The sequence below is a fragment of the Bacillus sp. NPDC077411 genome, assembly GCF_044543425.1.
Taxonomy (GTDB): Bacteria; Bacillota; Bacilli; order Bacillales; family Bacillaceae_G; genus Bacillus_A; species Bacillus_A bruguierae.
In genome coordinates this window covers 1-57,026 of record NZ_JBITWA010000014.1, presented here as the reverse complement: position 1 = coordinate 57,026, position 57,026 = coordinate 1, and the positions used below count along the sequence as shown (strand labels likewise).

The window sequence follows — 57,026 nt, the reverse complement described above, 5'->3', positions numbered from 1 at the left end:
TTTGGTGAACTTGATAAAAACGGAAAAGAAAAATATTCATTCGGTTCAAGATTAAAATATCTTTCAGTTATGAAAAGCATCTTACATTATGCCGTTCATGAACTTGAGGTGCTTGAAAAAAATCCGGCTGATAAATTAAGAGTTCCTGTTCAAGATTCTGTTGCTATAAAGAAGGAAAAAGTGAAATATTTCAGCCTTGAAGAATTAAATCAGTTATTAGATTTCATGAAAACATATAAACATCAACGCTTTCCTGATTATCAGCTTTATTACGTGCTTATGTACTTTTTAAGCAAAACCGGTTTAAGGATATCTGAAGCTTTAGCTTTAAGATGGGAAGATATAAATGGTGATAAAATAACCATAGATAAACAAACAAGTCGTGATGACAATAACAAGGTAAAATTGACAACATTAAAAAATCCTTCATCTTATCGGACTATGAAAATAGATCCTGGTTTAGTTCGTAAATTAAAGAAATTCAAATTGAAGCAAAATGAATTAATTTTAGGAAATGAAAGATTTCACAAAAATGAAGATAGTATCATTTTTCAAAATTGCCACGGACATTATTTAACACCTTCTACTATTCGTGAAGTTGAATATAAAGGCACTCATGGCTTCAGACACACACATACTGTCCTGCTTCTTGAATCAGGTGCAAGTTTGAAATATGTATCCAATCGATTAGGGCATAAAACCATCAAAACAACAGCGGATACTTATCTTGATATTACTGAAAAAATTGAAGAAGACGAACTTCAAAAGTTCGCCTCCTACACTAAAAGATAATTTCAAGTTGGCACAAATTGGGCACGGTATAAAAACCTCTCAAACCCTTGTTATCTAAAGGTTTTTTCTTTACTAACCAATAGACCCTTCCATCTCAAATTTGATTAAGCGGTTCATCTCTACTGCGTATTCCATTGGAAGTTCGCGAGTGAATGGCTCGATGAAGCCCATTACGATCATTTCTGTTGCTTCTTGCTCAGAAATACCGCGGCTCATTAGGTAGAATAATTGTTCTTCTGATACTTTTGATACTTTCGCTTCGTGCTCAAGTGAAACGTGATCGTTTTTGATCTCGTTGTAAGGAATTGTATCAGATGTAGATTGGTTATCCATGATTAATGTGTCACACTCGATGTTAGAGCGAGAGTTTGTCGCTTTTGGTCCAAAGTGTACGATACCACGGTAAGTTACTTTACCACCATGTTTTGCAATCGATTTAGAAACGATTGTTGAAGATGTATTTGGTGCTAAGTGAATCATTTTCGCACCAGCATCTTGGTGTTGGCCTTTACCAGCAATCGCGATTGATAATGTTAAACCGCGAGCGCCTTCGCCTTTTAAGATAACAGCTGGGTATTTCATCGTTAATTTTGATCCAATGTTACCGTCAATCCATTCCATCGTTGCGTTTGCTTCACAAACTGCACGTTTTGTAACTAGGTTATATACGTTGTTTGCCCAGTTTTGGATTGTTGTATAACGGCAATATGCATCTTTCTTAATGATGATTTCTACTACCGCACTGTGAAGTGAGTTTGTTGTGTAAACAGGTGCTGTACAACCTTCTACGTAGTGTACATGTGCGCCTTCGTCTACGATAATAAGCGTACGTTCGAATTGTCCCATATTTTCAGAGTTAATACGGAAATACGCTTGAAGTGGTGTATCAACTTTTACACCTTTTGGAACGTAGATAAATGATCCACCAGACCAAACTGCAGAGTTTAATGCAGAGAATTTGTTGTCTGTTGGTGGAATTACTTTTCCGAAATGCTCACGGAAAATATCTTCGTTCTCTCTTAATGCGCTATCTGTATCTTTAAATACGATTCCTAGAGCTTCTAGGTCTTCTTTCATGTTGTGGTATACAACTTCAGATTCGTACTGTGCAGATACACCCGCTAAATATTTTTGCTCTGCTTCTGGAATACCCAATTTATCAAACGTTGCTTTAATTTCATCAGGTACTTCATCCCAAGACTTTTCGGATTTCTCAGATGGTTTTACGTAGTACGTAATTTCATCGAAATCTAAGTCATTTAAGTCGCCACCCCATTGTGGCATTGGCATTTCATAGAAGTGATCCAGTGATTTTAAACGGAAGTCTAACATCCACTGTGGTTCTTCTTTCATACGTGAAATCTCTTCTACGATTTCTTTTGTTAAACCGCGCTCAGCACGGAAAATTGAAACGTCTTTATCTTTGAAACCATATTTATAATCGCCGATATCTGGCAGCTGTTTCGCCATGTTCGTATGTCCCTCCTTGGATAACCTTATTTTTAGGAAGTGATCTGCATTACTTCTCTTCGTTCAAGCCTTTTTCTAGCGCTTTCCAAGCTAATGTTGCACACTTAATACGCGCTGGAAATTTACATACACCTTGTAATGCTTCGATATCTCCTAAATCAATGCTGTCATCATACTCTTTTCCTAGCATCATATCAGAGAAAATTTTCGAAAGCTTAAGTGCTTCTTCAATTTTCTTTCCTTTTACCGCTTGCGTCATCATAGAAGCGGAAGACATAGAGATGGAACAGCCTTCTCCTTCAAACTTCGCTTCTTGAACAATCCCGTCTTCCACTTTCATCGTAAGTTGAATGCGGTCGCCGCAAGTTGGGTTGTTCAAGTTCACCGTAACACTGTCTTCTAATACGCCATGGTTACGTGGATTTTTGTAATGATCCATAATAACTTGGCGATATAACGTATCTAAATTATTAAATGACATTTGTGAAATACTCCTTTGTTTTCGTCAGCGCTTCGACAAATGTATCAATTTCTTCTTTTGTGTTATATAAATAGAAACTTGCACGTGCTGTAGAAGAAGCTTTTAACCACTTCATTAACGGCTGTGCACAGTGATGCCCTGCACGAACCGCAATCCCTTCTACATCTAATACTGTTGCCACATCGTGTGGATGTACTTCATCAATATTAAATGTAACAAGACCTGCACGTTTTTTTGGACCATAAATTGTAACACCTTCTACTTCTGATAGTCTTTCTAAAGCATACTGCGCTAATTCATGCTCATGCTTTTCAATATGATCAAGACCGATTTCTTCTAGGAAATCAATCGCAGCTCCAAGTCCGATTGCATTCGCAATAATCGGTGTACCTGCTTCGAATTTCCACGGAAGCTCTTTCCACGTAGATTCTTGTAAATCTACAAAATCGATCATTTCACCACCAAATTCAATTGGCTCCATATTGTTAAGCAATTCCTTCTTACCATATAATACGCCGATACCTGTAGGTCCGCACATTTTATGAGCGGATAAAGTGTAAAAATCACAGTTTAAATCTTGTACATCCACTTTCATATGCGGTGTACTTTGTGCACCATCAACGACCATAATTGCACCATTTTGATGTGCGATTTCTGCAATTTCTTTTACAGGGTTAATCGTTCCAAGTACGTTTGATACGTACATGATGGAAACGATTTTCGTATTTGGCGTAATCGTTTGACGAACATCTTCTAATGAGATTGTTCCGTCTTCTTGAAGCGGAAGATATTTTAACGTTGCGCCTGTTTTCTTAGCAACTTGTTGCCAAGGAATGATATTACTATGGTGCTCCATGTAAGAGATGACAATTTCATCGCCTTCTTTTACATTTTCCATACCATAACTTGCCGCAACTGTATTTAACGCCGTTGTTGTACCGCGCGTAAAAATAATTTCTTCCATAGATTTCGCATTAATAAACTTACGAACTTTCTCGCGTGCGCCTTCATACGCATCGGTTGCTTTCGTACCGAGCGTATGAACACCGCGATGTACATTCGAATTGTACTCTTTATAGTAATGTTCTAACGTTTCAATGACTTGAATCGGTTTTTGAGAAGTTGCCGCACTATCGAAATAAACAAGTTGTTTGCCGTTCACCTTTTGATCAAGAATTGGAAACTGTTTGCGTATTTCATGAATATCCATTAGCGAACTTTCCTTTCGATTACCTCAACAAGCTGTGCTTTTACTCCTTCGATTGGAAGCTCATTTACTACAGGTGCTAAGAATCCATGGATGACTAGACGTTCTGCTTCTTTCTTCGGAATACCACGGCTCATTAAGTAGTATAGTTGTGTAGGATCTACGCGTCCTACAGAAGCTGCGTGACCTGCCATTACATCGTCTTCATCAATTAAAAGAATTGGGTTTGCATCGCCGCGTGCTTTTTCATTTAACATAAGAACGCGAGAAGATTGCTGTGCATTTGATTTAGATGCACCGTGCTCAATTTTACCAATTCCGTTAAAGATAGATGTTGCACTATCTTTTTGAACACCGTGTTTTAAGATGAAACCTTCAGAGTGTTTACCGAAGTGAACAACTTTTGTTGTAAAGTTTTGCGTTTGGTTGCCACGGCCGATTGTTACTGTTTTTGTATCAGCAAATGAACCGTCGCCCATTAAGTTCGTTACGTTTTCAGAAATTGTGTTTCCATGGTTCATAAGACCTAATGCCCACTCAAGACGTCCGTCTCGTCCAACTACGCCGCGGCGGTTTACGTAAGATGTCACGTCTTTCGCTAATAAGTCAACCGCACCAAATTTCACTTGTGCGCCTTGTTCTACAATGACTTCTGCCACGATATTTGCAATACCTGTAACAGTTTCATTTGCCACGTAGTTTTCTACATATGTTGCTGAACTATTTGCATCTGCAACAAATAATACATGGTTATAAACGTTTGCTTCTTCGCCGTCTACTAAAAATACAGCTTGAAGTGGTGTTTCAAGAACAACGTTTTTCGGAACGTATATAAACGCACCGCCGTTGATTAGTGCAGCATGAAGTGCTGTTAAGCGATGCTCGTCAACTTTCACGCCATCTTTCATTAAATACTTTTGCACTAGTTCAGCATGCTCAGTTGCAGCTGTTACGATATCTGTAAAAATAACGCCTTTTGTTTTTGCTTCTTCTGCTAAGGAAACGAATGCAGTTGTACCACTGCGCTGTACAAGTACGTTATTATTTTCATCAATTATATTTTTCACTGCTTCTGGAAGTTCTTCTAAAGAACCTACAGGCTCTTGCTTTACAGTTTTACCTTTGCCGATAAAATCCCATTTATCAATTTTCGTTTTATCTGGCGTTGGCATTGGAAGTTCAGTTGCCTTTGCAAGAGCTTGTAAGCGGAACTCAGTCAACCAAGCAGCTTCATTCGCTTCGCTTGCAAATTGACGGATAGAATCTTGATCGAAAGGTAATGTACCAATTGTCATGTTTATTGCTCCTCTCTTACGCTTCTTGCTCTTCTGTTTCGTCTTCAATACCTAGTTCTTTTTTAATCCAGTCATAACCTTCAGCTTCTAAACGATGTGCAAGCTCAGGGCCGCCAGATTTCACGATACGACCATTCATCATAACGTGTACATGATCTGGAGTGATGTAGTTTAATAAACGTTGGTAGTGAGTAATCATTAAGCAACCGAAATCTTCACCGCGCATTTCGTTAATACCTTTAGATACAACTTTTAATGCATCGATATCAAGACCAGAGTCGATTTCGTCTAAGATTGCGATTTTTGGCTGAATCATCATTAATTGAAGAATTTCGTTACGCTTTTTCTCACCGCCAGAGAAACCTTCATTTAAATAACGTTGTGCCATTGCTGGATCCATTTCTAGGAATTCCATGTTTTTATCTAATGTACGGATAAATTTCATAAGAGAAATTTCATCGCCTTCTTCGCGGCGTGCGTTAATTGCAGAACGTAAGAAGTCAGCATTTGTTACTCCGCTAATTTCACTTGGATATTGCATTGCTAAGAATAGACCAGCTTGCGCACGCTCATCTACTTCCATTTCTAATACATCTTCACCGTCGATGATGATGCTACCTTGTGTTACTTCATATTTTGGGTGACCCATAATTGCAGAAGATAAAGTTGATTTACCTGTTCCGTTAGGTCCCATGATTGCATGGATTTCTCCACCTTTTACTTCAAGGTTTACACCTTTTAAAATTTCTTTGCCATCAATTGATACATGTAAATCTTTAATCGTTAATGTAGAACCAGCCATCTCTATACCTCCAATAATTCTCTATATACATTTTAAAAATTCCTAAAACGTTCACATTCTCATTTTATTCTCATTCTAATTTTATATCAAATAAAATGATATCGCAAACGTTGAAAAAATGTAACAATTTTTCTACAAATACGAACAGGAATTTTCTGCACATTATATTATGATACACCTTTCTTCCTAATTATATAAAGAAAAAAGGGCTAAGAAATTCCAGCCCTTTTTTTCACCTTATTCACTTACAGGAAGCACGGCTCCTTTATATTCTTTCTTAATAAAATCTTGAATTTCTTTTGAATGTAATACTTCTACAAGTTCTTTAATTTCTTTTCTGTTTTCGTCACCTTTACGAACAGCGATAATATTTGCGTAAGGAGAATCTGATCCTTCAATTGCAATTGCATCTTTTGTTGGGTTTAATTTTGCATCAATTGCATAGTTTGAGTTAATGAATATTGCATCACCTTCATTGTTCTCATATAACTTTGGTGAAAGACCTGGTTCAACATCCGTTTTAAATTTCAAGTTTTTCGGATTTTCTACGATATCTTTTTCTGTCGCTTTTACAACATCTAGGCCGTCTTTCAGTTTAATAACGCCGCCTTTTTGCAGAAGTGCTAACATACGTCCGCGCTCTGATACGTTATTACTCATAATTACCGTTCCGCCGTTTGGAAGGTCTTTTAAACTTTTATATTTCTTAGAGTAAATTCCCATAGGCTCTAAATGAATTTTTCCTGCATTTACAAATTTATATCCTTTTTCTTGGATCTCTTTCTCTAAATACGGAATGTGCTGGAAATAGTTCGCATCCAGATCTTTACTAGCTAACGTTTCGTTTGGTAGTACATAGTCTTGGAATTTTTTTATTTTTAATGTAATCCCTTTTTTCTCTAATAGTGGTTTCGCTTTTTCTAAAATAACCGCATGCGGTACGTTAGAAGCACCCACTACAAGTGTTTTCTTATCTTTCTCGCCGCTACCACAAGCGGCTAATGCCAATACAAATACAGCAATAAGTGCTGAAAATAATACCTTTTTCATATTCTGACACCCTTTCCTTTTCTTAATATTCCAAATAGTTAATTTATAGAAGTCTTCGTCTGAGACGAAAACCCTTCTTTATCTTTTATCAAGTCGCTTCGTAAAGAAGTCACCAAGCACTTGAATAATAAATACGATCACAAGCACAAGAATTGTTGCCATGAGAGTTACATCGCTATTGTTGCGCTGGAATCCTTCTAAATAAGCAAGTGTACCAAGGCCGCCTGCACCAACTACTCCAGCCATCGCTGTGTAGCCCACAAGTGCAATCGCCGTTACCGTAATACCCGAAATGAGTGCTGGCAAAGATTCTGGTATCAGTACTTTTAAAATAATTGTACTTGTCTTTGCCCCCATCGCTTTCGATGCTTCAATGACACCTTTATCAATTTCACGAAGAGCAATTTCAACCATTCTTGCATAAAACGGCGCTGCTCCAACAATTAATGCTGGCAGTGCAGCACTTGCTCCGAGAATTGTGTTAAGAAGAAACTTCGTAAATGGAATCAGTAAAATGATTAAAATAATAAACGGGATAGAACGAAAAATATTTACAAACGCGCCAATTACAACATTGACTGGTTTGTTCTCCCATAAATTATCTTTCCCTGTAAGAAACAGTAATAATCCAAGAATAAGCCCCAATACAAATGTTGCCAGTGTGGCAATTACCGTCATATATAGCGTTTCTCCGGTAGCTTCTAGCATTGTATCCCAATCGACATTTTGAAGCAGATTATCCATGTGCAATCACCTCCAGCTCGACTTGCTCTTGTTGAATCGTTGCAATTGCTTTTGCAATCACATCTTCGTCGCCATTTAAGTGGACAATTAAGCTTCCATACGCCCCGTTTGTCGTTTGCGCAATATTCCCTTGCAGAATGCTCACTTCCACTCCATCTTGCTTCATTAAATCCTGTAAAACTGGTCTTTCTACTGCTTCACCAATAAACTGCAGCTTCACGACCTTTCCTTCCGGGTATTTCTCTGCTAAATGCTCAATTGCCTCATCTGCATCTTCAGAATCTGTTATTTGCTTAACGAAACGCTTTGTAATGTCTTGCTGCGGATTACGAAATACATCTAACACGCTGCCGCTTTCAACAATCTTTCCTTTTTCCATAACAGCAACGCGATTACAAATTTTTTGAATGACATGCATTTCATGTGTAATGAGTACAATCGTTAACCCAAGACGTTTATTAATATCGAGAAGCAAATCTAAAATTTGATCTGTCGTTTCTGGATCTAATGCGGACGTTGCTTCATCGCACAATAATACTTTCGGATTATTCGCTAACGCTCTCGCAATACCGACGCGCTGCTTTTGTCCACCACTTAGCTGAGATGGATACGCATCGCCTCGTCCTTCTAAACCAACAAGACGAATTAATTCATCTACGCGCTGACTTCGTTTCTCTTTTGTCACTCCAGCAATTTCAAGCGGGAAAGCAATATTTTCACGAACAGTTCGTGACCAAAGTAAGTTGAAGTGCTGAAAAATCATTCCGATTTCTTGACGTGCTTCGCGAAGTTCCTTACCTGTAATTGCTGAAATTACACGCTCTCCAATCGTAATCTTTCCAGACGTTGGTTTCTCCAATTGATTAAACAAGCGAATTAACGAACTCTTTCCGGCGCCGCTATAGCCGATAACCCCGAAAATCTCGCCTTTTTCTATTTGTAAATTCGCATCATCCACAGCAGTAACATCACCGTGTTTGGAGCGATATATTTTCTTTACATTTTCTAAAATGATCATCGATGTCACCCCTTTTTAATTAAAAAGCGTAAGCGGCTCTCCGCTATAGCCATAAAAACATCTTGTTGTTCGAGTGTCCTTCTACATCGAAACAACAAAAAAACCTTTCTGCTTTAAAAATGAGCAGAAAGGTTTATATACATAAATTACTATTATCCTTTCCTCTCATCTCTCAAAGCATTCGCTTTGCAGGAATTGGCACCATTTCAACATAAGTTGACGGTTGCCGGGTTTCACAGGGCACAGTCCCTCCACCTCTCTTGATAAGAGAAAATCAGATATAAAATTCGTCTGATTTTATCGTTATGAAGTTTTCGTTATTTTATGTTTTGAATTGTATCAACGCATGAAATAGATGTCAACAGAAATTTTAGCGAAAAATAAACTTTCTGAAAGTTAAGCGCCAACTCGTAGCGGTTTACAAATATGAAATACAGATTCTAATAATAACATCGTTCGATAAGTCCCTTTATATGTAATCGCATTTCGGCGCAATAGCGACTGCAAGCGAACTTGACCTGTAATCAACAACCGCAAATCTATTTCTTGAGAACAAACAAGCCCTTCTGTTCCCACCACGCCATTTATAATTTCAATTTTCTCTCTTGAAATATTCAATGAATAACATTCATCTTGGAAAGTAAAACAAACAACCTTTTCGAATTGTGGTAATAGTGGTTCTAAGTGATATTGCGTATTGGCATATGTTACAAATGATTGAAGCAGTGAATACAATTTCATCTTCATCACACTCCCCATATCACGTTTTACATATTACCATTCCATTTCTATAACACGCTCTCCTGTGTCATTCTCTCGACAAAAGCTGTATGAAAAATCATTTGTTTCTTACTATTTCCCAAGAAATATGTCGAGGCGGCAAAATTTTTGCCGCCTATTGTAATTCCATATATAAATATTCCACAGATTGAAATGCATATATTTTCTTTACAAGTTGATTCTTCTCAAATATAAGTAAACACGGAACACTTTCAATTTCATACTCCCGTGCAAAATGCGGTGCATAATTTACATTCAGCATCCCAATTTCTAAATGAGGCAACGCTGCTTCAACAACCGTTAACATTTTTTTAGCTAACTGACACGTACCGCACATTGGCGTATATACGTATAACACCGTTTTATCTTGATCTCTAACTGCAACTACTGCTTCATGTCCTGTCCAATCGATCATTGTACCCTTCCTTACCGTAAAAATTCTGTATAGACGTCAATGTCAGCTCCCCATAAAACGTTCGCTAAATGAGACGATGGTGCAGTCGCAACCTCTCGATACGAACGATCAATGTAAATATGTTCAGCCCGTGGAAATTCGCGACGAAACTGTTTGCGTAATTTCTCTCCTGCATCATCTGCGTCCACAAGAACATACACTTCTTTATCGTACAGCTGGTCAATGAGTTCATCCATTTTCGACAAACCAATTGTACCATTTGTACAAACAATTTCCACCGGTTCTCTAATAATCGCTTCGATCTTTCTCTTATCTGACTTACCTTCAACAATAATTACTTTGTCCACATAGACCACTTGGCATCACCCGATCACCATATACTATGATACAACCTTCCCTTTAGTATATTCAATATTTCAATGTTGTTTCCTGTTTATTTTTGTGAAGAAAAGCGGAAGGGGCTTGGTCAGAACAGGAGGGTGTTGGAGCTCCTGACATAGAGGCGCTTTTTGCCTCGGAGGAAGAAGCGCAGCCACCGAACATTCTAGCCACTCTAGACAATGATTAAAAGCGGAAGCGGCTCGCTCAGAAACATATCTAAGACAATCTCCATTCCTATCATCTCTAAGTAGAAAAAATTCTATGTTCTATATACATCCATTTTAATTTCCCAATATCTAAGTCGCTGCTATGTAGAACAAAGATAACCTATACTCACTTTCTCCCTTTGGTTTAACCCTTGCATGTGGCAGGAAAAGGGCCTGATCGCTTCTGCACATAGCCAGATGCTCTCGCCCACCTAAAAAGACAGGTTTTTTTGTTGGTTTTTCAATTGGCATTTCGTATAATACAAATCAACTAAAAAAGGACAGCTCATAGCTGTCCTTTACAAATTAGTCTTGATTAATCATTTCTTCGTATTGCTCTGCAGTTAATAAGTTATCCACTTGACCTGCATCTTCAAGCTCAACTTTAATCATCCATGCACCTTCGTATGGAGATTCGTTAACAAGCTCTGGCTTGTCATTTAATTCTTCGTTTACTGCTACAACTTTTCCTGCTACAGGTGCGTATAATTCAGAAACTGTTTTAACAGATTCTACGCTTCCAAATGGCTCGTCAGCTTCAATTGTTGCACCAACTTCAGGAAGTTCCACGAATACAATATCTCCTAATTCGTGTTGTGCGAAATCTGTAATACCAATAATAACTTGGTTGCCTTCAACTTGTACCCATTCGTGCTCTTCAGAGTAACGTAATTGTTTTGGAATGCTCATGTCTGTACCTCCAATGAATGTATTAATTATGTAAAAGCACCTTATTGGTACTTTTTCCACACGCTTTCAAATTGCTCTTCATTAAAGCCAACCGTTACATCATTACCGCCTGTTACAATTGGTCGTTTGATTAACATGCCATCAGAAGCGAGCATGTCTAACATTTCCTCTTCGCTTGCATCTTTTAGCTTGTCCTTCAACCCAAGCTCACGGTAACGCATCCCACTTGTGTTAAAGAATTTTTTTAATGGTAATTCACTACGTTCATATATACTACGAAGTTCTTCCTTAGAAGGTGGATTTTCGACAATATGAACCATTTCATATACTACATCATTTGCATCTAACCATTTTTTTGCCTTTTGGCATGTTCCACATTTTGGATATGAATAAAATATTACTGACATACACTCACCTACTTTTCACTATCCTTATCATATAAAAAATATCTTTTTATTTCAAACTTTAACTTATTTCGCTAAAAATTTCTTTTCTCCTGCAAAATCTTTGTTTTTTCGTACATTATTAAAGCAGTTTACTAATCGGAAAAATACCTTATTATAATATCCGCAATAATGACTCTTAATTTCCAGTCCTATCCTAAAACATTAATTAAACCTTTATATTAAAATACTAAAATTCTGATCATCTTAAATGCAATATATTTAGACTTAGCAAAACAATTCACTCTTTAAAAAGGGTGTTACTAGTTTTCAAATAAAAGAAATAGAACATTCCTTGCTCATTTTTAATATGCAATATTGCATATTAAAAGGGATTGCTAATTTCATTATTTTAAAATACAATAAAAGTGTAATAACTAAATATTCTGAAAAGGGAGGAAATGGATATGGCAATCGCTATGGCAATCTTATCATTCCTAGGTGGAATAATTCCATTGGTACAACAGCTGTTAAAAGCATTTATGTAAACACATTTTGCACTTATTTTTAATAACTATCGCACAAATGATCTGTATATCAAATGAACAAAATTCTGATATAAAGATCATTTGTGTAAGTTTAAAAAATTAAGAACAAGACACTAAGATTTTTTGAAATGAGAGACGACTTTACATTAGCCGTCTCTCATTTTTTATTATGTTAATTTTTATTTTTAAACTTTTTATTTATATAGATTGATTTATTGTTTCTATAATTGATGATTCTCGCATTTGAATAGTTTGATTCATACTATGAAGTCGAACATATGCCTTAAACAAACGTTTGATTAAGACCACAAATTCGAACATACGTCTTAAACAAACGTTTGATTAATTGTACTTTCCCTTACACGCACCTATATCGGCAACTTACAATACGATATATATAAGTCACTGTTACGCAGAACAACCATGATCTGCACTCGTTTTTTCAATTTGTATTCATACAGTGACAAAACTGTATAGTTATTTGTAAAAAATGTTATAAAAATTGATGGTTCATTTGCAATTTATATATTATAATTTTCAGGTTCCATATTATTACATTAACAAATAGGAGAATTACTATGAAAAATAACAAGTTTTCGGCCTTTATTCCATTATCTTATATACTCCTGCTCGTACTCGTAAGCCTTCTTTATGACGTACTAAATCACTTAACAGTAGGTGCTGTAAATGTAACAACCAAAGCAGACGAATGGATTCCATTTACTAAAGAATTTATTGTTCCATATTTACTTTGGTTTCCCTATTTATATGGCGCTCTTATTTATTATTGTTTTGCTGATCGAAAGCTCTATTACGTTACATTAAGTAGTGTACTATTAGGTAAACTCACTTCCTTTAGCATCTATTATATGTGGCAAACAACAGTAACACGCCCTGAAGTGATTGGCAATGATGTGTTTGCTAATTTAGTGCGCTACATTTATAGTATCGATCAACCGGTGAATTGTTTTCCTAGTATTCACGTACTCACAACATTTGTCATTATGATTACAGCCTATAAGCGAAAGGAACAAAACAAATGGGTATACGTCCTGCTAACGTTTGTTGGCGTGCTCATTATTTTATCTACTTTATTTACAAAACAGCACGCCTTTGTAGATGCGGTAGCAGGGGTCGTACTAGGAAGCTTCCTCTATGCCGCTATGTACTATGTATTTGAATTACGTGAGCAAAAAGTTACATTGCGAACCGGACAATCGTATAATATATAACAACAAAAGCAGACTGTGGCTTCTTCAGTCTGCTTTTCTCTATGTAAGAGGAGATTTTCAAATTGGCATATTTTTAAATACTCTTACTAGTCTTTAAGATTGCGGTACAGTCATGTCCCCATGTTTAATGCGACCCGCTTTTTTCAAAATTATATACAGTATATAAGAAACAGCTACTGGAATTACGATATAAGTAATCACCATCGCTGGAACAACGCTCAATCCTTTGCTTGAAATCAAGTTAATTGGTGCGATTAAGGAACTAAGTCCAAGACCTGCAATTTCTTTTCCTGCTGTCATTTGAAATACAAGCGCTGATACAGGACCTACAATTGCACTTGCAACAACAGTTGGTACGAGAATCATTGGGTTTTTCGTAATATTCGGGAGTTGTACTTTCGGTGTACAAAGAACTTGTGCTAAAATACCACCTAAATTATTTTCTTTCGCAGAAATAACAGCGAATCCGATAAATTGAGCGACGCATCCTGCAAGTGCAGCACCACCCGCCATACCATCTAGGCTAAGTGCAATTGCTAGAGCTGCTGATGACGCTGGAGACATTAATAACAATCCCCAAACAACTGCAAGTACAACAGACGCGATAAATGGGTTACCAGCTGAGCTATCTTTAATAAATGCACCAACTGTATGTAAGACCGGACTAATATTATGAGATAGCCACATACCGACTAAACCTGAAACTAATATTGCTGCAAACGGAACGAGCATCATATCTAAAGCTGTTTTTCCACTTAACCGTTTACCGATATAAACCGCTAGCGTCGCTGTTAATAACGCACCGATTGGTTCACCAGTTTTAATCATCAAACCGGCTGCAGTAATCGAAATTGATCCAGCTCCAATCGCTCCTGCAACCATCGCTGAGAAAATGACAAGTCCATTTGCTCCGAGCATAAAAGCAATCCCTGCTCCAATTGCCGGCGCCATAAGTGATTTCGCAACAACTCCGATTGTAATTAACATAGGAATATCAACGATTCTTCCTATATTCTCAATCAGTAGGCCAATTCCAAGAGATACGAAAATACCTTGTGCAATTCCTGCAGACCCTTTAAATATACGAGGCATGATATATTCCTTCATCTGTTTTACCTTCTTCTAATCTAGTAACCAATTATTTTCATATAGTCCCGTAAAATATCATTTGATTGTGCAAATTGGCTTTCTTCAGCTTCTGTTAAGTTCAGCTCAACAATCTCTTTTATACCATCTCTTGTTATGATAGCTGGGACACCTGTACAAATTTCATATTCACCATATTCACCATCTAGAATTGTTGATACAGCCATAACACGATAATCATCATTAAAAATAGAACGTGCAATATAAGCTAAGGAGTTCCCCGTGCCGTAATAAGTTGTTCCTTTTCGTTTAGAAATTTCCAAACCCGCTTTTGCAGTTTGTTCAACAATCGAATCTAAATCAATATCCGCAAATCGTTCTTTTTGCTCTTCTAAAATTTGGAGAATTGGTTTTCCGCCAACTGTTACGTGAGACCAAGCAACCATTTGTGAATCGCCATGTTGTCCTAATGAGTAACCGTGAATACTACGCGGATCTACCTCAAATATTTCAGACAAAATTGTTCTTAAGCGAGAAGAATCTAAGGATGTTCCAGTACCAATCACGCGATTTCTCGGAAGACCGGATAACTTCCAAACTTGGTAAGTCATAATATCAACTGGATTAGAGGCAATTAAGAAAATGCCTTGAAATCCGCTTTCCATAACCCCTGATACGACACTTTCCATAATTTTTGCACCTGCTCTTAAAGTATCAAGACGACTTTGTCCCGGTTTTGGAGTAGGTCCTGCTGTAACAATAACAATATCCATATCCTTACAGTCTTCATAAGTTCCTGCATATATTTTTGTTCTTGTATTTGTAAAATTCATGCAGTGTGATAAATCCATCGCTTCACCAACTGCTCGTTCATGATTAATATCAATTAACACTAACTCTTCACAGATTCCTTGATTCACAATAGAATACGCACAGCTAGATCCAACTAATCCAGCACCTATAATTGCAATTTTTCTTGTACTTCTATTCATGACGATCTCCCCTGCTTCTTAATGTAGTCTTCTTTCTTTTATGTACCTTACACGTTTTATTATAGAAGTTTTCAGCATAGAAACCATGTACAACTTGTGAAATATTTCACAAATAATGTAGACATTTTATGTCCCTTTGTACATAATTTCGACAAAGTTCCATATGCTTTACTTTCACATAAAAACGAGTAACGTCTCAATCACGTTACCCGTTTTTTGATTCTGTTCTTATCCCGCATTAACGGGCAGTAAGACCCCCACCTCACGCTTGAGAGAGAAACGAAGAAGATAGGTGGGGGATAACTGCCCATAAAAGCCCGATTGGTTCAACTAACCATCAGTGAGAAAAGCGTCACTGATAGAAGTTTCACTTTATTGCATACTTAATTGACTCTTCAATTGCTGAACAATCGTTGGATTTGCCGGAGCTGCTGGTTGGTAATAATTCTTTTGCTTCGCGTATTCATACAAATTACGCTGACGCAATTCGTCTTGATTACGAATTTGAATTAACGTTTGATACAATTGCTCGTTATTCGTTTGAGCAATGTAATTCGCATAGCCTGTTAAACTCGCATTTAATTCAGCTAAATAATCATTTACCATATCTTTTTCATTCATGTTCTTTACACCCCTATCCTAGAAAAGACATTAATCGTTGCTTCGTATTCTGTGCATCTTGTACATCTTTTTGCAGCATCTGCTTCAGCTGCGGATCCGTACATGCCTGTGCATACTCTTGTAATTTGTTAATAACTGTTGCATGCCCACCAATAAGATGACGTAAATTTTCCACCTCAAGCTCATTTAAATTTTGCATCGTAACAGCCTTCCTTTCTTTCTTCATTCAACATTTAGTATTTATTTCTTTTCAGATTGTATACATCTAAAAATCCCCACAACGCAAAAAGCCTTAGAATTCCTCTAAGGTTTAACTTTCAAACTGTAAATCCAAATACGTCTATAATTGATAAACATATAATCCTTTTATAAAATTTCCTAACAATAGATGTAAACTCACATCTAAATCCATCGGCAAGCCAAATCCACCTTGCTGTTCAATCGACGCAAATCCATGACAAATACTTCTCAGTCCACGCGTCGCATGAAGTGCATTTTCTCCTTCTAAGCCGTATTGCTGTAAAATATGGAGGCAAAGCTCTACAATCCCATTACCAGCTTGTCGCACTTCTTCATCTCGTAAGAAAGTTGCTTCATACAATCCAGGATGTTTTCGGACAAACGACACGTACGCTTCTCCTAATGCATGAATTGCTCCATCCATGCTTTTATCCTCTACCGCCTCTTTCAGCGCCCCATGCAGCTGTTCTATTCCGTAAATACCAAGATTTTTTCGTACGTCTTGTAACCCTTTCACATGATTATATAAAGAGGGGGAACGTATTCCCAGCCTTTGCGATAATGACGCTAATGTTACTTCTTGTATCCCATTTGTATCTGCGATTTCTGCTGCTGTATCTACAATTTTCTGTAATGTAAGTCCGATTCTCGGTGACATAAATTAACCCTCTTTCATACTTTCTACATTTCGCTTTGCTTCCTTAATAGCAAGTTCTATTGCAGCGCCTGGATCCTTTATCATTTTCCCATGTCCTGCCGCAAGCAAGGAAGGCTCATATTCTCTCAGCTTCTCTGCACTCTGTAATGCTATTTCTTTATTCCACGTTGCCATTGCAGGAAACGGAAACCAAAATTTCATTTGTCCCGAAACAGCCATGCCCCCTCTTGTTTGAAATGCATCCCCGGCAATAAGAGCGTTATTTCGCGTATCAAGAAACGACATGGAGCCTGGTGTATGTCCCGGCGCTACTATCGCAAGAAGCGAACCAATTCGGTCCCCATCCTCTAATAAAACATCCGGTCTTGTTTTCACTTTTTTCGGTACACCGCCCTTTATCGGCGTATTCGGTTCATCCCTTTGTAACGTCGTATCTCCTTCTAACAAACGCGCATCACGATTCGAAATGTAAACAGGAACATCTGAAAGTACTTCCTTTAATGCATCTAGCGCACCGATGTGATCATCATGTGCATGCGTTAATACAATATTAGTAATCGGTTTCCCTATTTTCTGAGCCGCTTGTAAGATACCTTTTGCGCTATATGGCAAAGCCGCATCAATTAAAGTTAAACCGTCTTCTTCCTCCACAAAGTAACAATTCACAGGAAACACTTTTGGTAAAAATGACAATTGATATACTGTTTTTTCGTGCATCATCCTCATATTTCCAGCTCCCTTTCCCAAAAACTAATGTCGTTAGTTTTATTATACTAATGGTATTAGTTTTTGTCACTAGAAATTCCATTTTTGTGCAAAAAAAAGAAGTAGTCGTTTTATATGACTACTTCTTTTTTCTTTTTTCACCTATCTCTTCAAATTCCTAATAAAATTATTCCGTACAATCCTGGTATGCCTCGTACCAATGATACGGCTGTATTTCTTGTAACGTTTTAAAAACGAGTTTTTCTTCTCGAGAATAAATTGCGGCTTTCACATCTGATCCCCAGTAAAATAAACGTTCTTGGCAAGTACCGCATGGGGTCAATACCTTAAATTCGGCATGTTCATCATCTCTTGCGACGCAAATACTATGCGTGACTCTCTTATTTAACTTATGCGCCTCACATATCGCCCCTGTTTCCATGCATAATTCAGTTGAAGCATTAATAACTTCAGGGGCAACACTAATCAAAATATCCCCATCTTCCGTACACATTGCCGCAGCTCCTCCCCAGCCTGTGGGATAGCGCTTCTTAACAAACTGAGTAGCTGCTTCATATAGTTCTTGTTCAATTGACATGAAATCAATACCTTTCTATATTGTCTCTTTCTCTAAAGGCCGTTCCCTCATCACGTGAGATAAAAATGAGCTTTGTGTAAAGTACATTCCCGCTAACAATAAAGTAATTGACTCGATGATATACAAATGAGATGACTGTACATAATCAGCTAATACTCCTCATCCATACTTACTTGCAATACAGTTTTGTACGATCGCCCGACGTTCCGCATGTCAAACATCGTCGAAGAATCTTTATCCTATGTCGAATCGTCGATATATTGTCAAACGCGAAAGAAGGAGCTGCCCCCGTGGCAGCTCCTTCTTTTCCATCCCGCATTAACGGGCAGTTCAAGCACGGGGAAAAAACTGCCCGTTAAAGCCCGATTGGTTCAACTAACCATCAGTGAAAAAACGTCACTGATGGAAGTTTTATTTTATTAAACTGTATAACGCTCATCCTCTAACACTTTCGCTGCAATTTCACGTTTCTTCGGAATAACGTTAATTGGTGTATGACGTGTTAGTTTACGAAGTGCAGATAACATCATGCGCAGCATATCGCCATTTTCAACAGCGATAATTGTTTCTTTTGCATCTGCTTCGATTTGGTTGAATGCTTCTTGGCAGAATACTTCTGTGTAAAGAACTTTTTGTTTGTTCTTCTCAAGGCCTGTTACTTTGATTGCTTTTTCTGTACGAAGAACAGCTGATTCCATTGCGTATAAGTTATTTACGATGTCTGCAATGTTCACAAGAACTTCTTGTTCTTTGTCTAAGCCTTTACCGTATTTTTGAACCGCTAAACCAGCAACCATTAAGCCGATTTTCTTCGCGTTTTTCACTAAATGTTTTTGAAGTGCTAATGGCTCATCGCCTACTTCTTCTGGCATCATCATCATTAACTGTTCTTGTAATTTTTGTGCTTCTTGTAAAAGTGGTAATTCGCCTTTCATTGCTTTACGTAAGAACGTACCTGGTACGATTAAGCGGTTAATTTCGTTCGTACCTTCGAAAATACGGTTAATACGAGAGTCGCGGTACATTCTTTCAATCTCGTACTCTGCCATAAATCCGTAACCACCGTGGATTTGGACACCTTCATCTACTACGTAGTCTAATACTTCAGAACCGAATACTTTGTTTAAAGAGCACTCAATTGCATATTCAGCAATAGAAGCTGCAACAGCTTTTCCGTCTTTTACTTCTTCTTCGGATAATGTGCTCATGCGGCTTTCAAATAAACCAACTGTACGATATACAGAGCTTTCCGCTGCATAAATTTTTGCTGCCATATTTGCAAGTTTTTCTTGAATTAATGGGAAGCGAGCAATTGGTTGTTTAAATTGTTGACGTTGATTTGCATATTGCGCTGAAATTTCTAACGCACGCTTTGAAGAACCAACTGTACCAACACCTAATTTATAGCGGCCAATATTTAAAATGTTAAAGGCAATGACATGACCTTTACCAATTTCACCAAGGACATTTTCTTTCGGTACTAATGCATCTTCTAAAATTAATGTACGAGTAGAAGAACATTTAATACCCATTTTCTTTTCTTCTGGTCCTGTCGATACGCCTGGGTATTCTTTTTCTACGATAAACGCTGTGAAATGTTCGCCATCTACTTTTGCATATACAACGAATACATCAGCGAAAGCAGAGTTTGTAATCCATTGTTTTTCACCGTTTAATACGTAGTGTGTGCCTTCCGCATTTAAGCGAGCCGTTGTTCTTGCACCTAATGCATCAGATCCAGAACCTGGCTCTGTTAATGCGTATGCAGCTAACTTTTCACCTGTTGCTAACGCTGGTAAATATTTTTGCTTTTGCTCTTCGTTACCGAATAATACGATTGGTAACGATCCAATCCCAACGTGTGCACCGTGCGTAATTGCAAAGCCGCCTGCACGAGAGAATTTCTCTGCGATTAATGCAGAACTAACTTTATCAAGACCAATACCGCCGTATTCTTCTGGCACATCAGCACCTAATAAGCCAAGCTCGCCAGCTTCTTTTAATAAGCGAACAGAGCGATCAAACTCATGTTTCTCTAAATATTCAAGCTCTGGCAATACTTCATTTACGATAAAATCTTCTGTTGTTTTCGCAATTAATTTATGCTCATCGCTATAATCTTCTGGCGTAAATACTTGCTCGATTGTAATATCATCAATTAAAAAGCTACCGCCTTTTAATGCATTTCCTACTGTTTTTTCCATAAAAAATTCCTCCTTCATATTTTCATAGGCTGCTTCTCTTGTTATAAGAGAAGCTAGCCTTCTTTTTTGGCATACACTCTTTATCTATCTAAGTCCATTTTTATATTATCCAGTTCCAGTGGCTAGAACAGTCGACTCCGCTTTTAAAGTAATTCAAACACTCCAGCAGCACCCATTCCGCCGCCGATACACATTGTTACGATACCGAATTGTTCATTGCGGCGTTTCATTTCATGAATAAGAGACAATGTTAATTTTGCTCCTGTACAGCCAAGCGGATGTCCAAGGGCGATTGCTCCGCCGTTTACGTTTACTTTTTCTTCATCTAGTCCAAGTTCGCGCATAACTTGGATTGATTGCGATGCGAATGCTTCATTTAGTTCAAATAAACCGATATCAGATAACTCTAAACCTGCTAATTTTAATGCTTTCGGAATCGCTGCAATTGGACCAATTCCCATTACTTCTGGCGGTACACCAGCTACTGCAAAGGAGCGGAATTTCGCAAGCGGCTTTAGCCCGTCGCTTACTGCTTTTTCACGATCCATTAGTAGTACTGCTGCTGCGCCGTCACTCATTTGTGATGAGTTACCAGCAGTTACAGTGCCGCGTACGTTAAATGCTGGGCGAAGTTTCCCAAGTATATCTAGCGTCGTATCTGCTCTTACTCCTTCATCTTGTGAGAACACCATTGTCTCTTCTTGCAGCTTGTTATTTGCTCCAATAGTGCGAAGCATTACATCAACAGACACTGTTTCATCAACAAACTTTCCTTCTGCTAATGCTTTTGCTGCACGCTGATGACTTCTTACCGCAAAGGCATCTTGCTCGTCGCGGGAAATGCCATATTTTACAGCGACTTGTTCTGCTGTATGTCCCATGCCCATATAATATTCTGGAGCTGCTTCAACAAGACGGCTATTCGGACGAACAACATGCCCCATCATTGGTACTAAACTCATTGATTCAGCGCCGCCGGATAATACAGCCTCTGAATGACCAAGCATAATACGCTCTGCACCGTAAGCAATACTTTGTAATCCTGAAGAACAGTAACGGTTAATGGTAATAGCCGGAACGTCATAAGAAAGTCCTGCTAGCCCGCCAATATTACGTGCCATATTTAAGCCTTGCTCTGCTTCTGGCATCGCACAGCCGAAAATCAAATCGTCAATTGGACCGTCATAGTTATTCGCACGTTTTAACGTTTCTTTTACAACTAATGCTCCTAAGTCATCAGGACGTACTGTTTTTAATGATCCTCTCTTCGCTTTCCCGATAGGCGTTCTTGCCCCTGCAACAATAACAGCTTCTCTCATGAACAATCTTCCTCCTTAGTTACGTAATGGTTTTCCTTTTACAAGCATGTGCTGCATTCTTGCTTGTGATTTCATTTCGCTCACTAAACTAATAAACGCCTCACGTTCTACATCTAATAAATATTGCTCATCCACTTCTGTTCCGTATGGGACTTTTCCGCCAGCAATGACATATGCGAGTTTTTTCGCAATATGCAAGTCATACTCGGAAATGTAGCCAGATAAATGCATTGCTTCTGCTCCAAGCGCCAGCGTTGCATATCCTGTTTCCCCAACAACCGGAATCTTTTTACGAATCGGTGCTTTATAGCCTGCTTCATATAAAGTAAGTGCCTTTTGTTTTGCATCATATAGTAAGTGATCACCATTGACGCTAATGCCATCTTTATCGCCTAAGAAGTTATGAGAAACTGCTTCTTGTGCAGATGTTGAAACTTTCGCCATCGCTACTGTTTCAAACACTTTGTTTGCGACTTTTTGCAAATCAAACTCAACACCATTTGCCATTTTGTTCAGATGTTTGATATATAGCTCTTTATTACCGCCTCCGCCAGGGATTAAACCAACACCAACTTCTACTAATCCCATATACGTTTCACTAGAAGCTTGAATACTAGCTGCCGGTAAGCAAACTTCTGTACCGCCGCCAAGTGTCATACCGTAAGGCGCTGCCACAACTGGTTTTGAGCAGTATTTAATTTTCATCATTGCATCTTGGAAGTTTTTCACGACCCACTCAATTTCAAAGTAGTTGTCATCTTGCGCTTCCATTAAAATCATTGCAAGGTTTGCACCTACGCAGAAGTTCTTCGATTGGTTCCCAATAACAAGTCCTTTATAATTCTTCTCTACTTCATCAACAGCGTAGTTAATCATTTGCGTAATATCCATGCCAATTGCGTTGCTCTTAGAATGGAACTCTAAGCAAAGAATACCGTCTCCTAAATCAATTAGGCTCGCACCGCTATTTTTCTTTAATACGCCATTTTTCTCTTTCAATTGTTTTAGAGAAATTGCCTTTTTATTACGAACGATTTGTTTGTATTCACCGTTATCATAGTAATAGCTCTCGCCATTATCATGTTTATAGAACGATGTAACACCTTTCTCAATCATTTCTTTTATCCAAGCTGGAACAACCCCACCGTTCTCTTCCATCTTCTGAACGGACTTCTCAACGCCAATTGCATCCCAAATTTCAAATGGACCTTGCTCCCAACCGAAGCCCCACTTCATTGCATTATCAATTGCGACAATATCATCAGCAATTTCTTTTGTAAGCTTCGCTGCATATAGAAGAGTTGGTGTAATAATGTTCCATAACAATTCACCAGCACGGTCCTTTGCATATACAAGCGCTTTCAATTTATTCGCTAATCCTTTTTCTTGTTTACTTAGCTCAATAGAAGCTGCTTTCAATTTTTTACGTGGTTCGTATTCCATCGTTTCAGGATTTAGCTCTAAAATCTCTTTTCCTTGTTTTAAGAAGAAACCTTGACCTGTTTTACTTCCAAGCCATTTTCTTTCTAACATATCGTGCATGAAAGCTGGTACTTTGAAGACTTCGCGCTCTTCTTCTTGTACATTTTCATATACGTTATTTGCAACGTGAACGAATGTGTCTAATCCGACAACATCTAATGTGCGGAACGTTGCGCTTTTTGGACGACCAATCAACGGACCTGTTACAGAATCTACTTCTCCAATGCTATAGCCGCGTTTTACCATTTCTTGTAGCGTCACAAGCAGTCCATACGTACCGATGCGGTTTCCAATAAAGTTTGGTGTGTCTTTTGCAACAACAACACCTTTTCCAAGTACATCTTCGCCAAATAGTTTCATGAAGTTTAACACATGTGGATCTGTATCTTTTGTCGGTATAATCTCAAGAAGTTTTAAATAACGTGGTGGGTTAAAAAAGTGCGTTCCTAGGAAATGTTTTTTGAAATCATCTGAACGCCCTTCAATCATCTTTTCAACGGAAATACCCGATGTATTTGAGCTCACAATAGAACCTGGTTTACGAACAGCTTCTACCTTTTCGAATACTTTCTTTTTAATATCTAAATTTTCAACAACAACTTCAATAATCCAATCAACATCAGCAAGGCGTTCCATATCATCTTCCATATTTCCCGCTTCAATTAATGCTAAGTTTCCTTTTACTGTAAGAGGAGCTGGTTTTTGCTTTAACAATTTTTGCAGTGCTCCGTTACTGAAACGATTTCGTACACTTTTATGTTCTAATGTAAGTCCCTTCGCTTCTTCCTCTTTCGTAAGCGTTGGCGGTACAATATCAAGCAATAATGTCGGTATACCGATGTTAGCTAAATGTGCAGCAATTCCAGAACCCATTACACCAGAACCAAGAACTGCAGCCTTTTTAATTTGGAACATCCAATTCTCCCCCTTATTCTTGAATGAATGCTCATTCAATTTTTCGACAAACGTCGCAATCTATGAATGAGCCTCTACTAATAAATATATGATATCATTTAAATTTTCGCAATATATTTAAAAATAAAATTTTCTGAACTTATTTCTTTTTTTATTTTTGGGGCATGATATGTAGTGAACTTCCTTTCTTAAAATAATTGGTTAAGCGGAGGCATAACTTATGGCTAAAATTAAGAAAAATCCTTCAAAAGCAGGTATTAGTTCGACAAGCGTAACAGGAAATGCTGGCCCAGTTGACCGCGGCATCGAAAAAGGCCGCCAAGGAAATAATCAGCAATATAAAAAACAAAACATGGGCGAAAAATAAGAGTACTAATATAGGCAGCGAACATGGCATAATAAAAAATGGGCTATATCGCTGCCTATTTCATACATAAAAGAGGGTCCAGAATGAAACGAACCATTACACTACTTGTTATTACAGCTACATTATTTATTGCAATGATTTTTTCTTTATATACGCATAGGCAAAAAGTTAAGGCCAATCAGCCTGATATATCTGGGAAATATGGCGTGACGATTGATGCAAATACAGGAGAAGTTTTATACGGAAAACGTGAACATGAACGTTCCTATCCAGCGAGTGTAGCGAAAATGATGACCGCTCTCCTTTTACTGGAGAATGTAAAAGAAGATGAAGAGATTACCGTGACAGAACATGCGATAAAAACAGAAAGCCAAAGTAAAAAAATCACACTACATGCCGGAGAAAAGTTAAAGCGTAATGAGGCATTAAAGCTCATGCTTGTCATTAGCGCCGATCCAATTGCCGAATCAATTGCAGAGCATATCGCCGGTTCCAAAGAAAAGTTTGTAAAACTGATGAATGAACGAGCAAAACAACTCGGAGCAAAACATACAACGTTTAAAAACGCAAGCGGAGCTGATGCTCTTGGAAATAAAATTTCACCCTATGATTTAGCACTTATTACAAAAGAAGCATTAAAGTTCCCAGAAGTCTTGCAAGATATGAATACCATTCATACAACAGTAAAAACATCAATACAAACGAAAAAAATCGCAAACTATGGACGTGAAGAATTGTACACTGATCCACATGCGATTGGAAGTAAGAGTGGTCTTTCTGCATTAGCAGAATATACAGTCGTTACAATAGATGAAAAAGACGGGAAAAGAGTGATTAACGTTGTCCTCTCTACTGGCCGCAAAACAGTGTATCCCGATGCCAAAAAGATGGCAGAATATGCTTTTGAACAATTAAAATAACCAAGGAAGTTTAAACTTCCTTGGTTATTTTTTAACCATTCCTTTTAATACGAATGCTACGTTAGCTGGACGTTCTGCTAAGCGGCGCATGAAATAGCCATACCAGTCATTTCCATACGGTACGTACACACGCATTTTATATCCTTCTTTCACAAGCTCAAGTTGACGCTCTGTACGAATGCCGTACAACATTTGGAATTCAAACTGATCACGCGAAATGTTATATTCTTCAGCAAGTTTTTTTGTATATTCAATAATTGCATCATCATGTGAAGCGACTGCTGTATAATTACCATTTAATAAGTGCGTTTTAATAATTTTTTTATAATTTTCATCTACATCTTTCTTGTCTGGGAATGCCACTTCATCAGATTCTTTATACGCCCCTTTTACAAGACGTAAATTTGGATGATACGCATTCAAATCATCTATATCTTTCTCTGTTCGATATAAATACGCTTGAATTACTGTACCAACATTATCATATTCTTCTCTTAATTTCATGAAGATGTCAATTGTTTTTCCACAACGTGAATAGTCTTCCATGTCAATTGTTACAAACACACCGTTTTCTTTCGCTGCATCTAAAATACGGCGCATATTGTTCATAACTAAATTTCCTGAAATATCCAGACCCATAGAAGTCATTTTTAATGAAAGCTGAGAATCTAGCTTTTCACGACCAATTGCACGAATTGCTTCAATTGATTCATCCGCCATCTCATTTGCCTCTGCCTCGTTATCAACAAATTCCCCCAAATAGTCGATCGTAACACAAAGGTTTTGTTTGTTTAAATCTTTAATAGCAGCTACCGCTAAGTCAATTGTTTCTCCCGCAACAAAGCGCCCTGCTCCAAAACGTAAGCCGTACTTTTTCGCTAGTTTTGTTAGCGCTTTATTTTTTGATAAAAACAGGAAAGAATTACGCATTAATTGTTCCATGTCTTTCACCCCTATGACTGTACTTTGTCTGTTTTTTACCCCTCTTCTAAATTATATCATTGTTTAAAATTATTTGATACAAATAATTATTTAGATAATTAACACAATAATACGAGAATGTTTGCATATTTGAATTTCAAAAGGAGAAAACACAAAAAAATTTTTCGACATAAAGAAATGTTAAGAGATGAATAGCCAGGTACATCTCTCAGCAGTAAATTCGACAAATGTTTTGAGTCCCCTATCCTCTCTATATTCAAGACGAAAGTACTTCTTCGCTTTCATACAAAATTGATATACAAGTAAACATTATATAAAAATAATTCATTGACATTTCCACTTGCTTTCTCCCTGCATGTGGCAGGAAAAGGCACTGACCGCTTCCACACACGGTCAGATGCTCTTGTCCATCTAAAAAGAAAAGTTTTTTGTCTACGTTTCAACTTGTATATAATTTTCTTTTTTACTTCTTTTGTCTATGTTCGTCATTCAACTTTTTAATTTCTGCAATTAACTGTATCATCTCTTCTTTTGCATCCGGATACGTTTCATTCCAATGCTTTACAAGAGCTGGCATCGTTTTAGCGATATACGAATACAATGCCCATTTTTCAACCTTTTGCTTATATTCTTCATTGTCCTCTCCTAATAAGAGCTCTGTATACTTCTCTAACAAGCCATCAAACTGTTCTTGAAATTTTTCGTTCATTCCTCTCATTCCTCCTTCGTATTTCTTTAAAGTTGATAATAAACAAGTGTCTTATCATTCGTCAAAAAAGAAGCAGCCTCATTTAGCTGCTTCCCTTGCACTTTATCCCGCTATTTGTGGGCAGTAATACCCCCACTGATTAAAGTTTCACTTTATAACTTCGACTGTACAGATTGTAACTTCTTCTCCATTGAGCTAACTTTATCACGGCGATCATCAACGCGAATATTTGTTGCTACGCGGCCTGCCCCTTTAGAAAACGGAACTTCATGCATTTGCTGAATCACTTCAAATAATACTGAAAGTTCTCCTTCAATAATTGTATTCATTGGTGTTAATTGATACTTCACGCGATCTGCATTTTTCTCAAGTACTTTTTGTATTTCTGCAACATACTCACTTACACTTGTATTACTTGTTCCAACTGGAATAATGGTAACATCAACGATTGCCATGTTTGTTCACCTCTTCTATAGATTCCTTATTATTGTACAAAATTTTTTTCCTAATTAAAAATATATCGATGCTTCGACACAATATACGACACGAAACGATTTTTCCTAAAATAGCAAGTATCATTAAAATAACTGTACTTGTATTCCGGTGAAGAGTTATTTATTCTTAAGACACAAGAATTTTTTGTTCGGGAGGAATTATGTTACAGAGATTCGGTTTTTCACAATATGAAAGTCAAGCATATGAAGTTCTCGTTTCAAGCGAAGAGCCGCTTGATGCAACAAGCATCGTAAAGTATTCCGGTGTTCCAAAAGCAAAAATATACGAAGTATTAGTACGCCTTGTTGATAAAGGCATGGTGATGGATTCTGTTTCGGAAAAGAAAAAGCTATATACAGCTCTGCCACTGCAGCTCGCTATTGAAAAATTAACTGCAGAATTTCAAGCAAATATTGAAGAGTTACAAAACAACGTATCGAAAAAAATATTTACAGATGACCGTGTATGGAGCTTAAAAGTACAATCTTCTATTCATGCGCAAAGTAAACAACTTGTGCAAAGTGCGAAGAAATCCATTCGGATGTCTGCATGGAATGATACATTTCTAGAGTATATGCCACTTCTAGAAGAGAGGAAAAAACAAGGCGTTGAGATAGAAGCACTTGTTGTAGGAAGCCTTGATACAACATTAGAAAAAATCCATCTCCTCATCCCAACAGAAGAGCACCATGCGCTTGAGCGCTTTTTACTCATCATTATTGATGATCGCGAAATTTTATTTGCCGGCGCTGAGCAAAACTCATGGCAAGCAATGAAAACAATGTCCCAGCCATTCGTTAAATTTTTCACGGAATTTTTCTATCATGACGTTGCCCTTGCGAAAATTACCGAGAAACATCATGATTTATTTATGAATGATGAGGAAATTCGAAACCTCTTAATGAAACTGCGCTATTAAAAAACGGACATGTATCCCTATTCATGTCCGTTCTTCATTTTGCTTCTTAATATCCGATAAGAGTGAGATTATTTGCTCATTCTGTTTTATTTGTTCTTCTGAGTTTATATACATAATCCGAATCCAGCGAAAAACAAAGGCAAGCAACAAAGCAGGAAGTATCATAAATAGAAAACCAATCATAGATGATACCATCCTAACTAGCACCTCCTCTTTTTATATAAATTTTTTTTGATTTCTCGACATACAAGTCACTGCTATGAAGAATACAACATGCCCGCTACTTGCTTGCTCCCTTTGTTTCAAACCTCGCGCGTGGCAGGAAAAGGCCCTGACCGTTACTACGCACGGCCAGATGCCCTGGTCTCCTCCCTAAAAAGAAAGGGATTTTTATATCGATTTTTAATTTGTATATATAACGAACATATTCCACAATCTCTTCCCATATCCTTGCACAAAAAATAGACATCTCCAAAAGATGCCTATTTAAATTCATTTTGATTTTTCAACATATAAGCCGCTGCTATGCAGAATACAACATAACCTGCACTCGCTTTCTCCCTTTGTTTGAAGCCTCGCACGCGGCAGAAAAAGGCCCTGACCGCTTCTCTGTACGGCCAGGGGCTCTCGTTCTTCCCAAAAAGAAAGAGGTTTTTTGCGTTTATACATTTCAAAAATCTCTATTCATTAACTTTCTTCTTATTTAAATACCAATATACTGGTAATCCTGTTAACACGATACCAATTGACAAGAAACATCGCTTTGGCTCACTAATAATTGCACTTCCAATTACAAATAATGATCCTAAAATTGCTATTACCGGTACGATTGGATATAAAGGAACACTATATTCACGCTTTTGTCCTGCATTACGCTTTCTTAAAATGAACACTCCGATAAATGTCATAACATAGAAAATATAAATAATAAATACGGAAATCTCAGACAGTTCATTCGGATCGCTAATCAGCATTAAAATAATACCAAGTAGAATTTCAACAAAGATTGCGTTTACTGGTGTTTGAAACTTATCATTAATTTTTGAAATAAATTTTGAAAACGGAAGTTGGCCACGCTCTGCCATTGATACTGGGATACGTGGGAATGTTAAAATTTTTCCATTTAAACATCCGAATATCGAAACAATAACACCTATACTAATCAATTTCCCACCATATTGACCTAATAACATATCAGCTGCTGTCGCTGTTGCATTCTCACTGAGAGCAACAATCTGCGTCGCTGGTAAAATTTTTAACAATGCCATATTAATTAACACATATGCTGCTGTTACAATAAGAATCCCAACTGTCAATGCTTTTGGTAATAGCTTCGTTGGATTTTTCATCTCACCGCCGATAGATGCGAGTAGAATCCAGCCATCATATGCAAATAATGTTGCTAAAATTGCCATCCCTATACTTTGATTTGCAGACTCTGGTACAACAACGTTAAATACATCGCTATTCCCTTTCCAAAATCCCATCACAACAATAAGCACAATTGGAATCATTTTCCCAATTGTTGTTACAGTTTGAACAATGCCCCCATATTTTGTTCCCACACTATTTACAACACCAAGAAACACAACTGTTCCAATCGCAATTGGTAAATTCCATACTTTATCAATATGAAAAAAGTTTAAAAGCAATGAGCTAAAATACAATCCCAATGTCCCAATAATTGCTGGTCCATATACAAGTGTTTGCATCCAGCCAGATAAATAACCCCAAAACTTACCATAAATCTCTTCTAGATACGTATACAAACCACCATTTTTCGGAATTTGCGCTCCGATTTCTGCAACCGTTAAGCCACTTGCTAAGGTTAAAATACCCCCTACTACCCAAGCAAAGATTGCCATGTTAGAACTTCCTGCATAATCCAATACCTTACCTGGCTTCATAAATACGCCAGATCCGATAATTGTTCCAACAACGATTGATAATGCGACTGTTAGGCCAATTTTGTTTTTGTCATCGTGATGCATAACTGTGTGTCCTCCCTCTAATCCTAGTTTAATTTAAATAAAAAACACTCATCCCTATAAAAGGGACGAGTGTTATATTCGCGGTTCCACCCTTGTTCCAATTGGCATAAAAACACAAAGCACCAATTTCTCAAGTTTCAGATAACGGCGCTTGCCGGCAAACAATTACTAGATATTCGTTCACTGCTGCAGTTCAAAGGTGGTAAACTATTTTTTCGTATTAGGAAACTCACAGCCTAAGGCTTCCCTCTCTGAAAATCGTAAAAAACAGATCATGTCCTTATCAATACTTTTATAATGTCGAATTTTGTTATTAATGTTCATTATATTGAATTTTTGAAAAAAAGCAAGTGTGTTTTATAGTACAGAACAAAATTATTTTAGTATAGTATAACAGTTATTTAAACTCACCGAATCGCTTCCTCCCTTTATTTTAAACCTTGCACATAGTAGAAAAAGGTACTGATCGCTTCTATGCACGGTCAGGCGCCCTTGCCCATCTAAAAAAGGAGGAGTTTTTATCGTGGATTCAATTTGTATTTATATCTTTTCTACTTACCTTATACATAAATCCATTTTGCTTTTTTCAACATATAAATCGGTGCTATACAGAAAAAAATATGACCCGCACTCGTTTCCTACCTTTGTTTTAACCCTTGCACGTGGCAGAAAAAGGTACTGATCGCTTCTATGCACGGCCGGGTGCTCTCGCCCATCTAAAAAAGGAGCGTTTTTTATCGTTTTTCACTTTGTATTTATATAGAAAAAGAGTTAACCTAAATCCTGCTAGAACAGTACTTTAGGTTAACTCCTTCCTTATATCATAACAACAAGCTTCTCTTATGCCTCTTGTAGTTGTCCATCTTCACGATCCATCACTTTCTTTAATAGCACAGTTTGAATAACAGTAAATAGGTTACTTGTAATCCAGTACAAAACAAGTCCTGACGGTGCCGCAAATCCCATAAATAAAATCATTGCCGGCATCATAAACTGCTGAACTTTCAATGCTTGACTTTGATCTCCTGTCATGTTGGACTGCAATATTTTCATCTGTAGAAATGTTGCCATAGCAGCAAGGGCAGGTAAAATATGATATGGATCTGCATGTCCTAAATTCACCCATAAGAAAGAAGCTGAACGAATCTCTTCCGTATGACTAATGGCATAGTACAATGCTGAGAAGACCGGCATTTGAAGTAACAATGGTAAACAACCCATCACCGGGTTCACACCGTTTGTTCTCATTAAAATCATCATTTCTTGCTGATATTGCTTTTGTTTCTCCGGATTTTTCGTCGTATCGCCATACTTTTCCTTCAACTTCTGAAGCTCTGGCTGCATTTTCTTTGTTTTTAATTGACTGCGATATTGCGTAATCGTCAGCGGCAATAATATCGTACGAACTACAATCGTAATGATGATAATGGCAATCCCAAAGCTATGATTCGGCAAATGGTGTGCCACAAACTGCAACATAACAGAAATTGGATATACAATATAGTGATTCCAAAATCCAGGACTATTCGCATCAATTGGTGCTGCATTTGCATTCGCATTTGCATTACCACACCCTGATAAAACAACAACAAGTAATAATGATAAACTTACGAGCCAAGCTCGGTATGATTTGAACATATATATTCCTCCAATGTTTCATAATTCGTTAGCGAAACATTGGTATATACGGACCTACATCATCACTCTCTCCACTTGCTTCTTGCCTGCGGACTGAGCGGGCCATTCCGTGTTTATAAAAGATAGAGAAAAACGAGATATTCCCTATATGCTTCTCGCACGTTTCAACAAATGCGAAAGCTTTCTGTCTCCCTCTATATGTTTGCTGGCGTACAAAACGCGAAACATTAGTGAGAAACAAAACTTCTAATAAACAAAGTGCCGTTGTTACAACAGATATATATAACATTGCATCTTGCAATAGAAATTCCATCTCTTCACATCCTTATGACAGGATTATATCATACTGTTTCAACATGTAAATTCCTTATATTTTACATATTTATGTTTTTATACATGCGTTTAAGTTGTAAAAATTTCATAAAATTTTTGCATAATAATAAAACTATTGTCAGTTGTTGAAAAAAGCATTATCCTCTTCTTGTAATCAAAAACGAATATGGAGATGAAAATAGACATGGGCCAACTAGGAGACGCCGATTTCGTTCCCGATACCGCCTTTTTATCATTCCCAGCTGCAAAAACATGGCATTTAGAATTTGTAATTCAACTTATTGTTATTTTAGTTGCTTCAATTTTCTATGCGGTTTCAATGAATATGTTTTTTATTCCACATCATATGATTAGTGGCGGCTTTACTGGCGTTGGGATGATTATCGGTTATTTAATGCACTACAACATTGGTGCACTCATCTTTTTATTAAACATTCCACTTCTCTTTCTTAGCTATTTTTATTTAGGAAAGAAAACGACTTTTTTAACAGCATACTTTGTTACTGTATCGACGCTTGCTATGAACATCATTCCCGTTCATCAAATCTCAGATGATATTTTATTATCTTCTGTCTTTGGCGGTGTACTGTGCGGGGCTGCAACAGGAATCATTTTCCGCTTTGCTTCTTCGACAGGCGGATTCGATATTATTGGGTTAATTGTGGCAAAACATAGAGATATTTCGATTGGATCTATTATATTTGTCTTTAACCTCATTCTACTTGTAATCGCTGGCTTTATTTTCGGTTGGGATATTACACTTTACACACTCATCAGCCGATTTGTAGCAAGTAAAGTAATCGATTCCATTCATACAAAGCACATTAAATTAACAGTGATGACCGTTACAGAAAAAGGAGATATCGTTAAAAATACATTGCTCCAAAACGGGATTCGCGGTGTAACAATGGTTGATGCTGTCGGTGGATATACAAATCATAATAAAAAAATGATTTACACAGTTGTTACGCGCTATGAACTAGGAGAAATTAAACGTCTGATAAGGCACGTTGATAGCCATGCTTTTATTAATATTACAGAAACAGTAGAAGTAGTCGGACGATTTAAACGTATATAACAAAGCGCAAGGATGATGTCCTTGCGCTTTTATTTTCACTTTATAAAAAAGTAAAGCGCTTTGCTGGATAACGTATACCAAAATTCAAAATATCTGATAATTATTTTAATTCGAATCTAAAACATGTTATACTATGAGTAAACAATAAATAAGATTTAGGTTCTCCTATTCAAATTATGATGATAAAGGAGTAGAACATATGAACCAAAAAATAAAACTTATTATCGCAACATTATTTGCCATAGCAGGCGGTCTCTTATGTTTTTGGACAAATACTCATATTGGTAAAAATTTATATATTAATGGTATTGATTCCATTGTAAGCGCTTCCGTTTTAGGCTCGTTTATTTTCTTCTTTTTCAACCAGGCAGAAAATGCTAGAAAAACGACGCTTTTAACAATGATCGGTATCGTCGGCGCTTGTATATCATTTTCAACAACGAATTATGACTTACCGCTGCAGATTAGCACAGCCTTCTTCCATGGTCTTTGGACTTGGTTTATCGCATTTTTCATGGCAGATATCTTTCAGTTGCTACAAGATGACAGTCATGTTCAGGCGGAAAGTAATTCTTAATAGCAAGGCTGTTTACCGCTAATTATAGAAATAAGAGGAAAAAGGCCATCCTAACTCAGTTAGCTTTGAGGAAGGGTGGCCTTTTTCTATTGTTTTTTTAACTGAATCGCTATAAATACAAGTTTCACCATTCTATATGCCAACAAGTTATGCATAATCTTATCAACAACAGAAGCTTGTATATCACTCTATAAACTTGACCTTTTCCTTTTAACAAACAATTCATAACAAAAATGTGCTTGTATTATTTTTCATATCATCATTTTTTAACGTATTTACATATTCTATAATATAACTTACAATAAAAGTGTAAAATTACACTTTTATTATGAAGAGGAGTATGTATTATGGCATTATTACTTTTGTCGATTATATTATTTGCACTTCTATTAGTAATTCAAGGTATTCGTGATAGAAGTATACCCTTTACCCTGCTAGCTTGTATTCCCTTTCTTATGGTTTTGACACCTATTTTGTTCCTCATTCTTGGAATACCTGAAGAGTCACTGCCTATTACAATTTCTATCAATGCATTTTGGAGTATTGTTATCATCATTTACAGCTTACTTTTTGTTATAAGTGTATTAAAAAAGAATGTAGTAGCAATTACAATGAGCTTTATACAAATATGTACTACCGCTTTTTGGTTCTCTGTTATCTCTGTTTTTTGGGTCTCTCCTACCTTTGGTTTTATATTATAACTACATACATTTCTGTTCTTACCGATAATGAACAACACACTAGCTTACCTATACAAAAAGGCAGCGCTTCTCTCAACAGAAGCACTGCCTTTCTCAACATGAAATGGATCATTTTAATTTACTGTGTGTGCAAACACACGCTTAATTTCTTTACGGAATCGGACAGCTACACATACCGCCACAATCACCACAATACCAATGATAATCTTTCCGATATGATCTTCAAGCAATCCAAAAATTGCATCTATGTTGCCACCTAACCAATAACCGCCTACTAAGAAGAACGTTACCCAAAACAAAGCCCCGCTATAGACTGTTACCGCAAAGCGGCGAAATGGTAAATTAATAATTCCTGCAAAATATCCTGTAAAATGACGCACACCAGGAATAAAAAATGCAATAAATATTAAGGAATACCCATACTTATCGAACCACTTTCGCGTTAAATCAATTTTGCGCTGCGTTAGAAAAACATATTTGCCATACTTTTGAATAAATGGCATACCAAGCTTGTTCCCTAGAAAATATTGAATTGTCATCCCAACACTTGTCCCTAAGAAGGAGAAGAAGATTAATAATGGTAAGTGTAACTCACCTGTATGCGCTAAATATCCTGCATAAGCTAATGTTGGCTCTCCCGGAAACGGAAGTGCAATATATTCTAACAGTAGTCCAACAAGTACAACATAGTAGCCGTACTGTTGAAATAATTCGTGAATCCATTCCATGTCGACCTCTCCTTTTCTTGCTGATACGCGATCTTCTATAACATACTTAGTTTGTATTTTTATTGTATAAAAACTTCTAGAAAACTGCTATTGTAATAACTTACAATAAGCTTACATTTTTGTAAGGAGAAAACATTCTGCAAATTACTAAACAATACTTATCTTCATTCGTTTATTGCACAAACGTTGAACCAAAGCGAGTTCCACTTCTCATCTATCACGAAAAGATTCGTTCAACTTTTTCACTTCTTCCTCAATTTTCTTCACATCAATGCGTTCAAATAACGGTGACACATTCAAAATACGAACTGGGCTTTCCACCGTATAATTCCATCCGTTCTGGGAAACTCCTAACATTTGTTGCACTTGTGCAGACGAAAACGGAAGAAACGGTTTTAATACTCGGGCAAAATTCACGATAAGGTGAATACAGTTTCTCATTGTATCATCGCACGCTATCTTATCCTCTTTTATTTGCTTCCACGGCTGCCTTTCATCGAAATATTTATTCGCGTAGCGAATATGTTCAAAAATTGTCTCTAGCGCTTGTTTAAAATGCGCTTTTTCAATAGACTCTTCTACTTCAACGTATAATCCCTTTAGCTTTTCTTCCATTTCCTCATTCACTTGACCAGTCGGTACAGTATTCTCATAATATTTTTCAAGAAACTTCAACGTTCTATTTACAAAGTTTCCATACGCTCCTAACAATTCACTATTATGACTATAAATGAATTCCCGCCATGAAAAATCCGTATCTCGATTTTCAGGTGCGTTTATAGTTAAAAAATAACGGATCGAATCCGGATGATACTCCTTCAAAATTTCTGGAACCCAAACAGCCCAGTTTTTACTCGTCGATAACTTTCTTTTTTCAACTGTTAAATATTCATTCGAAACAATATATGCAGGTAATGCTTTCACTTGTATTCCCTGCAAAATAGCTGGCCAAATAATTGTATGAAACGGAATATTATCTTTGCCGTGCACATAATACGTTCGTGTATCCTCTTGCCAAAATGGTGAATCATCACTGTTTGTTTCTTGTGCCCATTGTTTACTTGCTGAATAATAACCAGACACAGCCTCAATCCACACATACACCTTCTTATCCTCGTATCCAGAAACAGGAACACTCACACCAATTGGTAAATCTCTTGAAACAGCACGGTCTTGTAAACCTTCTTGTAGGTAGCGCAGTGTTAATTGCAGAGCGTTCTCACGCCACGTACCGCTTTTCTTTACTGCTTCTACATATTCTTCTAGCTTCTGTTGTAATGACGTTAATGCAAAATAAAAATGCTCTGTCTCCTTAATTGTCGGCGCAGTGCCGCATAGTTTACATGTTTTCCCTAGCAAATCTATCGGATCTAAAATAGCAGAACATGCATCGCACTGATCACCACGCGCACCTGCACCGCAATGCGGACAAATCCCTTCGACATAACGATCTGGCAAAAATTGCACACAAGTCTCACAGTATGTTTGCTCTACTGTCTTTTTATAAATCAATCCCTTTTCTAAAAGCTCTAAGAAAATGCTCTGAACGACTTGATGGTGAGAAACAGAGTCAGTACGAGCATAATAATCATATGAAAAACCAAGCGCTTGAAAACATCGTTTAAATTCTTCATGATAGCGATCCGCAATTGTTTTGACACTTACCTTCTCCTGCTTAGCGCGAATTGTAATCGGTGTACCGTTACAATCACTTCCCGATACATATAACACATTGTCCCCTTTTAACCGATAATAACGAGCTAAAATATCTCCTGGCAGTAAACCAGCAATATGACCAAGATGCAGCGATCCATTTGCATATGGCCAAGCGCCTCCAATAAAAATATTCATCCTACATTCCTCCTTTAAAAATAAAAAAGCCCCGTCCTTATCTTCTAAAAAGATAAGGACGAGGCTTTATATACAGTCGTGGTACCACCTTATTTCGTCAATTGCTCACACAATTGACCTCTACAAGTACGGAGCAATCATTGCTCGTATACTGTGACCTTGATAACGAGAGTCAACGCTCGTCGCCGCCTACTATTATCAAGTGATAAGTTCAGGACGAAGCTCAGAGGCCATTGTTCAAATGATCATTCTTGCTTCTTTTCAGCTCCCGAAGCTCTCTGGAAAGAATGGGGTCATTCTACTTTTCCTCTTCAACGCTTTTCATATGTAATATACATTGTATGAAAATTGTACAGAAAAATCAAACTTTTTGTAAATAAAAAGCAGGATTTTTCACCTTTATAAGGAAACTATATACCTTCACAGAAAGGAGCGATAGGATTGAATCAACAACAATTAAGTGTAATGAATAAAACAGGATGGAACAAATCAGCTTATGAAGCTTGGACAAATCGCCACGGAACGCCGTATTCTTACGGAAAACAAATACGAGAAAATCCCGCTGCTGAGGTCGCTTATTATTTGCCTTACATAGATGATGTACGAGGAAAACGAATTATAAATCTAATGGGATCAAAAGGGAGTAAGGCGGTTGCTCTGTCATTGCTAGGAGCAGAGGTAACGGTCGTCGATATTTCAGAGAGCAACGCAAAATATGCGAGAGAGCTTGCCGTAGCTGCCAAAACACATATTGAATACATTGTGTCTGATGTGCTCCATATCAAAAAAACAATCGGCTCATTTGATGTAGTATTACTCGAGCTTGGTGTGCTCCACTATTTCATAGATTTAAAGCCTTTATTTACAATCATTTCTCAATTACTAAAACAAGGTGGAACATTTATTTTACGCGACTATCATCCACTGTACACAAAACTAGTGCAAATAGAAAATAACGAAGTAGTTGCAAGTGGCAATTATTTTCATGAAGATGTAATCGAAGTAGATGTAGCCTACAGTATGCTCTTATCAGAAGCAGAGCGTAACTCTTTACCCAAAAACATGATTCGCAGATGGACATTAGGCGAAATTGTAACAAAAATTGCGCAATCGGGACTCCGCATCGAGGAGCTCACAGAAGAATGCGGTTCAAAACAAAAATGGGTCTTCCCCCCTCATGCTCCGAACGGAATTGAAGATCGTATCCCTGGACTTTATACACTTATCGCCAAAAATATATAGAAAGGCATTCCTCATAACACAGAATGTTTTTTTCTATATGAAAAATACTATGAGCTAGATCACTGCATCTTTATTGCAAATCCATTATAATGAGAACAAATATCAATTATTATTAGAGGTGCTTATATGTCTCAAACTTTGGAAGATAAAGTATATGCCAATTTAGAAGCTGTTATTGATCCTGAGCTTGGCGTCGATATTATAAATCTTGGGTTAGTATATGATGTTACAACTGACGAACAACATAATACTGTTATTACAATGACAATGACTTCTATTGGTTGTCCAATGGCTGGACAAATCGTATCTGATGTCAAAAAGGTATTAGCAACAAATGTTCCTGAATTAAATGAAATTGAAGTAAATGTTGTTTGGAATCCGCCATGGACAAAAGATCGCATGTCCCGATTTGCTAAAATTGCATTAGGCATTCGTGATTAAACGATAAAAAGACCTGATATAAAATCAGGTCTTTTCGTGTCTTATCCCGCATTAACGGGCAGTAAAGGATAGGAAAACCAGGAAGAAAACTGCCCGTAAAAGCCCGATTGGGCGGGCTTTCCATCAGTGGTGGATGAAGAATCCCCACTGACGGAAGTTTCACTTTATTTTACACCTACTGCATCGTATGCTTTCTTTACAGCTTGTACTTCTTTAGAATTTTGGCCATATAAATCTGTAGCCGCTTGAATTGCAGCTTGGCGCATCATGCTAAAGTTTGAGTTTGCAGTTAAATATTTTGTAAGAGCGCGGTAATAAATTTTTTCTGTTGCTTCGCGGCCTACACCATTTACAGTAACATCGTAATGCGTACCACCTTCAGAAACTAAGTATGCCGCTTTGTTGTTAATGCTGCTATTAATATGAACACCGCCATTATCAATCGTTCCTTTGTAGCGCTTACTATAATGATCAGGGTAGCCTTCACTTGGCTTTAATGGATTTGGAATAGAAGCCGGATTACTTAAAGAACGCAGTACAGTTCCTCGCATCTCTGGTGCATAAATATCTTCTCCCATATCCCAATCATCACGGTCAACCATTGCACCCATAATATCAGATAACGATTCATTTAATGCGCCAGATTCATTTCTATATTCTAGATTTGCAGAGTACTCTGTTACTGCGTGAGTGAGCTCATGCGCAATAACATCAAGTCCTGCTGAGAATGGAATAAATTCTTTTCCATCACCGTCTCCGTACATCATTTGGATACCGTTCCACCCTGCATTATCCCAGTTCTTCCCTACGTGAACAGTAGAAATTAATTTTGCCCCTTCATTATCATAAGAATTACGATTAAATGTTTTCTTATAATAATCGTATACTTTCGCAGCGTTAGCATGAGCATCGACAGCTGCTTTATCCTCAAAGAATTTGTTTTTGCTCTCAACTTCATACCCTGTATATCCGAACCATTGCGACAGTAAATCAAATAAATATGGATTCATATTTTTCGCATCGAATGTATGAACACCTTGTCCACGCGTACCATCAAATAAGTGAAAAGCACCTGTTTTTTCATTTCGGGACATTTCAAACATTGTGCGATTTCCTGATACACCGTAACCAAACCCAGTAATATGATCAATCGCATTATACTTCTCAATTACATTTCCGTTTGTTGCATCAACAAAATAATGCCAATAGCCTGGTGCTGGATTTGAAGTAGATGCTTTTACAAGATAAGAAAGATAATATTGTCCATCTTTTTCATATACATATAAATCTTTCTTAATACCATCATAGTTATCTACTTTTCCAATTTCTTTCTCAATACCGGCCTTTGCAATATTTACGGCCTCATCTTCTGAAATGCTCGCAGATGATGGGATATTTTTATTTTCTAAATTCGGAATAACTTGTCCGAAAAATGCTTTTACATTATTATCTTTATCTAGCGTTACTGTTTGATCAGATCCATATACAGGAACACCATTATGTTTTTCAATAAGCTTCACATGTGTTGTTTCTGCTTCTGCATCTTTTTCTTCGCTAACGACCTCAAAATGTTTCTCAATATTTCCCGCTAATTTAAACATATCTTTTTTACTTTTTAAATACTCAAACACCGTTTCTTTTTTATCTAATCCTTCCGGTGCTTTCCACTCTTCCCCAATATAAGATGGTGTCTGGAACTCTTGGTTGTATTGAATTTTTTGCTCATCTGCATATGTACGTGACGTACCTAATGTCGCAAATGCTCCTAAAGCCATAGACAAAGCTAACGTTGAAGATAGAACCTTCTTTTTCAAAAACAACACTCCCCATCCCTAAATTGTTTTACACTTTTATACAGTTCTAGAGAAATTAGCAATAACCTTTAATTGAATTTTTAGAAAATTTCGACAGAATATTCAAAAAATAGTAGCGTCCTTTTTAGACGCTACTCGCTTATTACAATTATTGTTTCTTCATCTCAATTACCAAATAATGAGCTGTTTCCGTTGCTTGAATGTGAATATCTTCCGCAATTACTTCTGCTGCATCTCTCGTCCCTAATGTTTCACCGTTCACAACGCCGCCTCCTTCAATTTGAACCAAATAAGCTTGACGCCCTTCACCAACTGAGAACACAATCTCTTTTCCTTTTTCTAAAGCAAGAGAGTACAAGTTTGCATCTTGATGAATTTCAATCGGTGCACCGCCATCAATTGGTGAAACCATGTGGAACCATGTATTCTCACGTTTATCCCAATCAAATTTAAATTCACCATAATTTGGTGTATGACCAGCACGGTCTGGTAAAATCCAAATTTGCAGCAGACGCAATGTTTCATCGCCTAAATTGTGTTCACTATGGAAGACGCCTGTTCCAGCACTCATATATTGCACATGTCCACGCTCAATTGTTCCGCGGTTTCCCATACTATCTTGGTGTGTTAATGCCCCGTCTACTACATAAGAAATAATCTCCATATCACGGTGCGGATGCATCTCAAATCCTGTTTGTGCTGCTACTAAATCATCGTTAATAACACGAAGTGCACCGAATCTCATATTATTTGGATTGTAGTAATCTGCAAATGAAAAATGAAAATGTGTATTTAACCAACCGTGATTTGCTCTTCCCATTTGTTTATGATCAATTTTTTTAAACATATTTTTCACCTCATATTATCTCGAATTTGAGATATTTATTTGAAATTTTTTATAACTGTAACTTTCTTAATAATTCCAGCAGTTGCTTCTGCTCCTCACGAGTGAGCTTACAAAATTGGATTGCTTAAAAACTTTCTTACGGGGGAACTACTTCTGTATGTCCCCTGTCCGATTTATACTAATTCATTAAATTGTGCAGCAGACAAATCTCATCTTTTACATGTTGATTCGTCTCACTAAGCTTTGTAACTACAGTTTAGAACTAAACTTAATAAATGTCAATTACTTTCTTTTTGTAAGTTAAAAACTAAAACATAGTATATACTATGTTTTAGTTCACATACCTTCTCCTATATTCTCTCAGCTTTCTCTTCGCAAATACCCTTGCATCTTTTTCAATCCACCGCTTTTCATACATTTCATCCCCAACATACAATAACTTATGTTCATGCTGCATATCATGCCGAAACTCATGCAACAATGTTTCTAATACATTCTCATACTTCTCCCACATACAAACAAAAATGAGCCGCTTTTCTTTATGATAAAATCCGCTCAAAGGAAATAAAAATTCTTCTTCCTCTTCTCCTAATCGTATTAACACATCATTCGTTTCGCACGTATCACAGAAAATAACAGGTACCTCACGTCGTTCAATTAACGAGAAAACATCTCTCTTTACTTGATTTATATCCCATGGAAAATCGTCATCAAGTACATACCAGTTCCCAGCTTGTTGATATATCCTTTGAAATGGGAGCTGCATTTTCATTCTCCTTTCTCTTTACTCTTTGTTACCTGTATGTCACATTAGCTCTTATTTTAAACATACATGTGCGTTACAAAATATTTTAAAATTATATATGCAAAAAGAGTTGATTTTATACCTGTTATTATATTATAATTATTATAAATTAGTAAATAGTATAAAATAATAATTTAAAAAGAAATTGACCACATTAACAAACAGTATAATAATTTAAAAGGGGATTGATTACATGAACACACAAGTAATTGAAGTATTAAACAAACAAGTAGCAAACTGGAACGTTTTATTCACAAAATTACACAACTTCCACTGGTACGTTACAGGACCTCAATTCTTTACACTTCATGAGAAATTCGAACAACTTTATACAGAAGCAGCTACGCACATCGATGAAATCGCAGAACGTATTTTAGCAATTGGCGGCAAACCAGTAGCAACAATGAAAGAATACTTAACATTATCTTCTGTTCAAGAGGCAGCTTACGGAGAAACTGCAGAAGGGATGGTCGAAGCGATTATGAAGGACTACGAAATGATGCTAAGCGAACTAAAAAAAGGCATGGAAATCGCACAAGATACAGACGATGAAATGACATCTGACCTACTACTTGGCATCTACACAGAACTTGAAAAACACGCATGGATGCTGCGCGCATTCTTGAATCAATAAGAAAAGCGGAGCCGACTGTTTAGCCCCGTTGGCTAAGGTTCTTTCACACAGAAGGTGCTTTTTACCTTCTCGTGTGGAAGGTTCTTAGACATGAGGGGCTAGGAGGTGAAGCTGGATCATAAGAAAGGCGGCGCCAATATATCGGCGCTTTTTCTAATATTTGACAAGAAAAATATACAAAAAAACCAAGTGGGACACTCCACTCGGTTTTTCATCATGTTAACTGTTTCCACTTATTACCCATAACTGGTCTTTTGTAACTCTTCATCTCCACAAATAATTCGTTAGCTGTTTGTGCAGAAACAAGCAATTCTTTATTTGATGGATTCATAAATCCTTCTGCTGCTGCACGGTCCACCATTTGTAATAATGGTGTGTAGAATTCTGCAATGTTGAGCAATCCAACAGGCTTTTCATGAATCCCGATTTGTGACCAACATACAACTTCAAACAACTCTTCAAATGTTCCATATCCACCTGGCAATGCAATAAATGCATCAGCAAGTTCACTCATTTTCGATTTTCTTTCATGCATTGTTTCTACTTCGATTAGTTCCGTTAAACCGTGGTGAACAATTTCTCCTCTAAATAACCCACGCGGCATGATGCCTGTTACACGGCCCCCTAGCTCTAATACTTGATTTGCTACTTCTCCCATTAATCCAACACAAGAGCCGCCGTATACAAGCTCTATATTATTTTGAACTAGTATCTTTCCAAGCTGACGAGCTTCTGTTTGAAATTCTAGACGCTCCCCAACATTCGATCCTGCAAACACACAAATCCGTTTCATTCTTCCACCCCAAAACTATATATTGTTATGCTACAATGTAATCATACTACATATTGGGAGGATGAGAAAAGGATGGATACGAATGAATTTCAAAGATGGGTGGAACAATTTTATCATGAGCGGGGCTGGGCCCAATATAATTCTTTTATTCGCGTTAATTTTTTAGCGGAAGAAGTTGGCGAAGTTTCTCGCGTTGTGCGTGCTATCGAAATCGGCCGCGATCGCCCAGATGAAACGACGAAGAGCGAAGAAGAATTAACAATAGAGTTGAAAGAAGAACTTGGAGATGTACTAGGAAACCTTATAATTTTAGCGCAAAAATATAACCTAGATTTGCAAGATATTATGGAAACACACGTGAAAAAACTTTCCAAACGATTCAAATAATAAATGAGAATTATTTTCAACTATGATATGATTATATTGTAATAATATGAAAGGGGTCTTTTTATGTTATCTCCAAAATTACGTGAAGCACTAAATGATCAAATGAATTTTGAATTTTACTCAGCCCATGTGTATATGGCAATGGCAGCATACTGTACATCAGAGAGCTATGATGGATTTGCAAATTTCTTTCTTGTACAAGCAGAGGAAGAGCGTTTCCATGCTATGAAGCTGTACAATTATATTAATGATCGCGGTGAGCGTGCAATCATTACTGGATTTGATCATCCAAATAACGAATACGAATCGATTTTATCAGCTTTTGAAATCGCCCTTGAGCACGAGCGTGAGGTTACAAAACGTATTTATAACCTATCTGATATTGCATGGGATGAACGCGAACATGCTACCATCACCTTCTTAAAATGGTTCGTTGATGAGCAAGTAGAAGAAGAAGCATCTTTCGATAGCATCATTCAAAAATTAAAACGAATTACAAGCGATTCAAACGCATTGTTTATGTTAGATGCCGAATTAGAAAAACGTACATTTACTCCGCCTGCTGAGTAAACAAAAAAAGCAATGAGCCCGCTGCTCATTGCTTTTTATTTTATCTTATAGCATAACCCCAACGATAATCGCTGATAAGACACTTACTAATGTTGCACCGTATACAAGTTTTAATCCGAAAGAAGATACAACATTTGCTTGTTTTTCATCGATACTCTTCGTTGCACCTGCGATAATTCCGATAGATGAGAAGTTTGCAAATGATACAAGGAATACAGATAAGATACCAACTGTACGAGGTGTTAAACCACCAGCTGCTTTTCCTAAATCAAGCATCGCAACAAATTCGTTTGTTACTAATTTTGTTGCCATAATTTGTCCAGCTGTTACCATCTCAGATGCTGGAATACCCATGATGAATGCTAATGGTGAGAACACATATCCTAAGATCGTTTGGAATGTGATACCGAAAATAGAATCAAATAGACCGTTAATTGCTGCCATCAATGCAATGAATCCGATTAACATTGCTGCTACTGTAACTGCAATTGAAAATCCTAACATAATGTACTCGCCTAGCATTTCGAAGAACGTTTGGTTCTTGTCCTCTTGTAACTCTAAAATATCATCCTCTTCTTTTACATCGTAAGGATTTAAAATGTGAATGATAATAAATCCACTAAATAAGTTTAAAACAAGTGCTGTTACAACATATTTAGGGTCAAGCATTTTCATGTAAGAACCAACGATTGACATGGAAACTGTCGACATAGAAGATGCACAGAGTGTATATAAACGATTTTTTGGCAATTTACTTAGTTGATCTTTAACTGTAATAAATACTTCCCCTTGGCCAACAATTGCCGCTGCTACTGCATTATAAGATTCTAATCTTCCTAAACCATTTATTTTACTTAATAAGAATCCAATTGCTTTAATAATGACTGGTAAAATTCTAAGATGTTGCAGAATTCCAATTAACACTGCTAAGAAAATAATTGGAAGTAATACAGAAAGGAAAAATGTGAATTCTCCCTTATTTACCATTCCACCAAATACAAAGTTAATTCCAGCGTCCGCAAATTTTAAAATTGTACTAAATCCATCAGAAATTCCTTTAATTAAATAGTATCCAATCTGTGTATTTAATAAGAAATATGATAATCCTAGTTGAATAACAAGCATAATAGCAATTGGCTTATATTTAATCTTTTTCCGATCGCTACTTACAAGAAACGCTAGTATAAATACAGCAATTAGTCCTACAAGAAACATGACAAATTTCATACTTGAATCCTCCATTTTGTAGTTTGATTTACCAAGATGCAACAGTTGTCTAACGATAGACGTCTGACAATTCAGATTAAAAAGATAAATACCTTTACATGCAAATTACTTCCTATATGAGTAAGCGTTTGCATTAGACGAAATTCTATACTGAATAATTATTGTGGAATATGAGAATGATATCATTTTGTTTCATCCATAAACTGATTGTAAGCGTTATCTTTACAAAAAGCAATATATTTTTCAAAGGGAAAAATATACAAAAAAAGGAACATAGAGTCCCGCCTCTATGTTCCTTTGCGTTACTAACCTAATTGTTTTTCTTTTTCAATTACTGGATCTTCCCAGCATTCTGCATTTTTTAGTCCCGGGATAGAACTTGCATGGAATACAGGATCTTTCCCTTGTTTCTTCTGCTTCATATAGTCTGTAAGTGCAGCAAATGCAAATTTACCAAGAAACGCAATCGCAATTAAATTTATGATAACCATAAAGCCCATAAATAAATCAGCTAAATCCCATACAAATTGGATCTTTGCAACAGAACCGAATACAATCATGGCTAACACGCTTATTCGGTATACCATCAACCATACTTTACTATTGTTTAAGAATCGAATATTTGTTTCTCCGTAATAATAGTTACCAATTAACGCACCGAATCCAAATAGGAAAATAAAGATAGCAAGACACCCTGATGCCCAAGAGCCGACATGTTCACTTAATGCTGCTTGTGTAAGTGCAATACCATTTAGCTCTGGTTGTTTGTATGCATCAGAAAGTAAAATAATAAATGCTGTGCTTGTACAGACAATCAGTGTATCCGTTAATACACCAAATGCTTGAATAAGTCCTTGTTTCACCGGATGGCTTGTTGTTGCCGTTGCGGCAACGTTTGGCGCACTTCCCATACCAGCTTCATTTGAGAATAAACCACGTTTAACCCCATGCATGAGCGCTGCGCCGATTGAACCGCCTGCTATTTGTTTAAAGCCAAATGCGTTTTGAACAATAAGAGAAAGAACTTCTGGCATTTTTGTTATGTTTGTAACTATAACAAATAATGCAATACCAATGTATAACACCGCTAGAAACATCACTTTGTATTCAGCCATTTTTGCAATACGCTGCACACCGCCAAAGATAATCGCAGCGAAAGCAAGAGCCATAATAATTCCTAAAGTTAAACGATCTGTACCGAATGCGTTCTCAAAAGCAATTGTAACGGTATTTGATTGTACAGAATTGAATACAAGACCGAAAGTGATCGTAATTAAAATGGAGAATAATACTCCCATCCAACGTTTGTTTAATCCTTTTTCCATATAATAGGATGGACCACCGCGGAAACCATTTTTATCTTTTACTTTATATATTTGCGCTAACGTACTTTCAACAAAGCTGGATGCTGAGCTAATAATAGAAATAATCCACATCCAGAATACCGCTCCAGGACCGCCTAATGCAATCGCAATCGCAATTCCTGTGATATTTCCAGTTCCAACGCGAGCAGCCATACCAATACAGAACGCTTGAAATGGGGAAACTTCGTCTTTAGAACCAGATTTCCCTTCCATTAACACACGGACCATTTCCTTTAACATTCGAAACTGTACAAATTTCGATTTAAACGTAAAATAAATTCCGAAAGTAACAAGCATAATAATTAACAATTTAGACCACAGAAAATCATTTGTTAATCCCAATAGATCCGACAAAAATTGTCCCATATCATCACCTCATATCAAAATTTAGTAGCCCTAATTCATATAAAATAATCTTATTTTTCCGACATAAATAAGCTCGTCTCATACACACATGCAACACAGGTAAAAATTTTCTATGAAAATAGTATTTCCTCGTTTATGCGAATATCCATAACATGTAACCGTACAGCTAACAGTTGCACCATCATGCTTGTTCCGTATGCCGGATTTTTAAATTGGACTTATATATAACGTTCAAGACCAAATGCATTCTTAATTCTTCAAAGCAAGTGTAACTGTATTTGCTTGTACAGAGTTGAAAATTAGTTCATAACTAATTGTAATTAAGATAGAAAATAAAATTCTCATCCAGCGCTTATTTAAACCTTTTTCCATATAGTAAGCTGGACTACCTAACGAAATCGCTAGTGCTCCCCTGCTAAGTTACCAATCCCGATGCGGGCTGCAGAACTTATACAGAAAGATTGGAAAGAAGAAACGCTACCTTTTTTACCCGCCATTTCCCCTAGATGACGAATTTGAACGAACTTCAGTTTAAAAGAAAAATAAAGACCTAAGCCAATTAACATTGTAATAATTACATAAGTCCATAGAATATTATTTGTTGTTTCAACGGATTTTTCTAAAATGCTAATCATGTTGTCCCCTCCCTTTTTTCTTACATAAATTCAATTGTAATTTAAATCCATTCAAAAATCAACAATTTTCGACAAAACAACAATTTCATATCGCATTATCTCTCAAATTCTTTGTTTTTCTTTAAAATACTCTTAAATACAAACGCTTACAAGAAATGAATACATGTTATCTTTTCTGACATGAAAATATAATGCATAAAAAAAGCACAATTCTCTTTAACCGAATTGTGCTCTATGACATGATTTCGAATCTTTTCTCTCTATAAATCGTTTAACAGTCTAATATTATATTTTAGAGTCTACAATAAAATATTAGACTGTTAAAAAATATAAGAACTCCGTCATTTTCATTTAAATAATATTGGCTACAATCATCTTCGTACGACTATCCACTACTTCATAATAAATTTCTAACCCTTTTCGAGTGCCCGAAACAATTTTAGCAGCTTTTAATTTCGCTAAGTGCTGACTAACTGTACTTTGAGGCATTCCCAACTTTTCATACATTGTTGTTACATTCGTAGGGCCTTTCGTAATCAATGTTTCAACTAAATTTAAACGCACAGGATGCGCCAATACTTTTAATATTTCAGCGATATCTTCATATTTTCCTATCATTTTCATTTTCTCCTCTTTATATAATTATGTTTATAACTTTCCACTATATTATTCGAAAGGACATATGATTTTATGTCCGTCGTTTTAAAAAATTTAAAAAAAGTTTTAGAAATGAAAATAATAACGTTTTATGCTAACGCAAAACGTTGAGCGAAGCTACTCCCCTTTATTTTCAGAGGGTTCTAAAACAAAATTTGTTATAATAAATAAATATATTTAGCTACATGATAGATTTATACATACCATTTCACACAAAATGAAGCAGCAATATAGTAATGATTGTGCGTAATTGGGTGAAACTAAAAGACATATACAATAGTTCTTATTGCAGATGAAACGGATGGTGATCACAAATAGAACAGCACTTAAATTATGTCATTTCGCATTATGGATATTTCGGACTAATCATGGCGTTAGTTGGGGGAATTATTGGATTACCAATACCAGATGAAACGTTATTAACTTTTGTAGGATATTATATATTTCAAGGGAAAATGCACTTCTTTATCGCCTTATTAAGCGCATGGTTTGGCTCGGCAGTTGGTATTTCGCTTAGTTACATATTAGGAAAAAGACTTGGGCTTCCCTTCTTAAAGAAATTTGGTCCTAAAATGCACATTACAGAAAACAAAATTGCTCGGACACAAGCTCTCTTTCAAAAAATCGGTCCTCCTTTACTTATTTTTGGCTACTTCATTCCAGGAGTGCGGCATGTTACTGCCTATTTAACCGGCATTTCCAGTCTGCGTATTCGGACATTTTGTCTGTACGCTTATCTAGGAGCATTCATATGGAGCTTTACTTTTATTCAATTAGGATTACAATTCGGGAAAGACTGGCATCTAATCAGTCATTACGTTCACCGTTACGGGCTTATTTTATTAGTTGTATTAATTATTTTTTCCGTTCTTGCCGCTTTGGCTTTTCTATACATTCGCAGAAAAAAAACAAATGCAACGCAATGAAATCAACAAAACCCACCTTCCCAAAAAGGTGGGTTTCTTTTTTATTTATGCGTTTTATTCGGCTTTTTCTTGCCCGGGTTTCCGTTACCTTGACGCTTTTTATTTCGTTCCGCTTTCTCCTGTGTATCGTGCAGTTTCTCTACAAAATTACTACTGTTATCCATAGTTGCAGCCTCCTTGGTTATCGTTCTTTTGTTACTATAACCAAGTACATGTAAAATCATGAGGTGTAACCTTATTTTACTTTAATCTGAACAGGCGGTAATGTTTTATTTGGGTGATACGGCGACATCAGCACCTCTAATACGTAATCCTTTAAACTGAAATTCTCCACACCATATTTCCCATCTAATTGAAACGTTCCTTCAAATTGAAGTTTTTCCTTATCTAGTACTTTCACGGTACTTCCTTTTACATTATGTCCACGCGGTACGATATCTTGATCCATGTACGAAGAATCAGTTAGATTCATCGCCTCGCCAAAATTGATTAATTCGTCCATAGATATATGTTTTGTATCGACATTTTGAAGTGTGTAATTTACAATTAGCCGCTGATTCTTATGCTGGATGTGGTTAACAATTATTTTGAAATCACTGCGCGTGCTCTTCATTTCAAATGGTGTTTTTTCATCTAGCTTCACAATTGCTGGTTTTTCTGATAATCGTACAAAAGGATATATTGTAATAAATTCCGCACTATCAGGAATTTTCTCGAAAATAGAACGCTCTGCAGATTCTACATGATCGCCTACTTTTTCTCTGCCAAATTCAATCCCTGAAGTAGACATATCAATTTCGTTCCCTTTATCATCTGTTATTTTGTGGATTCGTGCTAAGTCGTTCTCGCCAACAAGCGGATAAATTGCTTTGTAGTCAATCGTTGTTGCTCCTTTACCGATTGTAATATTTTCAAAGTTAAATGTATGCTGCTGATCCTCACTGCTAACAGACTGCTTCGAGTTAATTTTTTTATTTTCTAATTGTTTCACGGGAATATCGAACTTCCAAAATCCTCTCGTTTCACCGATAGATGTAATGGTAATTGGTAATGTTGTATTTGGAGGTAATTCTTTTTCAGGGTAATCAATTTTGATATTTCCAAACCAACCATTCTTTGTTACTCTCCCGCCACCCGAAGCGCTTTTCATCCACTTTGGACTTCCGTCAGCAAGCTTATATGTATAATAAAAACGATCATGAGATACAGCATTTTTCGCGCCTTTATCCGGATTATCAACCGTAAACGTTATCCCAATCCGGCCGCCATCATAATACACACTTTTCATCGTTACACTAACTCCATTACTTACTGCTTGTTGATTCAATTCTGTTACGAGTTTACTCGCAAACAGATTTTGACCCATCGTATCATGAAAATAATCATACACTTTTCCTATAAGCGGAACTTCTGCTAATACACGATTCATTTGCGGGAAAACAAAGCCTGAGCCTAGCACACCTATACATACTGATGCAGCAGCTAACCATGCAATCTTTCTTCGTTTATATTTTCTTTTTGTCGGTTTTTCTTGCTTTGCTCTATTCACACCTTTTTTTATCGCTATCTGTAATTCTTCCCGAGGAACTTCGATTTTGTTTATTTCATCATTAACCCACTGTTTATCCAATTCTCATCACTCCCTCCTAATAATTTCTTTAACGATTTTCTCGCCCTATGCAAATACGTTTTGACAGTTCCTTCAGGTACATTCATATGCCAAGCAATTTGGTTTATCGGAAGATCATAATAATAATGTAAAATAATAACAGTTTGATAGTTTTCATCTAGTTTTCCAATTGCTGCTTGTAAGTCAATGTTTTGCTCAATTCGGTTTGCCACGTTTCGTACATCTTTGCATTCCCTGCTATCTTCTAATTGTTGAACCTTCTTCTTCTCATTTAATACTTGGTAAGCGTTATGTATTAAAATACGCGTCAACCACGTCAGAAAAAAGTTTGGTTTTTGTAATTGCTCTAAAGATAAGTACGCTTTATAAACCGTTTCTTGTACGATATCTAATGCATCTTCTTTATTTTGCACATACATATAAGCTGTACGATATAATTGATCCTGATGAAGGCTAATGAGCTGTTCAAACGCTGCATCATCACCCTTTTTTGCTTTTTTCACTAATTTTATTTCATCCATCTTATCCCTCCTTCCACTTATTAGATAGGATATGGAATGTTTTGGTTTCAAAAATTTATATTTCCTGCATAAAAAAAAACGTCCCAACAAAGCTTGAGACGTTTTTTAAGACAAGTCTGTTCATCTATTTCTCTAAAATTACTTCTAGCTGTTTCACTTGTGCCGCTACAAAAAGTTATTCACAAAATAAAACTTATTTTAATTTAAACACCGCACTTACCGGATTATGATCACTATTTTCAAACTTCAGATCATTTCCATGTACATTTACGATTTCTACATTTGGCGAAACTAAAAATCCATCAATAATCGTAACGAAATTCTCACCTTCTACATATTTCTTCACATCATCGCGAACGGTCCAAACATTAGGATCTACTGCCCACTGGAATCCACCGTCCGTGAAATCTTTTGGCAATTGTACTAACCATTCAGGCCATACTTTTTGAAACTTCGGATCTTTTAGCTGTACATCAGAGACTAGTTGATTCCAATCACCACCGAGTATCACATAATCACCGTTTTTATAGTGTTCGTTCATATACTCTTTCAAATAATCAACTTGCTGCCTTCTTATTTTTCCGCCTTTATCATAAGCAGATAAATGAAGATTAACGAGTCTTAAATATTTCCCATTACTCACAGGGATTTTATGCTCAACGATTGCTCGGTCTAAATCAAATAATTGTTTTGGCCAAGGCTCTTTCCCTGGCAGTTGAAATCTTGTTGCTGTATCAATCTTATACTTAGAAAATGAACTCATTCCTGAATTCGTATATCCCATTGGATTAGTAATCGGAACAGGTACCCACTGTGCATGATAGTTATATCCGAAAGAAGATTCATAGTTTTTCAAACCGTTCTTAAATACGGCATATTCATTCACATCAAATGATCTTGAAGATTTCGTATCCACCTCTTGCAATAAGATAAAATCAGAATCTTCTTTTTGTAAAAAAGATAGCATGTTGTTAAGATTCTTTTCTGTTTGTTCTTTACTGCTAGAACGAGAGCCTTCTCCCCCGTCCATAAAAAAGTCTTGATCTTTATCCAAACCAGCATAACCTACGTTAAAAGTCGTCGCTGTAAATGTGTCTCCCTGTTTTAAAACCTTGTCATTCTTATTTTCTACATTTAATTTCAGAACACTAACAGGTTTCTCATCTGTAATCATAATATAGGCTAAAAATACAGCTACACTACCGCCCACTAATGCTACTAGTAATAAAAGTACTTTAAATATTTTCTTCAAATAAATAACTCCTTTTTATATCAAAATAAATGTTTCTCAAAAAATATACTGTAAATCTCTCTTCTCTTCAATAAAAAAAGATAATTAACAATATTCTGTATTATATTCCAATAAATAAATACGACTTATTTCATAAGGAAACAAGATTATTTTACCACATTAACAATGTTTGCATGATTATATAAGCATTAACAAGTAATCATATTATCCACTTTTTTAATCATTATATAAATATAAAAAACGCCTCTAATTTTTGAGACGTTTTTTCTTTAAGTATAGTCATAGTCCGATTTTTAAGTTGAATCCATTCGCCATAATGACTGCGTGTTCCCTATTCAGGAAATCATTCGCTTTTCTTAATAAAATTTAACTACATCTTCATAAGCTAAAAACGTTCTTTCGCCTGGCTGCTCATCCGGCTCACCAAATGGCATTTGTCCTACTAGGCTCCACTCTGCTGGAATGTTCCAAGTTTGTTTTACTTCTTCATCAACAATTGGGTTGTAGTGTTGCAGAGACGCTCCGATTCCTTCTGCAGATAAAGCCATCCATGTTGCATATTGCAGCATTGCACTTCCTTGATGAGACCAGAATGGGAATTGCTCTTTGTATAACGGCGCGTTTTCTTGCATTCTCTTCACAGTTTCTTGATTTTCAAAGAATAACACTGTTCCTACTCCATCACGGAATCCTTGCAGTCTTGCTGCAGTTTCCTCAAAATTTTCTGCCGGAACAAGGGCACGAAGCGTTTCTTTTACGATATCCCAAAACTTTTCATGCTCTGCATCCATTAATACAACGATGCGGCCACTTTGCATGTTAAAAGCTGATGGTGCGTATAAAGCAGTTTTTAAAACGTCACTAATTCTTTCTTTCGTAATATTTTCGGTCTTTTTTACTTTACGAATAGAACGGCGATTCATAATTGCATCTTTTAAATTTGTTGTAGTAACTGACATGTTTCATTCCTCCAATACCTTATATGTTGATTATCATCCAATATCTTATTAACAATATCCATCTACATTACATTGCATTCCATCTAATTCATTTTCCTTACTTTTTGCTAGCTCTTGATCGATTGCTTTTGCTAATCTTTCTTTGCTCGCTAATCCTTGAATCACTTCATCACCAATAACGAATGTTGGAACAGCCATAATCTGTGCTTCTTCGTAAGCATGTTGCAACGCTTCTTCTTGTACGTCTTTATACTTTCTTGATACTAATGCTTCTTTAAATGCTTCTTTAGGGAGTCCAACTTCCCCTGCCAATTTTGTTAATACTTCGATATCTTCAATATTTTGTTCTTCTTGGAAAAAGGCAGCAAACACTCTATCGTGAAACGCATTTCCTTTTCCATGTTCCTTCGCAAAGTGGTATCCCTCAAAGGCAAGGTTTGTATACGGGTGCGGAGAAACACGAGGTAAACGCATTTCTACTCCTAATTTTTTTGCGGTAGGAACAATAAATGAATCCCATGAACCTAACTTATCAGGCTCTTTCCATGGATCGATTTTTGGATATGGACTTGGGCGTAATTCAAATGGCATCCATTCTACTTCTACATCTTTCCCCTTTACAATCTCATCCAAAGGAGCTTTTCCTAAAAAACAAAATGGACATATAAAATCAGAATAAGCTTTAATTTTTACAGTCATGTTTATGTTCCCTCACTTTTCTTTTTATTGTAATCAACTAAGTTACAACTGAGTTAAAAAAAAATTACTTTGCAGAATGTATTTGATTTACTAATGATATAACTAATTTCTCCATTGTTATGCTTTCCAATACGAGCTCAAGCGCTTCTTGTGCCTGAACTAAAATCACTTCTAAAACGGCTTGTATATTTGCTCCTACCGGACAATTAGGATTTGGATTTTCATGAAAATGAAATAACTTTTCCTCTTCCACCACATCTACGGCTCGGTACACATCTAACAAGGTAATCTCACACAACTCTTTCACGAGGTAAGCTCCTCCTGCGCCGCGGCGTACTTCAACAAAACCTGCTTTTTTTAAATACGATAGTACTTTCCGAATAATTACTGGATTTGTATTTACACTTTCCCCTATATACTCTGAAGTACAAATAGAAGGTGGATTACTTTTTAGGAGAGATAAAATATGCACAGCAATCGTAAAACGGCTACTAATTTTCATATTTATCACCCCTTTGTTGTAATCATTATAGTTACAACATAAACAGAAGTCAAGTGGCCTTAAAAAAGATTTTTTCAACATGATATCCATTTTAAGCGTTCAGCATATAAGTCGATGCTATGGAAATTATACTATGACCTGCACTCGCTTTCTTCTTTTGTTTTAAACTTTGCATGTGGTAAAAAAAGGCCCTGACCGTTTCTATGCGCGGCCAGCTGCTCTCACCCACCTAAAAAGGAAGGGGTTTTATGCCTATTTTTTAACTTGTATATATCGTTCATTTCAGTACTTAGGAAATATTACAAAACTGTCATCTTTATGTAAGGTTATGAGATAGTTACTTTACTGTCTCCATGTAATAATAAGAACATAAGAAATAGCAATAAACTTTTAGAGATTATAGGAGCGTGTTAATCATGATCGTAACAACAACTAATACTATTCAAGGTAAAGAAATTATTGAGTATGTAGACATCGTAAACGGTGAAGCAATTATGGGTGCAAATATCGTTCGCGACTTATTTGCTTCTGTTCGTGACGTTGTCGGCGGCCGTTCTGGTGCATATGAAAGTAAATTGAAAGAAGCTCGTGACATTGCGATGGAAGAAATGAAACAACTTGCAGCTCAAAAAGGTGCCAATGCAATCGTTGGTATCGACGTAGACTACGAAGTGGTTCGCGACGGAATGTTAATGGTTGCGGTAAGCGGTACAGCTGTACGTGTGTAAATATATATAAAAGCACCTCATTGGAGATTGAAGTGAACCCAAAAAGTTAGACACATATTTTAAGCAGCTAATGAGGAATGCGTTCTGTATTGTACAGGGCTCATTCCTTTTAGTTTTGTTTTGATTCGATCATGATTATAGTAGTGAATATATTTTTCTAATTCTAATTTAAAGTGTTCCATACTTTCGAACTCTTGTAAGTAGAGTAATTCAGACTTTAATAAGCCAAAGAAATTTTCGATGACTGCGTTATCTAAACAATTCCCTTTACGAGACATACTTTGTGTAATTCCTTTTTCTTTCAATACATGTTGGTATTCCTTCATTTGATAGTGCCATCCCTGATCCGAGTGGAGGATAGGAAATTCACCATCTTTTAATTGTTGAAAAGCCTTATCCAACATTTTTGAGACTAATGGGTAAACAGGACGTTTCTCTACGTTATACGCAATAATTTCACCATT

General features: G+C 36.7%; 62 protein-coding genes, 1 pseudogene, 1 riboswitch and 2 other annotated features (1 of these 66 running past the window's edge). Of the genes and pseudogenes, 15 read left to right on the top strand and 48 right to left on the bottom strand.

Translation table 11 applies throughout. The annotated features are described in order from the left end of the window. Nucleotides 1-792, top strand: partial view of a tyrosine-type recombinase/integrase gene (locus tag ACIGHG_RS17380; protein ID WP_396549603.1) — the 3' portion only. The gene continues 204 nt to the left of window position 1, outside the view; the window shows 792 of its 996 coding nt (coding positions 205-996); its start codon lies off the left edge, out of view; the stop codon is at nt 790-792. Between the two features lie 72 nt (nt 793-864). On the opposite strand, the gene sufB is transcribed toward ACIGHG_RS17380, so the two are convergent. From sufB to ACIGHG_RS17315, 13 genes are all read right to left on the bottom strand, one after another. Next, complete coding sequence (gene sufB, locus ACIGHG_RS17375; RefSeq protein WP_336472070.1) at nt 865-2,262, bottom strand: Fe-S cluster assembly protein SufB; 1,398 nt, start codon at nt 2,260-2,262, stop codon at nt 865-867. 49 nt (nt 2,263-2,311) lie between these two features. After that, nucleotides 2,312-2,743, bottom strand: a complete 432-nt coding sequence (gene sufU, locus ACIGHG_RS17370) for a Fe-S cluster assembly sulfur transfer protein SufU (protein WP_090916126.1) — start codon at nt 2,741-2,743, stop codon at nt 2,312-2,314. Continuing rightward, nucleotides 2,733-3,953: a cysteine desulfurase SufS gene (sufS, locus tag ACIGHG_RS17365; RefSeq protein WP_396549601.1), complete on the bottom strand. Its 1,221-nt coding sequence runs from the start codon at nt 3,951-3,953 to the stop codon at nt 2,733-2,735. Before sufS ends, sufU begins: the two co-directional genes overlap by 11 nt. After that, complete coding sequence (gene sufD / locus ACIGHG_RS17360) at nt 3,953-5,245, bottom strand: Fe-S cluster assembly protein SufD (RefSeq protein ID WP_396549599.1); 1,293 nt, start codon at nt 5,243-5,245, stop codon at nt 3,953-3,955. The genes sufS and sufD overlap by 1 nt, the downstream gene beginning before the upstream one ends. A 16-nt stretch (nt 5,246-5,261) precedes the next feature. Further along, nucleotides 5,262-6,047 carry a Fe-S cluster assembly ATPase SufC gene (sufC, locus tag ACIGHG_RS17355; protein WP_090916120.1) on the bottom strand — a complete coding sequence of 262 codons (786 nt, stop codon included), beginning with the start codon at nt 6,045-6,047 and terminating at the stop codon, nt 5,262-5,264. A 237-nt stretch (nt 6,048-6,284) separates the two neighbouring features. Next, complete coding sequence (gene metQ / locus ACIGHG_RS17350; RefSeq protein ID WP_396549597.1) at nt 6,285-7,097, bottom strand: methionine ABC transporter substrate-binding lipoprotein MetQ; 813 nt, start codon at nt 7,095-7,097, stop codon at nt 6,285-6,287. Between the two features lie 78 nt (nt 7,098-7,175). Beyond that, nucleotides 7,176-7,841: a methionine ABC transporter permease gene (locus tag ACIGHG_RS17345; protein WP_336472066.1), complete on the bottom strand. Its 666-nt coding sequence runs from the start codon at nt 7,839-7,841 to the stop codon at nt 7,176-7,178. Continuing rightward, nucleotides 7,834-8,859 (bottom strand): methionine ABC transporter ATP-binding protein, encoded by a 1,026-nt coding sequence (locus ACIGHG_RS17340; RefSeq protein WP_336472065.1) that lies wholly within the window; start codon nt 8,857-8,859, stop codon nt 7,834-7,836. The genes ACIGHG_RS17345 and ACIGHG_RS17340 overlap by 8 nt, the downstream gene beginning before the upstream one ends. A 162-nt stretch (nt 8,860-9,021) precedes the next feature. Continuing rightward, nucleotides 9,022-9,129, bottom strand: a riboswitch (SAM riboswitch). 126 nt (nt 9,130-9,255) lie between these two features. Beyond that, nucleotides 9,256-9,600: a hypothetical protein gene (locus ACIGHG_RS17335; protein WP_336472112.1), complete on the bottom strand. Its 345-nt coding sequence runs from the start codon at nt 9,598-9,600 to the stop codon at nt 9,256-9,258. A 154-nt stretch (nt 9,601-9,754) separates the two neighbouring features. Next, a complete protein-coding gene (locus ACIGHG_RS17330; RefSeq protein WP_090916110.1) occupies nt 9,755-10,054 on the bottom strand; it encodes a thioredoxin family protein in 300 nt (99 codons plus the stop codon). 11 nt (nt 10,055-10,065) lie between these two features. Beyond that, complete coding sequence (locus ACIGHG_RS17325; RefSeq protein WP_090916108.1) at nt 10,066-10,410, bottom strand: toprim domain-containing protein; 345 nt, start codon at nt 10,408-10,410, stop codon at nt 10,066-10,068. A gap of 537 nt (nt 10,411-10,947) precedes the next feature. Continuing rightward, complete coding sequence (gcvH, locus tag ACIGHG_RS17320; RefSeq protein WP_090916106.1) at nt 10,948-11,331, bottom strand: glycine cleavage system protein GcvH; 384 nt, start codon at nt 11,329-11,331, stop codon at nt 10,948-10,950. Nucleotides 11,332-11,372: 41 nt separating this feature from the next. Continuing rightward, complete coding sequence (locus ACIGHG_RS17315) at nt 11,373-11,738, bottom strand: arsenate reductase family protein (protein ID WP_090916105.1); 366 nt, start codon at nt 11,736-11,738, stop codon at nt 11,373-11,375. A gap of 1,102 nt (nt 11,739-12,840) precedes the next feature. Here ACIGHG_RS17315 and ACIGHG_RS17310 point away from each other — a divergent pair. Next, nucleotides 12,841-13,494 carry a phosphatase PAP2 family protein gene (locus ACIGHG_RS17310; RefSeq protein WP_396549594.1) on the top strand — a complete coding sequence of 218 codons (654 nt, stop codon included), beginning with the start codon at nt 12,841-12,843 and terminating at the stop codon, nt 13,492-13,494. Nucleotides 13,495-13,587: 93 nt separating this feature from the next. Here ACIGHG_RS17310 and ACIGHG_RS17305 read toward each other — a convergent pair whose 3' ends face one another. From ACIGHG_RS17305 to ACIGHG_RS17260, 10 genes are all read right to left on the bottom strand, one after another. Then, on the bottom strand, nt 13,588-14,601 hold the full coding sequence (locus tag ACIGHG_RS17305) for a PTS sugar transporter subunit IIC (RefSeq protein ID WP_396549592.1): 1,014 nt from the start codon (nt 14,599-14,601) through the stop codon (nt 13,588-13,590). Nucleotides 14,602-14,621: 20 nt separating this feature from the next. Next, complete coding sequence (locus ACIGHG_RS17300; RefSeq protein WP_336472063.1) at nt 14,622-15,572, bottom strand: L-lactate dehydrogenase; 951 nt, start codon at nt 15,570-15,572, stop codon at nt 14,622-14,624. A 372-nt stretch (nt 15,573-15,944) separates the two neighbouring features. Further along, nucleotides 15,945-16,193, bottom strand: coding sequence for a spore coat protein (locus ACIGHG_RS17295; RefSeq protein WP_090916098.1), 249 nt, complete (start codon nt 16,191-16,193; stop codon nt 15,945-15,947). Nucleotides 16,194-16,206: 13 nt separating this feature from the next. Continuing rightward, nucleotides 16,207-16,392 carry a hypothetical protein gene (locus tag ACIGHG_RS17290; RefSeq protein ID WP_090916096.1) on the bottom strand — a complete coding sequence of 62 codons (186 nt, stop codon included), beginning with the start codon at nt 16,390-16,392 and terminating at the stop codon, nt 16,207-16,209. Nucleotides 16,393-16,533: 141 nt separating this feature from the next. Beyond that, the gene (locus tag ACIGHG_RS17285) at nt 16,534-17,091 is read right to left on the bottom strand and encodes a TetR/AcrR family transcriptional regulator (RefSeq protein ID WP_336472062.1); all 558 of its coding nucleotides are present in this window, start codon (nt 17,089-17,091) and stop codon (nt 16,534-16,536) included. A 3-nt stretch (nt 17,092-17,094) separates the two neighbouring features. Then, a complete protein-coding gene (locus tag ACIGHG_RS17280) occupies nt 17,095-17,817 on the bottom strand; it encodes an MBL fold metallo-hydrolase (protein ID WP_336472061.1) in 723 nt (240 codons plus the stop codon). Between the two features lie 166 nt (nt 17,818-17,983). After that, nucleotides 17,984-18,394 (bottom strand): cytidine deaminase, encoded by a 411-nt coding sequence (locus ACIGHG_RS17275; RefSeq protein ID WP_336472060.1) that lies wholly within the window; start codon nt 18,392-18,394, stop codon nt 17,984-17,986. Between the two features lie 419 nt (nt 18,395-18,813). Then, the gene (locus ACIGHG_RS17270; protein ID WP_336472059.1) at nt 18,814-20,598 is read right to left on the bottom strand and encodes an acyl-CoA dehydrogenase family protein; all 1,785 of its coding nucleotides are present in this window, start codon (nt 20,596-20,598) and stop codon (nt 18,814-18,816) included. A gap of 143 nt (nt 20,599-20,741) precedes the next feature. Beyond that, entirely contained in the window at nt 20,742-21,917 is a 1,176-nt protein-coding gene (locus ACIGHG_RS17265) for an acetyl-CoA C-acetyltransferase (RefSeq protein ID WP_090916086.1), read from the bottom strand. A 15-nt stretch (nt 21,918-21,932) separates the two neighbouring features. Then, nucleotides 21,933-24,314 carry a 3-hydroxyacyl-CoA dehydrogenase/enoyl-CoA hydratase family protein gene (locus tag ACIGHG_RS17260; RefSeq protein ID WP_336472058.1) on the bottom strand — a complete coding sequence of 794 codons (2,382 nt, stop codon included), beginning with the start codon at nt 24,312-24,314 and terminating at the stop codon, nt 21,933-21,935. 220 nt (nt 24,315-24,534) lie between these two features. Here ACIGHG_RS17260 and ACIGHG_RS17255 point away from each other — a divergent pair, with 220 nt between their 5' ends. Continuing rightward, on the top strand, nt 24,535-24,681 hold the full coding sequence (locus ACIGHG_RS17255) for a YuzL family protein (RefSeq protein WP_090916082.1): 147 nt from the start codon (nt 24,535-24,537) through the stop codon (nt 24,679-24,681). An 83-nt stretch (nt 24,682-24,764) separates the two neighbouring features. Beyond that, complete coding sequence (locus tag ACIGHG_RS17250; RefSeq protein WP_336472057.1) at nt 24,765-25,601, top strand: D-alanyl-D-alanine carboxypeptidase family protein; 837 nt, start codon at nt 24,765-24,767, stop codon at nt 25,599-25,601. Nucleotides 25,602-25,625: 24 nt separating this feature from the next. Here the strand turns inward: ACIGHG_RS17250 and ACIGHG_RS17245 are convergent, their stop codons facing one another. From ACIGHG_RS17245 to ACIGHG_RS17235, 3 genes are all read right to left on the bottom strand, one after another. Further along, a complete protein-coding gene (locus ACIGHG_RS17245) occupies nt 25,626-26,543 on the bottom strand; it encodes a proline dehydrogenase family protein (protein ID WP_396549587.1) in 918 nt (305 codons plus the stop codon). A 463-nt stretch (nt 26,544-27,006) separates the two neighbouring features. After that, nucleotides 27,007-27,252 (bottom strand): DUF2573 family protein, encoded by a 246-nt coding sequence (locus ACIGHG_RS17240; RefSeq protein WP_336472056.1) that lies wholly within the window; start codon nt 27,250-27,252, stop codon nt 27,007-27,009. Between the two features lie 152 nt (nt 27,253-27,404). Then, nucleotides 27,405-27,707, bottom strand: coding sequence for an MTH1187 family thiamine-binding protein (locus tag ACIGHG_RS17235; protein ID WP_396549586.1), 303 nt, complete (start codon nt 27,705-27,707; stop codon nt 27,405-27,407). Nucleotides 27,708-27,907: 200 nt separating this feature from the next. On the opposite strand from ACIGHG_RS17235, the gene ACIGHG_RS17230 reads away from it, so the two are divergent. Next, entirely contained in the window at nt 27,908-28,666 is a 759-nt protein-coding gene (locus tag ACIGHG_RS17230; RefSeq protein ID WP_336472054.1) for a TrmB family transcriptional regulator, read from the top strand. Nucleotides 28,667-28,687: 21 nt separating this feature from the next. Here ACIGHG_RS17230 and ACIGHG_RS17225 read toward each other — a convergent pair whose 3' ends face one another. The 4 genes from ACIGHG_RS17225 to ACIGHG_RS17210 form a co-directional block, all read right to left on the bottom strand. Further along, nucleotides 28,688-28,861 (bottom strand): hypothetical protein, encoded by a 174-nt coding sequence (locus ACIGHG_RS17225; RefSeq protein ID WP_090916069.1) that lies wholly within the window; start codon nt 28,859-28,861, stop codon nt 28,688-28,690. A gap of 485 nt (nt 28,862-29,346) precedes the next feature. Further along, nucleotides 29,347-30,657: an APC family permease gene (locus tag ACIGHG_RS17220; protein ID WP_336472053.1), complete on the bottom strand. Its 1,311-nt coding sequence runs from the start codon at nt 30,655-30,657 to the stop codon at nt 29,347-29,349. 58 nt (nt 30,658-30,715) lie between these two features. Further along, nucleotides 30,716-30,953 (bottom strand) — a binding site (T-box leader). A 544-nt stretch (nt 30,954-31,497) separates the two neighbouring features. Continuing rightward, entirely contained in the window at nt 31,498-32,295 is a 798-nt protein-coding gene (gene yidC, locus ACIGHG_RS17215) for a membrane protein insertase YidC (protein WP_336472052.1), read from the bottom strand. A gap of 28 nt (nt 32,296-32,323) precedes the next feature. Further along, on the bottom strand, nt 32,324-32,608 hold the full coding sequence (locus ACIGHG_RS17210; protein WP_090916063.1) for a hypothetical protein: 285 nt from the start codon (nt 32,606-32,608) through the stop codon (nt 32,324-32,326). 204 nt (nt 32,609-32,812) lie between these two features. Here ACIGHG_RS17210 and ACIGHG_RS17205 point away from each other — a divergent pair, with 204 nt between their 5' ends. The 3 genes from ACIGHG_RS17205 (at nt 32,813) to ACIGHG_RS17195 (ending at nt 34,984) form a co-directional block, all read left to right on the top strand. Then, nucleotides 32,813-33,706, top strand: coding sequence for a YitT family protein (locus ACIGHG_RS17205; RefSeq protein ID WP_396549675.1), 894 nt, complete (start codon nt 32,813-32,815; stop codon nt 33,704-33,706). Nucleotides 33,707-33,905: 199 nt separating this feature from the next. Then, nucleotides 33,906-34,283, top strand: a complete 378-nt coding sequence (locus tag ACIGHG_RS17200; RefSeq protein WP_396549583.1) for a DUF3938 domain-containing protein — start codon at nt 33,906-33,908, stop codon at nt 34,281-34,283. 347 nt (nt 34,284-34,630) lie between these two features. Then, on the top strand, nt 34,631-34,984 hold the full coding sequence (locus ACIGHG_RS17195) for a hypothetical protein (protein ID WP_336472049.1): 354 nt from the start codon (nt 34,631-34,633) through the stop codon (nt 34,982-34,984). Between the two features lie 113 nt (nt 34,985-35,097). On the opposite strand, the gene ACIGHG_RS17190 is transcribed toward ACIGHG_RS17195, so the two are convergent. Then, nucleotides 35,098-35,712, bottom strand: a complete 615-nt coding sequence (locus ACIGHG_RS17190; protein WP_090916055.1) for a DedA family protein — start codon at nt 35,710-35,712, stop codon at nt 35,098-35,100. A gap of 210 nt (nt 35,713-35,922) precedes the next feature. After that, a complete protein-coding gene (metG, locus tag ACIGHG_RS17185) occupies nt 35,923-37,563 on the bottom strand; it encodes a methionine--tRNA ligase (protein ID WP_396549581.1) in 1,641 nt (546 codons plus the stop codon). Between the two features lie 51 nt (nt 37,564-37,614). Continuing rightward, nucleotides 37,615-37,887: a binding site (T-box leader), on the bottom strand. 117 nt (nt 37,888-38,004) lie between these two features. On the opposite strand from metG, the gene ACIGHG_RS17180 reads away from it, so the two are divergent. Then, nucleotides 38,005-38,805 carry a class I SAM-dependent methyltransferase gene (locus tag ACIGHG_RS17180; RefSeq protein ID WP_396549580.1) on the top strand — a complete coding sequence of 267 codons (801 nt, stop codon included), beginning with the start codon at nt 38,005-38,007 and terminating at the stop codon, nt 38,803-38,805. Between the two features lie 126 nt (nt 38,806-38,931). After that, nucleotides 38,932-39,246 carry a metal-sulfur cluster assembly factor gene (locus ACIGHG_RS17175; RefSeq protein ID WP_336472046.1) on the top strand — a complete coding sequence of 105 codons (315 nt, stop codon included), beginning with the start codon at nt 38,932-38,934 and terminating at the stop codon, nt 39,244-39,246. A 164-nt stretch (nt 39,247-39,410) separates the two neighbouring features. Here ACIGHG_RS17175 and ACIGHG_RS17170 read toward each other — a convergent pair whose 3' ends face one another. The 3 genes from ACIGHG_RS17170 to ACIGHG_RS17160 all read right to left on the bottom strand — a co-directional run bounded on the left by ACIGHG_RS17170 (nt 39,411) and on the right by ACIGHG_RS17160 (nt 42,673). Continuing rightward, nucleotides 39,411-41,060, bottom strand: a complete 1,650-nt coding sequence (locus tag ACIGHG_RS17170) for a M4 family metallopeptidase (protein WP_336472045.1) — start codon at nt 41,058-41,060, stop codon at nt 39,411-39,413. Between the two features lie 148 nt (nt 41,061-41,208). Further along, on the bottom strand, nt 41,209-41,907 hold the full coding sequence (locus ACIGHG_RS17165) for a pirin family protein (protein WP_336472044.1): 699 nt from the start codon (nt 41,905-41,907) through the stop codon (nt 41,209-41,211). A 331-nt stretch (nt 41,908-42,238) separates the two neighbouring features. Beyond that, a complete protein-coding gene (locus ACIGHG_RS17160) occupies nt 42,239-42,673 on the bottom strand; it encodes a DUF3920 family protein (RefSeq protein ID WP_336472111.1) in 435 nt (144 codons plus the stop codon). A 232-nt stretch (nt 42,674-42,905) separates the two neighbouring features. Between ACIGHG_RS17160 and ACIGHG_RS17155 the strand changes: the two genes are divergently transcribed. Continuing rightward, complete coding sequence (locus tag ACIGHG_RS17155; protein WP_336472043.1) at nt 42,906-43,346, top strand: Dps family protein; 441 nt, start codon at nt 42,906-42,908, stop codon at nt 43,344-43,346. 214 nt (nt 43,347-43,560) lie between these two features. Here ACIGHG_RS17155 and ACIGHG_RS17150 read toward each other — a convergent pair whose 3' ends face one another. Beyond that, a complete protein-coding gene (locus ACIGHG_RS17150) occupies nt 43,561-44,139 on the bottom strand; it encodes an LOG family protein (protein WP_336472042.1) in 579 nt (192 codons plus the stop codon). Between the two features lie 72 nt (nt 44,140-44,211). On the opposite strand from ACIGHG_RS17150, the gene ACIGHG_RS17145 reads away from it, so the two are divergent. Further along, nucleotides 44,212-44,526: a MazG nucleotide pyrophosphohydrolase domain-containing protein gene (locus ACIGHG_RS17145; RefSeq protein WP_090916036.1), complete on the top strand. Its 315-nt coding sequence runs from the start codon at nt 44,212-44,214 to the stop codon at nt 44,524-44,526. Between the two features lie 63 nt (nt 44,527-44,589). Beyond that, nucleotides 44,590-45,096 carry a ferritin gene (locus ACIGHG_RS17140; RefSeq protein ID WP_020062878.1) on the top strand — a complete coding sequence of 169 codons (507 nt, stop codon included), beginning with the start codon at nt 44,590-44,592 and terminating at the stop codon, nt 45,094-45,096. Between the two features lie 45 nt (nt 45,097-45,141). Here ACIGHG_RS17140 and ACIGHG_RS17135 read toward each other — a convergent pair whose 3' ends face one another. The 4 genes and pseudogenes from ACIGHG_RS17135 to ACIGHG_RS17120 all read right to left on the bottom strand — a co-directional run bounded on the left by ACIGHG_RS17135 (nt 45,142) and on the right by ACIGHG_RS17120 (nt 49,306). Continuing rightward, a complete protein-coding gene (locus tag ACIGHG_RS17135) occupies nt 45,142-46,323 on the bottom strand; it encodes a NupC/NupG family nucleoside CNT transporter (protein ID WP_336472041.1) in 1,182 nt (393 codons plus the stop codon). Nucleotides 46,324-46,628: 305 nt separating this feature from the next. Further along, the gene (locus ACIGHG_RS17130) at nt 46,629-48,053 is read right to left on the bottom strand and encodes an alanine/glycine:cation symporter family protein (RefSeq protein WP_090916030.1); all 1,425 of its coding nucleotides are present in this window, start codon (nt 48,051-48,053) and stop codon (nt 46,629-46,631) included. A gap of 221 nt (nt 48,054-48,274) precedes the next feature. Continuing rightward, a pseudogene (locus tag ACIGHG_RS17125) lies at nt 48,275-48,685 on the bottom strand (alanine:cation symporter family protein); the annotation flags it as partial. A 354-nt stretch (nt 48,686-49,039) separates the two neighbouring features. Beyond that, nucleotides 49,040-49,306, bottom strand: a complete 267-nt coding sequence (locus ACIGHG_RS17120) for an ArsR/SmtB family transcription factor (protein ID WP_396549576.1) — start codon at nt 49,304-49,306, stop codon at nt 49,040-49,042. Nucleotides 49,307-49,713: 407 nt separating this feature from the next. Between ACIGHG_RS17120 and ACIGHG_RS17115 the strand changes: the two genes are divergently transcribed. After that, nucleotides 49,714-50,271, top strand: coding sequence for a DedA family protein (locus ACIGHG_RS17115; protein ID WP_336472040.1), 558 nt, complete (start codon nt 49,714-49,716; stop codon nt 50,269-50,271). Nucleotides 50,272-50,312: 41 nt separating this feature from the next. Here ACIGHG_RS17115 and ACIGHG_RS17110 read toward each other — a convergent pair whose 3' ends face one another. The 7 genes from ACIGHG_RS17110 to ACIGHG_RS17080 form a co-directional block, all read right to left on the bottom strand. After that, nucleotides 50,313-50,435: a DUF4023 domain-containing protein gene (locus tag ACIGHG_RS17110; RefSeq protein ID WP_035433200.1), complete on the bottom strand. Its 123-nt coding sequence runs from the start codon at nt 50,433-50,435 to the stop codon at nt 50,313-50,315. A gap of 71 nt (nt 50,436-50,506) precedes the next feature. Continuing rightward, nucleotides 50,507-51,901 carry a DUF4179 domain-containing protein gene (locus ACIGHG_RS17105; protein ID WP_336472039.1) on the bottom strand — a complete coding sequence of 465 codons (1,395 nt, stop codon included), beginning with the start codon at nt 51,899-51,901 and terminating at the stop codon, nt 50,507-50,509. Continuing rightward, nucleotides 51,871-52,422 carry a sigma-70 family RNA polymerase sigma factor gene (locus ACIGHG_RS17100; RefSeq protein ID WP_336472038.1) on the bottom strand — a complete coding sequence of 184 codons (552 nt, stop codon included), beginning with the start codon at nt 52,420-52,422 and terminating at the stop codon, nt 51,871-51,873. Before ACIGHG_RS17100 ends, ACIGHG_RS17105 begins: the two co-directional genes overlap by 31 nt. 193 nt (nt 52,423-52,615) lie before the next feature. Further along, complete coding sequence (locus tag ACIGHG_RS17095; protein ID WP_336472037.1) at nt 52,616-53,674, bottom strand: endonuclease/exonuclease/phosphatase family protein; 1,059 nt, start codon at nt 53,672-53,674, stop codon at nt 52,616-52,618. A 356-nt stretch (nt 53,675-54,030) separates the two neighbouring features. Next, complete coding sequence (locus ACIGHG_RS17090) at nt 54,031-54,633, bottom strand: nitroreductase family protein (RefSeq protein WP_396549573.1); 603 nt, start codon at nt 54,631-54,633, stop codon at nt 54,031-54,033. A 48-nt stretch (nt 54,634-54,681) separates the two neighbouring features. After that, nucleotides 54,682-55,332, bottom strand: coding sequence for a DsbA family oxidoreductase (locus tag ACIGHG_RS17085; RefSeq protein ID WP_396549572.1), 651 nt, complete (start codon nt 55,330-55,332; stop codon nt 54,682-54,684). A 64-nt stretch (nt 55,333-55,396) separates the two neighbouring features. Further along, complete coding sequence (locus ACIGHG_RS17080) at nt 55,397-55,834, bottom strand: Rrf2 family transcriptional regulator (RefSeq protein ID WP_396549570.1); 438 nt, start codon at nt 55,832-55,834, stop codon at nt 55,397-55,399. Nucleotides 55,835-56,250: 416 nt separating this feature from the next. Between ACIGHG_RS17080 and ACIGHG_RS17075 the strand changes: the two genes are divergently transcribed. Beyond that, on the top strand, nt 56,251-56,562 hold the full coding sequence (locus tag ACIGHG_RS17075; protein ID WP_090916015.1) for a heavy metal-binding domain-containing protein: 312 nt from the start codon (nt 56,251-56,253) through the stop codon (nt 56,560-56,562). A gap of 59 nt (nt 56,563-56,621) precedes the next feature. Here ACIGHG_RS17075 and ACIGHG_RS17070 read toward each other — a convergent pair. Continuing rightward, the coding region (locus ACIGHG_RS17070) for an IS3 family transposase (protein ID WP_396549568.1) at nt 56,622-57,026 on the bottom strand (405 nt) is incomplete at its 5' end.

Excerpts from the sequence above, each read along its gene's own strand:
- ACIGHG_RS17195 (WP_336472049.1), top strand. The coding sequence starts at position 34,631 with ATGGCATTATTACTTTTGTCGATTATATTATTTGCACTTCTATTAGTA.
- ACIGHG_RS17240 (WP_336472056.1), bottom strand. The coding sequence starts at position 27,252 with ATGAACGAAAAATTTCAAGAACAGTTTGATGGCTTGTTAGAGAAGTAT.
- ACIGHG_RS17230 (WP_336472054.1), top strand. The coding sequence starts at position 27,908 with ATGTTACAGAGATTCGGTTTTTCACAATATGAAAGTCAAGCATATGAA.
- ACIGHG_RS17290 (WP_090916096.1), bottom strand. The coding sequence starts at position 16,392 with ATGCAAAATTTAAATGAGCTTGAGGTGGAAAATTTACGTCATCTTATT.
- ACIGHG_RS17150 (WP_336472042.1), bottom strand. The coding sequence starts at position 44,139 with ATGAAACGGATTTGTGTGTTTGCAGGATCGAATGTTGGGGAGCGTCTA.
- ACIGHG_RS17280 (WP_336472061.1), bottom strand. The coding sequence starts at position 17,817 with ATGAGGATGATGCACGAAAAAACAGTATATCAATTGTCATTTTTACCA.
- sufB (WP_336472070.1), bottom strand. The coding sequence starts at position 2,262 with ATGGCGAAACAGCTGCCAGATATCGGCGATTATAAATATGGTTTCAAA.
- gcvH (WP_090916106.1), bottom strand. The coding sequence starts at position 11,331 with ATGAGCATTCCAAAACAATTACGTTACTCTGAAGAGCACGAATGGGTA.
- ACIGHG_RS17335 (WP_336472112.1), bottom strand. The coding sequence starts at position 9,600 with ATGAAATTGTATTCACTGCTTCAATCATTTGTAACATATGCCAATACG.
- ACIGHG_RS17250 (WP_336472057.1), top strand. The coding sequence starts at position 24,765 with ATGAAACGAACCATTACACTACTTGTTATTACAGCTACATTATTTATT.
- ACIGHG_RS17120 (WP_396549576.1), bottom strand. The coding sequence starts at position 49,306 with ATGATAGGAAAATATGAAGATATCGCTGAAATATTAAAAGTATTGGCG.
- yidC (WP_336472052.1), bottom strand. The coding sequence starts at position 32,295 with ATGTTCAAATCATACCGAGCTTGGCTCGTAAGTTTATCATTATTACTT.
- ACIGHG_RS17260 (WP_336472058.1), bottom strand. The coding sequence starts at position 24,314 with ATGTTCCAAATTAAAAAGGCTGCAGTTCTTGGTTCTGGTGTAATGGGT.
- ACIGHG_RS17270 (WP_336472059.1), bottom strand. The coding sequence starts at position 20,598 with ATGGAAAAAACAGTAGGAAATGCATTAAAAGGCGGTAGCTTTTTAATT.
- metQ (WP_396549597.1), bottom strand. The coding sequence starts at position 7,097 with ATGAAAAAGGTATTATTTTCAGCACTTATTGCTGTATTTGTATTGGCA.
- ACIGHG_RS17080 (WP_396549570.1), bottom strand. The coding sequence starts at position 55,834 with ATGAAAATTAGTAGCCGTTTTACGATTGCTGTGCATATTTTATCTCTC.
- ACIGHG_RS17345 (WP_336472066.1), bottom strand. The coding sequence starts at position 7,841 with ATGGATAATCTGCTTCAAAATGTCGATTGGGATACAATGCTAGAAGCT.
- ACIGHG_RS17340 (WP_336472065.1), bottom strand. The coding sequence starts at position 8,859 with ATGATCATTTTAGAAAATGTAAAGAAAATATATCGCTCCAAACACGGT.
- ACIGHG_RS17275 (WP_336472060.1), bottom strand. The coding sequence starts at position 18,394 with ATGTCAATTGAACAAGAACTATATGAAGCAGCTACTCAGTTTGTTAAG.
- ACIGHG_RS17300 (WP_336472063.1), bottom strand. The coding sequence starts at position 15,572 with ATGAATAGAAGTACAAGAAAAATTGCAATTATAGGTGCTGGATTAGTT.
- ACIGHG_RS17245 (WP_396549587.1), bottom strand. The coding sequence starts at position 26,543 with ATGGAACAATTAATGCGTAATTCTTTCCTGTTTTTATCAAAAAATAAA.
- ACIGHG_RS17285 (WP_336472062.1), bottom strand. The coding sequence starts at position 17,091 with ATGTCACCGAGAATCGGACTTACATTACAGAAAATTGTAGATACAGCA.
- ACIGHG_RS17110 (WP_035433200.1), bottom strand. The coding sequence starts at position 50,435 with ATGGATAACAGTAGTAATTTTGTAGAGAAACTGCACGATACACAGGAG.
- ACIGHG_RS17295 (WP_090916098.1), bottom strand. The coding sequence starts at position 16,193 with ATGAATGAAAAAGATATGGTAAATGATTATTTAGCTGAATTAAATGCG.
- ACIGHG_RS17225 (WP_090916069.1), bottom strand. The coding sequence starts at position 28,861 with ATGGTATCATCTATGATTGGTTTTCTATTTATGATACTTCCTGCTTTG.
- ACIGHG_RS17090 (WP_396549573.1), bottom strand. The coding sequence starts at position 54,633 with ATGTCAGTTACTACAACAAATTTAAAAGATGCAATTATGAATCGCCGT.
- ACIGHG_RS17115 (WP_336472040.1), top strand. The coding sequence starts at position 49,714 with ATGGCGTTAGTTGGGGGAATTATTGGATTACCAATACCAGATGAAACG.
- ACIGHG_RS17315 (WP_090916105.1), bottom strand. The coding sequence starts at position 11,738 with ATGTCAGTAATATTTTATTCATATCCAAAATGTGGAACATGCCAAAAG.
- ACIGHG_RS17175 (WP_336472046.1), top strand. The coding sequence starts at position 38,932 with ATGTCTCAAACTTTGGAAGATAAAGTATATGCCAATTTAGAAGCTGTT.
- ACIGHG_RS17085 (WP_396549572.1), bottom strand. The coding sequence starts at position 55,332 with ATGACTGTAAAAATTAAAGCTTATTCTGATTTTATATGTCCATTTTGT.
- ACIGHG_RS17200 (WP_396549583.1), top strand. The coding sequence starts at position 33,906 with ATGAACCAAAAAATAAAACTTATTATCGCAACATTATTTGCCATAGCA.
- ACIGHG_RS17305 (WP_396549592.1), bottom strand. The coding sequence starts at position 14,601 with ATGAAGGAATATATCATGCCTCGTATATTTAAAGGGTCTGCAGGAATT.
- ACIGHG_RS17135 (WP_336472041.1), bottom strand. The coding sequence starts at position 46,323 with ATGAAATTTGTCATGTTTCTTGTAGGACTAATTGCTGTATTTATACTA.
- sufC (WP_090916120.1), bottom strand. The coding sequence starts at position 6,047 with ATGGCTGGTTCTACATTAACGATTAAAGATTTACATGTATCAATTGAT.
- ACIGHG_RS17140 (WP_020062878.1), top strand. The coding sequence starts at position 44,590 with ATGTTATCTCCAAAATTACGTGAAGCACTAAATGATCAAATGAATTTT.
- metG (WP_396549581.1), bottom strand. The coding sequence starts at position 37,563 with ATGAATATTTTTATTGGAGGCGCTTGGCCATATGCAAATGGATCGCTG.
- ACIGHG_RS17145 (WP_090916036.1), top strand. The coding sequence starts at position 44,212 with ATGGATACGAATGAATTTCAAAGATGGGTGGAACAATTTTATCATGAG.
- ACIGHG_RS17330 (WP_090916110.1), bottom strand. The coding sequence starts at position 10,054 with ATGATCGATTGGACAGGACATGAAGCAGTAGTTGCAGTTAGAGATCAA.
- ACIGHG_RS17130 (WP_090916030.1), bottom strand. The coding sequence starts at position 48,053 with ATGGGACAATTTTTGTCGGATCTATTGGGATTAACAAATGATTTTCTG.
- ACIGHG_RS17310 (WP_396549594.1), top strand. The coding sequence starts at position 12,841 with ATGAAAAATAACAAGTTTTCGGCCTTTATTCCATTATCTTATATACTC.
- ACIGHG_RS17235 (WP_396549586.1), bottom strand. The coding sequence starts at position 27,707 with ATGGCAATCGTTGATGTTACCATTATTCCAGTTGGAACAAGTAATACA.
- ACIGHG_RS17190 (WP_090916055.1), bottom strand. The coding sequence starts at position 35,712 with ATGGAATGGATTCACGAATTATTTCAACAGTACGGCTACTATGTTGTA.
- ACIGHG_RS17155 (WP_336472043.1), top strand. The coding sequence starts at position 42,906 with ATGAACACACAAGTAATTGAAGTATTAAACAAACAAGTAGCAAACTGG.
- ACIGHG_RS17075 (WP_090916015.1), top strand. The coding sequence starts at position 56,251 with ATGATCGTAACAACAACTAATACTATTCAAGGTAAAGAAATTATTGAG.
- ACIGHG_RS17100 (WP_336472038.1), bottom strand. The coding sequence starts at position 52,422 with ATGGATGAAATAAAATTAGTGAAAAAAGCAAAAAAGGGTGATGATGCA.
- ACIGHG_RS17160 (WP_336472111.1), bottom strand. The coding sequence starts at position 42,673 with ATGCAGCTCCCATTTCAAAGGATATATCAACAAGCTGGGAACTGGTAT.
- ACIGHG_RS17220 (WP_336472053.1), bottom strand. The coding sequence starts at position 30,657 with ATGCATCACGATGACAAAAACAAAATTGGCCTAACAGTCGCATTATCA.
- ACIGHG_RS17205 (WP_396549675.1), top strand. The coding sequence starts at position 32,813 with ATGGGCCAACTAGGAGACGCCGATTTCGTTCCCGATACCGCCTTTTTA.
- sufD (WP_396549599.1), bottom strand. The coding sequence starts at position 5,245 with ATGACAATTGGTACATTACCTTTCGATCAAGATTCTATCCGTCAATTT.
- sufU (WP_090916126.1), bottom strand. The coding sequence starts at position 2,743 with ATGTCATTTAATAATTTAGATACGTTATATCGCCAAGTTATTATGGAT.
- ACIGHG_RS17265 (WP_090916086.1), bottom strand. The coding sequence starts at position 21,917 with ATGAGAGAAGCTGTTATTGTTGCAGGGGCAAGAACGCCTATCGGGAAA.
- ACIGHG_RS17165 (WP_336472044.1), bottom strand. The coding sequence starts at position 41,907 with ATGTTTAAAAAAATTGATCATAAACAAATGGGAAGAGCAAATCACGGT.
- sufS (WP_396549601.1), bottom strand. The coding sequence starts at position 3,953 with ATGGATATTCATGAAATACGCAAACAGTTTCCAATTCTTGATCAAAAG.
- ACIGHG_RS17210 (WP_090916063.1), bottom strand. The coding sequence starts at position 32,608 with ATGGAATTTCTATTGCAAGATGCAATGTTATATATATCTGTTGTAACA.
- ACIGHG_RS17255 (WP_090916082.1), top strand. The coding sequence starts at position 24,535 with ATGGCTAAAATTAAGAAAAATCCTTCAAAAGCAGGTATTAGTTCGACA.